Raw genomic sequence first — 57671 nt, 5'->3', positions numbered from 1 at the left:
AATAAACCACCACAATGAGGTGTTCTCAAAATTTAGTGTCTCAACAATTGTTTTGTTTGAATTAATTTTGGTTTCTGTGAAACTGTTAAACCATTCTAATGATGAACTAACTACTTCTTTCCAATTTTCTTTTGATTGCACAAATCTATGAAAGTTTAAAACTATGTATTTTTCGTTACGTAGAATCTCTTCTCGTAGTAAATCGTAAGTAACAACAAGTGAATTTGGGTTTTTTTCAAACTTTAACTCGTCTGGATTTTTGTTAAGGAAAATAATTTTTCTATTTTTATTCATGTTTTTCTAAAAATTCAAAGACTCCATTTGTTTTTAATCTTTAATAATCTCACAAAATTCTGGCTAGAAATTTTCATATCTAATGTTAAATTTTTTGATGTTCATCTAATCCATTTGAGGTATTTCTCAAATATGTTAATTAATGTCCATCTAATATCTTTGACGTGAAAAGGAAAATTCTTTTTTGGATTGATGATGGACTCATACAGTTTGGTATTTCTAGTTTTTTACAAAAAAAGTATGAGCATGAACTTTATGCAATAATTGATACAAATTATGTTACACGAAATTTCTTCAAAACTCAAAAAATAGTTAAATTCAGAAAATTTTGGCTGTACAGAGATTATCTTTCATCAAAACCTCATCAAATTGATTTTGACTATCTAAAATATTTTGAAGAAAAATATATGATTAATTTATGGCAATTGGCGTATTCTGAAAGAAGATTTTATCGCTTTAACGAGTATCATAAATTTACCTATGACGAAATTCTGTCAGTTACAGAAGATGAATGTAAAATATTTGAATCCGTAATAAATGAAGTAGACCCTGATTTTTTGTGTATTTCTGTCACTGATCTGCACAGAAATTTTCTTTTTTGTGAATTGTGTAGAAGTAGAGGTATTAAAATTCTGATGTTTAACCCAACAAGATTGTCTAATAGAGCAATAATTTCTGAAGATTACGACAAAATAGATGGTTTTGATAAAACGAATGTGAATTTTTCATCATCGTTACATCTTTCTCCTGATGATTTGAAAAATTATATCAAAAAAAAATCTGCTTATGAGTATATTGAAAAAGGAATCAAAAAAAAATTCTCTAACCAAAAATACAAACTATCAAAATTTGATATTGTTAGAAGACATTTACATTTTCTCTTTAAGGTCTGCAATGATGATTATAGAAAATTTTATGAAAATTGGGGACATACAAAAATTAAATTTTTAACAAAATCTGATTTTATTTTACCTTTCATTATTAAGCGTTGGAAAATGCAACGTTTCTTGGATAATAATGCAGTTCAAGAAGTTGATTTATCAAAACCCTTTGTATATTATCCACTTCATCATGAACCAGAGCGAACCATTCTTTTCAGCTCACCTTATTTTACAAATCAACTCGAGGTAATTAGAGACATTGCAAAATCAATACCTGTTGGATTTCAATTGTATGTTAAAGAACACTTTTCTATGAAACTAAACGCATGGAGAAATTCTTCATTTTATAAGGAAATTTTAGATTTGCCTAATGTTGTTTTAATCCATCCAAACGTAAAACCAGAATTATTGATGGAAAACTGCCAATTAGTTACAACAATTACAGGCTCTTCTGCTTTTGAAGCTGGATTTTATGAAAAACCATCCATTATTTTTGGGGAAACCAGTTATGATTATCTCCCTTTTGTTAACCGATTGAAAAATAGAGAAGAACTGCTTCCTTTAGTTAAAAAATGTCTTAATACAAAATATAATTATTCTACTCTTAATCACTACATAGAATTATACGAAAAAAATTCTTTTGAATTTGACAGACTTAGATTAATGCAAGAAATAGCCACACAATTACATGGTTTCAACGGAATGACAAAAGAAGTTAAAATCACAGACTTCCAAATGCAAAACTTCTTAGATAATCATAAGGAAGAATTTGAAACCCTGACATCAGAATATATGAAAAAAATTGAAAAAAATTCTAATTAATTCTAGAAAACCTTTTTTATTAATTAAAATAAAACATTTTAAATTTTCTGTTTTGGGTTCAGAAAAATTTCTCTCTAATCAGTATTTCTTTTAATTCTTTCTTAGATAATAATTCTGCATTCTCTGAAGAATAATCCATTTTCCATTTGTCCTTGTCCACTGGAGTTCCGTTAATTTTTATTTCTCCCCCCGTTTGCTTCTCATGTATTATAAAATCCTGTTCGTTTTCATAGGTATTTCTGAATTCTTCTCTGTTGATTAAAATTTCATGAAACTTTTCACCTGGACGAACAGACATCTCTTCCACTTGGTTCTTACAATTTGTTAATTCTATAATTGCATCTTTCATATCGTTTAATCTGTAAGCCTTAAGTTTTGGTACAAATATCTCTCCGCCCTTACCATTTTTCAATGCTCTCATAATTAATTCCAAAGCTTCATTCATTGTAATAGTAAATCTAGTCATTGAAGGATCCGTTATAGTAATTTTTTTCTTTTCAACTATCTGCTTTCTTATTATTGGTACAATCGAATTACTACTTCCCAAAACATTACCATATCTAACACACAAAAATTTTATGTCGCGATTCCCTTTGTAATAATTTGCTGAAACAAATAATCTTTCCATCAAAAATTTTGTTGCACCATATGTGTTAAAAGGTGAAACAGCTTTATCTGTTCCAATAGCTAAAGCCATTTTTACATTGTTATCTAGGCAAGCTTCTATCAAATTTTGTGTACCATCAACATTTGTTTTAACCGCTTCAAATGGATTGTATTCTGCTACTGGTACATGTTTTAAGGCAGCTGCATGAATTACTATATCAATTCCTTCGAGCGCACGTGAAAGTCTATGAAAATCACGAATATCTCCAATCAAAAATCTTAGTCTTTTGTCTTGTATTCCTGATTGCATCTGAACTTGCTTTGACTCATCCCTACTGAAAATTCTGATTGTGTTTACATTCGTTTCTAACAATTTCGCTGTGAGGGCTTGTCCTAGGGAACCTGTTCCACCTGTAATAAGGATTTTTTTCCCATCAAACATGAAAGTCGTTTTTGAGTAAAGAGTAAAAGTCTTACTTATCAACACACTTACAATCATTTAATTTGTTTGTAACTGAATAAATTCAATTTTATAGTTACGCAAAGAAATACTAGTATGGCCGTAGAAATTGGATGTATTATTCAGGCTAGAATGGGTTCCACACGATTGCCTGGAAAAGTAATGCAGAATGTAACTGAAAAAAAACCCCTAATTCATTTTCTATTAGATCAGTTAAAAGGTTCTAGCCAGATAGAAAAAATAGTTGTTGCTACAACAACCTTGCCTGAAGACAATATAATTTTTGATTACATTGAAAATCTTGGGGTTGATTGTTTTAGAGGAAATCCATTTGATGTATTGAATCGATATTATGAATGTGCAAAAAAATTTTCATTTTCTAATATTGTACGTATTACCTCTGATAATCCTCTGATAGATCCAAAGATCGTTGACAGTGTAATTACAAAATTTAAAACAGGATCTTTTGATTATGTAGCTAATTGTATTGAACGGACTTTTCCATATGGAACTGAAACTGAAGTTTTTTCATTTCGTGCATTAGAATCAGCTTCAAAAAATGCTCATTCTGATAATGACAAAGAACATGTCACCCCATATTTCAGGAATAATCAAAAATTCCGAACATTTGATCTAAAATATTTTAAAGATATTTCCAAGTTAAGATGGACTGTTGATACAAAGTCAGATCTTGAGTTTGTAAAAAAAATCATCTCAAAAATACATACAAGACCAATTCTTTTAGATGATATTCTGAATTTGCTCCAAAATGATTCTGAATTATTAAAAATTAATTCGTCAAAACTATAAAGCATAAATTAATTTAACTAGTCACTACACGTATAATTCAGTTGAAAAAAATCAAACTATTTGATCCGGTCATAAATGCTGATGAACAAACAGCTGTTTCAAGAGTATTAAAAAGCCGGTTTTGGGCATCAGGCAGTGGACAAGGAAATGTAAATCTTTTTGAGAAAAAATTTTCTGAATATGTTGGCAGTAAAAGATGTGTTGCTGTAAACAGTGGTACTTCAGCATTACATTTGGCACTTTCACTCTATGATGTTAAAGGAAAAGAAATTATTGTACCATCTATGTCTTTTGTATCTACTGCTCATGCAGCTCTGTATAATCAGGCAAAGCCTGTGTTTGTAGATATAGATCCCACTACTTTATGCTTAGATCCAAAAAAAGTTAGAGCAAAAATCACAAAGAAAACAGGCGCAATTTTAACCGTTCATTTCGGAGGGATGCCTTCAAATATTTTAGAACTATCAAAAATTTGTAAAGAAAATAAAATTCCGTTGATTGAAGATGCTGCACATGCAACTGGCAGTTCATTTAATGGAAAGATGATCGGTTCGCATGGAGATGCAGTATGCTTTAGTTTTCATCCTGTGAAAAACTTGGCCATGCCAAACGGGGGATCTATTTGCCTTAATAACAAATCATCTACAATTCACAATAAACAAAAACTTGAGTCATTACGATGGTGTGGAATATCAAATAGAAAGGGAACAAATTATGATGTTTCTCATCTTGGTTGGAATTTTTATATGAATGAATTTTCTGCCGCAATAGGAATAGAACAATTAAAAAAACTTGCAACTTCAATTTCCAAAAAGAAAAAACTTGCAAAGAAATATTCTAAACAAATTAACACTGAACAAAAAATGCCTTTTGATAATTCATGTTCTTATCATTTATTTTGGATTCAGGTTAATAATAGAAACAAATTCATAGAAAAAATGAATAGATCTGGAATTGAAGTAGGAACTCACTACAACCCGATTCATAAAATGTCTCTTTACGCTAAAAAATCATCAAACTTGCCAATAACCGAAAATATTGGCAAAAAAATTGTTTCTATTCCCATACATCCAAACCTGTCTGATTCTGATGTAGATTACATTATCTCAAAAATAAATAAATTCATTTGAAATTTTCACAAAAATATTCAATTACTGCATTTGATGTTGGAATAATTTTTTCTATGTTCTTATTATGGAATGTATTGATCTCTTTCAAGTCAATTAAAAATGGTTTTGTATATTCTGTAGAATTTTGAAATTTTTGCAAAAACTCATTTTCATTTATTCTAATTTTTAATCTACAACATATGTCATAAATTTTGTTTTTGTTATCTTTTACAATTCCTAGTGGTTTAACTTCGAGAATTTGTTTATTTGAAATCCCTATTTCTTCCTCAAACTCTTTCTTAATCTTTGAAATATAATCGATTTTGTTATCTTTTATGTCTGAAATATCTATATTTCCTGAAGGTACCAATTCTATCATTCCTGGATATTCTGTACTGAATTTACCTCTTTTAGCAAAAACAAGTTTGTTATCATTTAATAATATGACTCCACTTACTCCTAACTGATTAACTTTAATTCCTAGTTTTGGCTTCTTTCTATCAGCTAAGATTGTTTTATAATCTGTAAAAAAAACATTAATCGTTGTTTTTGTCTTATTTTTTTTTATATCTATAACAACTGGCGACTTGGAATCAAACAAAGAGTTGTTTTTATTTTTTAATTCTTTCCAAATTCTTGCAATCTCTCCTTTAATCTCCTTTGAAAAAACTAAATTATGTTTTTTGAGATTTACCACGATGTCTCCCTTTGCAATAAAACTATGCTGTTTGCTTTTTTCAATTAAAGACAATATGTCTGAAGATGTTTTGTTTTTCACATTAATACAATTCAATCCTACTTTACGCGCACTTTTAATCCCATTTTCAGAATCTTCTAACACGATTACTGTCTTAGGTTTATTGATATTTGAGAGAAATTTTTCATAAATTTCTGGATTAGGTTTTGATTTTTTTATTTTATCACCACATAAAATTGAATCAAAGATTGAATGAATATTGTTATTTTTGATATATTGAAAAACAATATTTTCTTTGGCAGATGTAACAAGACCTATGTGGTAATCTTTATCTTTTAAATTCCTCAAAAGTTTTTTTCTACCAGGAAATAATTTTACATCTTTAAAATTTTCTTGAATAATTTTATCATATTGTAAATATAATTCTGTTTCCTTTTCTTTTAACCTATATTTCTTTTTAAGATATGAAATTATTTCATTCAGTGTAGGCCCATCTAATCTTTTGAAATCTTCATCATTAAATTTCAGATTTTTTGATTTCATGAACATACTGAATGATTTTTTCATCACACTCATACTGTTTACCAATGTTCCATCAAAATCAAAAATTATCCATTCGTTTTTTTTATTCATAATCTTCGGCTGTAATGCCCTGTCCGTATTCAATTTTCCTTCTTGCCTTTTTACCCTCTACATTAGAAATGTATTTTGGGTGGATACCTTTTTTTTGGTTCCCAGATCTTAAAATTCCAATATTTCTATTTTCTCTAAAGATTTCACCTTTTTTTATTGGTTTTATTGCTTGAATTGCTCTTTGGGCATATTTACGAAGTTCTTTTTCTTCTTTCTGAATTATTTTTTTACCTGAACCCAGGCTTAATTCACAATTTCGAATTGCTTTTACCATTTGTTCCAATTCATTAGGAGTTACTGCAAAGAAATGATCTGGACCCGGCAATTTATTGTGTAAAGTAAAATGTTTTTCAATTACCGATACCCCTAATGAGACAGCAGATATAGGAGCAATTATGGGATCTCTGCTATGATCTGAAAAACCTACTTTTACATTGAATTTTTCTTTTAACGTTCGGATTACTTTCAAATTTAGAGATGAAAATGGAGCAGGATATTTCGCAGTAGTCTGTAACAGTGTGATATCAGAGCCTCCATTTTCTTTAAAATGATTTAATGCCCACTCAATTTCATCCATTGTTGCAGCACCTGTAGAGAGTAATAGTGGTTTTTTTGTTTTAGCTACAAATTCAATTAGTCTACTATGCGATATTTCATACGATGCAATTTTATGTCTTTTAACATATGGATCTAATGCTTTTGCATCATTAACTGAAAATGGTGTTGACATAAATTCTATGTTAAAAGATTTACAAATATCTGCCAATTCTGGAATTATTTTATGTGGCATAGATAAATCATCAAAAATATCTCCAATGGATTCCTTTATGCCAGCTTTTGATAGATAACTTGGACTACCTGCATTTTTCACATAAACTGATTCTGATTTGTATGTTTGAAATTTTATTGCATTTGCGCCGGCATTACTGGCAGATTCAATTAACACTTTGGCCATTTTTAGATCCCTATTTGAATCACCTAATTTCCAATTGGAACCTGCTTCAGCAATAATGAATGTTCTCTTCTTCAAGATACCTTTCCCTTCTCTGAATTATAAATTTTCATTCTTCAATCTATTCCTTAATTTTTTTAAGAAGTTTATATGCAATTATCTTTTTTTTATCTTTTTTCAGATTTATCATATGAAATCCATTTTTTAAAGCAAACCAAAGAGCTATTGGTTGATCAGTTTTAACAATTACATAAATTTTCGAAAATTTTAATTTTGCAGCTTCGTTAAATAATTTCTTTATAACTTTTGTACCAATTCCTTTGTTTCTAAATTTTTTTGATATGATGTATCCGAGTTCTTGATTTATTATCTTAGCATGTCCAATTATCTTTCCATCTAGACAGATTGACCAATGCCTGTTTTTCCTTGATTCCTGTAATTGATCCTTTATGTATTGTTTATATCCCAAAATAGAAAAAACCTTTGAATTAATACTTGCATCTCTATTGTCCTGTTCATTTCTTATTGATGTTAATATTTCCCAGTCGTTCTCATTTACTTTCTTTAGAGAAATTCTTTTCATTTTACTAAGAACAGTTCATTTTAATGATTTTTAAACGAAGGGTTCAAAAAAAGGTTATTTGAACATAAATTAATGAAATATGTTTTGTGTGCTCACAGAGATTGGGCCAAAAAATTATTTGTGAAGCTGTCAAAGAAATACAAATCCTTTATTCTATTGGAAAATCCTAAAACTCTTACCTTTTCATATCTTGAACAAATTCAACCAAAATACATATTTTTTCCTGATTGGTCTTGGATAATACCTTCTAAAATTGTAAACACATTTTCATGTGTTTGCATTCATGAATCAAATCTACCTAAATTCAGAGGAGGAAGTCCATTACAAAACCAAATAATTCGTGGAATCACAAAAACAAAATCAACGGCTTTTATCATGAATGAAAAATTAGATTCTGGTGATATCTTACTTCAAAAAGATCTCTCATTAGAAGGCTCAATTGATGAAATTTTTGATCGTATGATAGAAAATGATTTTAAAATCATCTCTGAAATTATCAATGGAAAATTCAGTAGAAGAAAACAAAATGGACACCCAACAGTTTTCAAAAGAAGACTCCCAGAACAAAGCGAACTGAAAAATCTTAATTTTTCAAAGCTTTACTTGTATAATTTTATCAGGATGTTATCTGATCCATACCCAAATGCCTTTATTAAAATTGGCAAAAGAAAGATTGTCTTTAAGAATGCAAATTTTGATGGTAAAAATCTACACTGTGAGGTTAGCATAGAATGAAAATTTTAGTAATTGCTGCACATCCTGATGATGAAGTCCTTGGAATGGGTGGAACAATTGCAAAATTTACAAAATCTGGACATGATGTAAAAATTCTCATTATGGCAACGGGTATATCTGCCAGGCGTTCTGATAATTACAAAAATGAATCAAAATATGAGAGCACTCCAGTCTTAAATCAAGAAATGCTTAAACAAATCAAACTATTAAAAAATGATGCAATAAAAGCTGCAAAAATTTTAGGATCTGATAATGTTGATTTTTTTGATTTTCCCGATAATGAAATGGATACTGTTTCAAATTTGAAAATTACAAAATCAATAGAAAATTCAATTAAAGAATTTAAGCCAAATTCAATCTATACTCATTCAAATATTGATATCAATATTGATCATCGTATATTGTATAATTCTGTTTTAACTGCAACCCGACCAAATTTCTCAAATTCTGTTTGTGAAGTTATCACATTTGAAGTACCTTCATCATCAGAATGGAATTTTCCTAATGTTTTCTCTCCAAATATTTTCGTAGATATCACAAAAGAACTCAAAATTAAACTAAAAGCCATGAAAGCATACAAAAACGAAATTCGAAGTTTTCCACATCCACGTTCTTTAGAGTCTTTAGAATCATACGCAAAACGTTGGGGTACAGTATCTGGTTATAAAGCAGCAGAAGCATTTTCTTTGGTAAGAAAATTAATTTAAATTTTAATCTATTTTAGTAATTCTTCAACTAATTTCTTGGTTTGTCCAATCGGAAAAAATTTTTTCCTTGAATTAATATGCCATTCATCATTTTCAAAAAGTTTTTCTAAGTAAACTTGAAACTCTTCTGGATTGTGAGCAAATGGCAAGTCATTTATTCCCATAAAATCTGAATTATTTCCAAAATTTACTAAAATAATCGGTTTACATTTTGTAATTGCATCAAGTACAGCAGTCGTAAATTTTGCGACGATTATTTTTGAATTTTCTATTAGATCATAAATATCATGTTCGTTGGTAATTAATACACCTTTTTCATTTTTCAAAAATTTTTCATAAACATTTAACGGATGTGTAGGATGAAGTTTTACGATAATCTTTATTGAGGATGGTGTTTTCTCTCGAATTTTTTTAATCGTAAAAATTTCATCATCAAATCTGTGAATGTAATCATATTTGCCAAAATTTGCCGCTGCTAAAAATAAAATATATTCTCCTAACTGTAGCTTTTTTCCTTTTCTTGCCATAAAAAATCCTACATTTGTAATTTTTAATTTTGGATATTCCCATTCCGAAAATAATTCTTCGTAAAATTCACCCCATACGAATAACTCTGGAAGTAATCTTTGATCATAATCTTCATGAATTAAATTTCCATCTATAATGGGATTTTTAGCTTTGTGTCCAACTTGTAATGCTATCACTCGTGTTTTTGAATTTCTAAATGTATACGCTAATGCTTTTGCTCTTAAATTTAACATATCTGTTGTTACTATCTTTTTTGGTTTGTATTTTTTTGCAAAGTTTTCTGCAGATAGTAATTCTAGTTTTGCTAAAAATATGTACATTGGAAGTTTTTCCCTAAACAAGTTTTGGATCATCGGATATACATCAACTCCTTCAAAATTCCATGTTTCTCTAAACTCATTTTCATTTTCCAACTCAATAATTTTTTTCTGAATTTTTCTCTCTATCGATTTTCTTTTTAACAAAAATATTGTGGGAAAAAATTTTGTGAAATTTTTATTTGAAATAAATTCAATCTTTGACGAGTTATTTTTAAAAAATTCCTCTAATCCTCTGAAATACCATTGATTTGAATTTTCAGAAAAAATCACAATTGGTTTTTTATTACCTATTGAAATTATTTTCATTTTTAAAATATCAATTAAATACAATATTCTAGACGTTTTGACGTTTCTGGTGTCTATAACTGATTTTCTAATTAATAATTCAAAACTATATTTTGATTGAAAACATTTCAAAATTTTTGAAATGGGATAATCAAACTTTCCTATAATTTCAATTTGAGTTGGATTGTATGTTTTTAGTAAATCATTTAATGTTTCAAAATAATAAATAGATTCAAAAATTCCTTCTTTTTCAGTCCATAGAAAGTTTGATATTATCCACCAAAGCGAAAGCTCTTGAAATTTGAATAACTCTAAAATAGTTTTTCCATTTTCGAGCTTCTTTTTATGCCATTCCTTTAACCATTTCTGAGCTCTTGAATTAATTCGTGCCCAATTATTTTTCTCTTGAGCAAATCTGTGAAAATAAATTACAGGAATATTTTTTTCAATTTTTTCGTATTCTACAGATAAATCAAAAGTCACAACGCCATTTACATTTTCTAAATGTGAAATAGTGTCTAATTTCTGACTATTGCCTAAAATTATGATTTTTTTCATTTTTTAATTCCTTTAGTTCTGTAATTAGTCTATCTGATGAATTTCCATCAATAATTCCTAGTTCTTTTTCAGCAAATTCTTGAGCTTTTTCTAATTTTGTTTCTATATTGTTCTTTTCCAAAATCTTTTCTATCGTATTGGGCAATTCATTTTTATCTCTGATCACAAATGCTAATTCATTTTTTATTGTTGGTACTTCTGTATGTGCCGAAAATAAATCCATTGCAATTACAGGTTTTTTCAATCTCATTGCTTCTAATCCTACCGTCGAATATGACACAATCACTAAATCTGAAATTTTTAATATTTCATATAGATTCCCATTTTCAACAATCTTACAATTTTTTATTTTATTTTCATTAATAACTTCTTGATAAAACCTAGCGTTTTTCTCTAATGGATGTAGTTTTATAATCAATTCTAATTCGTGATTTTTCTTTATGTAACAAATTACCGCATTTACTATTTCTTTTGTTTCTGTGAAATCTGGAAGATTTTCTGAAATCAATGTGATTATTTTTTTATTTTTTTTGATGTCTAGATTTTCGCTGATTTTTTCTTGCTCTGAGTCAGATAATTCATTTTTCAAAAAGTCTAACCTATGATTTCCTGTGACTATGAGTGCTTCAGTTGGAAAATTTCCACTTTCTGAAAGAATTTTCTTGCTATTTTGGCTCCACACACACATTTTATCTGGCAATGGAAAAAGTATGTCCTTGTTTTTACCAGTGATGTGCTCTTCTTTGTGAACATAGGGTAAGATCCCTTCAAAAATTGTTCCGTGTTGAATTGATACAGTTGGAATGTGTGCTTTTTTTGCAGCATTAATGATTGATAATTGTAAAGAACCATATTCATCGTGCATCAATATAACTGAAGGTCTCTTAACTTCAATAATTTTTTTTGATGCCAATATCATTCCAGTAGCAACAAAAGCCTTCAACTCTCTTAACAACTGTTCAATATCTTCATTGATAATTTTATAAAGAGAAATTCCATCATATGTTAATGAATTGTGAAATTTCTCTGTATTTTTGCAGTTTTCCCACACAACTAGAATTTTTTTATGCTGTTCTCTAGCTCTTAAAATCATAGAAATTGTAAGAAATCTTTCCCATGGAATAACCTCCACCCCCATTGATTTTTGTCTAGATCTGTTAATAAAAAATGATTGAATCAGATTTTTGGGATTATTTTCATAATCTACAAGAACAACATCCTTGGAGTTGAATTTTTTAATAATCCCTCCAAAAATTGTATCATTCCATGCATACTCCTTCCTTAAATTATCATACTCTTTTTTCCAATTCCCAAGCTCAGTAAGAATCATTATAGATGACTCATTAAATTTTTTATTTATTGAAAAAGGAAATAACCCACGAAATATTTTTAGTATAATTAATTTTAATATGTTCAATTCTATTTTTTTCCCATTATTTTCTAAATTAGTTATTTCTGTCTTCTGAATCTTTTTACCACATAATTCTGAAATTATATGATTGATATCCCTATTTCCTTTAATCCAAATTTTTTTTGGCTCTTCAATTTTTAATAAATTCTTAATTCTTTCAATATCTGATATTAAATTTTTTATTCTATATAAAAAAAAACGATTTTCTAAAAACCAAAAAATTGTTAAACCCTCAAAGGTAAGTAATTCTTTAAAATTTTTATTATTAAAAATAGGTATATCTGCCCAATCTTTAAGCCATGCAATTGCTTTTTCATTTTCATTGTCACCATATTTTGAATAAGATGATAATGTTGTGCTTTGGTATCCTTTTATCTCAAAAAAATTCTTCAATTTTTCATTTTTGCATACAATCAAAATTTTTTCCTTTGAATCTATATCTTTAACAAATTCTAGTGCATTTTTTTCTTCAAAAATAAATACTAAATTATTATTCATAGATTTCAGTAACCTGTATGTATTATAATGATTAAATTGTGTATATATAAAAAAACATTACAAAATCACTTTTCCCAAGTTTAATTTCAAAGATAATCAAGCTAATAATTATAGATATGATAGGTATTATCAAATGTTATCTTTTTCATAATATGTCTAATATCACAGGTCATTTTTTTAGAAGACGTTGGTTAGATTTTAGAAATGGTCATGGACTTTACTTAGCTTTTGTAATGTCCTTTACAAATTTTATTCTAATCGGTTATAATTTTGCAGTTAAAAAAGCACCATTTTTAAGTGACTTTTTTGATAATACGATAGTTTTTGCTTTGGTCTTTATCGGTTTTTATATTCCGGTTGCAATGATCATTGGATATTATCACAGAAGAAAACAATATGTGGTTGAGGCAGAAGTTGGTTTACAAGAAAACTGGCCAATTGTATGGATTTTAAGATACCAGATTAGATTAATTCAAGGAGAAACAACTCCTGAAGAAAATAAAAGGATGTTAACTTATTTAGATAATATTTTAAAAAGACATAAAAAAGAAGATTTGATGTTTGATGATGAAACTAATAAAAAATAACTTATTCTAATTTTTGTTTAATAAAATCAATCTCATTAACAGGAGTTGAATTTACTCCTAATTCTACTGAACAAAAAATTGTTTGATATACATCTTTTACTTTAACACACGTGTCTGAAAAATGAAAATTCCTATTTTTAAAATTTTAGGGATATTTATTTTTGATTTCTAAAATCTTTTCAACTATTCCAAGTACATCTGAATCTAGTTCTGCACTAATCAGAATCAATCCTGCCCCGCCAATTGGAATTGTTAGTCGATAAATTTTTTCATATTTAGCTAATGCAAAAATTGGTTTCCCTATCTTATCTGCTGTTTTCTTTCTTGTAGACCAGCGATACACTGCTTGTGATAATGATAATTCTGTTTCTTCTCTTGATAAATGACTTTTTATTCCATTTCTCATTTTATCATAAAGTTCTCCATAATCATAAATGCCGACATATCTAATTTTTTTATCTGCTTCTAGTATTTCATCACAAATTTTTTCGTATTCCATATCGATCACTATTGAGGTTCAATGGTTGCCGGAGGTTTACTTGAAATTGTGTAAGTTACCCAAGTTACATCTTCAATCTCATTTGTTATTCTGTTACTCATTTTTTCTAGTAAACCATGAGGAAGTCTAGTCCAATCTGCTGTCATTGCATCAATTGAATCAACAACTCTGATCATTACAATATTGCCATACTTTCGCTCATCACCAACAACACCTACTGCCCTATCATCTCCAACTGCTGCATATGCCTGCCAAACCTTTTCATATAATCCAGCCTCCATTAACTCATCTTCAACAATTTTACTGGCTATCTTTGCAATATTTAATTTCGTTGGAGTTATCTCGCCAATTATTCTAACTGCAAGACCTGGTCCTGGAAATGGATGTCTCATGAAAAGTTTTTCAGGGACATTTAGGATTTTAGCTATCTTCCTTACTTCATCTTTGTAAAGTTCTCTTAGTGGTTCTAGAATTTCTAAATTTAGCCAATCTGGCAAACCACCAACATTGTGATGCGATTTAATTACTGCTGCAGGGCCTTTAGAAACTCCACTCTCAATTACATCTGGATACAAAGTTCCTTGAGCTAACCATTTGAATGGACCATTTTTTTCAGCAAATTCAGTAAAAACATGAATAAATTCTTCACCTACAATCATTCTTTTTTCTTCAGGATCTTTTACACCCTTTAATTTTCCAAGAAACTGCTCTTTGGCATTAACCGCAGTAAAATTAACTTTAAAATTATCTTTGAACATTACCTCAATTTCTTTTTCTTCATTTAATCTAAGTAACCCATTATCTACAAAAACACACTTTAGTCTATCTCCTATTGCTTTATGAATTAACAATGCAGCTACCGTGGAATCAATACCTCCACTAACACCACATAGGACATTTCCATCAATTTGGGAAATTTTTGCTACAGCGGTATCGATAAAGCCTTCCATTGTCCAGTCTTGTTTTGCTTTACAAACCTTTAACACAAAATTCTTGAGAATCTCTGTTCCTTGTTCTGTATGTACAACTTCAGGATGAAATTGAATTCCAAATACAGATTTTTCTTTTGATGAAATTGCTGCTGCTTTTGCACTTTCGGTATGACCTATTACTTGAAATCCTGGTGGTATTTCTTCTGCTTCATCACCATGGCTCATCCATGCTCTAACTGATTCACCTACCCCATTAAGCAGATCTGAATCATTATCAATTGTTAGAAGTGATGAACCGTATTCTTTATTTGCTCTCTTTACTTTGCCGCCATATTTATTTACAATTAACTGATGTCCATAACAAATCCCTAGCAATGGCAAGTTCATCTCAAAAATTTTATTTTCTGGAATAGGCGCATCTGGATTATACACACTTGATGGGCCTCCTGAAAAAATAATTCCTTTAGGATTATGTTTTTGAATTTCTTCATAGCTAATATCAAAAGGAACAAGTTCAGCATAGACTGAAAATTCTCTAATTCTTCTACAAATTAGATGACTATACTGCGAACCAAAATCTAAAACTAGTATTTTGTCCATTCTATCCCTTGTTAATATTTTCAAGCATTCGAGTTAATGACCAGCCTGCGGTGTTAATTAACTCAGTAACTCTTTCTTTTTGTCTGTAGTTTTTGATAATTATTTCTCTAATGTCTGAACCCTTCTTGTTAATTATATAATCAATTATTGATTCTTTTTGGATTTTTCCATTTTCTGCTTCAATGGAGTCTTTCTTTTTCATTTCTCCAATTATTCTATCTAAAAAGAATGATTTGAAAGGTGGCGTATCGGCATTTATTTCAATTTCATTTGATAAAATTATGGATACCTGTTCTGGTGTAACAAATGCATTTGCAAGAACTTTTCCATCGTTTCCTCTTTTAATAGGAATTAAATTCACTATTGGTTTCTCAACAATCTCCGTTTTACTCTGATCTTCTGGCCTTTTTGATGATGCTAACTGTGAGGCTTTAGTAAAACTGGAGTCTTTTAAGAATAGATCTAAAGTAGAAATGTTTTTCTCAAGCATTTCAATCGATTCTTGATGTCTATCTATTTGTTCGATCAAACTTTCTTTTAGAGCAACAATCTCCTTCACCTGTTCCTCTGAGAATTTCATAATTTTGTAAATGGGATATGGGTATTAAATGCATTCTAGGTAATTATAGTATCAACTTCTTTGTATGATATTTTCTTGAATCCCATTATTGGTTTTGAAGTAGTAAATAATTCTGAATTTGTTATTGTTGACAGCCATTCCAAAAGGGATTTTCCTCTTTTTAATTTCCTTAATTTTGTTTTTCTTTCTGCCTTCTTTGTTTGTGAATATTTTCCTATCCTATCTCCAAAATCCATTCCAAATAAGATAATTTTCTTTGCTCCATAATGATTTGCAAGAAATACAGCTCTATCTCCATCTGTAAACCCTCCAAAATTTTTAATTTTACCAAATGGTTTTGTTTGAGTTGTACCAATACAATTTTTAATTTTTTTTACAAATTCTAATTTTTTAATATTGTCACCATGTGCATGAACAACAAAAACACATTTTGTTTTTACAATTTTTTTAAAAGATCCAATATCACCATCTAAATCCGTAACTACAATTTCTGGAATTATTCTATTCTCTAAAAGTAGATTTACAGAACTATCTGCTGCAATCTTTACAATTTTTAAATTTTTTAATTTTGTAATTGCATCTGATAAAGATGGTCCAGAACCAATTACACAAACTGTTTTGCCCTTAACTAATTTGCAAATTTTTTCATCAATTTTATTATTTTTTAGAATAGAGTTTAGAATTTTAGCTGATTCATTATCCTTTTTTTCACTGTAATTAAATTCTTTTAAAATCTCAGAATACCTCTTTTTCCAACCTAAAATCATCATATCACTCAAATTGAGTTGGTTTTTCATAAATCATGTGGCAAAACTAGCAAATGTAAAGGTTGGAGGTGCGAATCCTATTAGAATAATGGGTATTCTTAATACAAGTCCTGAATCCTTTTACAAAAAATCAATCTCTTCAAGCAAATCTCAAATCAAAAATGTTGTAAAACAAATGGAATCAGATGGAGCAGATTTTATTGATATTGGAGGTATGTCTACTGCTCCATATCTTTCAACTATTGTAAGCGAAAAAATAGAATCTAAACGAATTCTTGATGCAATCAATGTAATTCAAAATTCATCAAATCTTCCTATCTCAATTGATACATGTAGATCTAATGTTGCTAGAAATGCATTAGAATGCGGAGTTGAGATAATCAATGATATTTCAGGTTTAAAATATGATAAAGATATGCAAAATGTGATTTCTCAGTATTCGCCATCCTTAATTTTATGTGCTTTTAGCAAAAATATACTATCTGGAAACTTCATAACTGAAACAAAAAAACTTCTAAATGAAAGTATTAAAATTGCAAAAAAATCTCATGTCCCTACAGAAAAAATTGTATTAGATCCAGCTATAGGATTTTTTAGAAAAAATGGAAAAGGTCCATTTTTTACAAAAATAAAATCTGATTGGGTAAAACGAGATCTTACTACAATCAAAAATTTACAGTCAATAAAACAAAATTTTCCTATGTTGATCTCAGTATCAAACAAATCTTTTATTGGAAATATTTTATCACAAAAAGATCCATCTGATCGATTGTTTGGATCTATTGCCGCTGAAGCAATATCTGTTATTAATGGGGCTGATATCATTCGTACACACAACATCCAAGCATCAAAGGATGCGATAAGAATTGCCTCTAAACTCAAATCTTAACACAAAGGCTTATAATCAATATTTTACTTTCTTAACAAGGTTTCATTGGAATTCAAAGAAGGATTAACTTTTGACGATGTTCTTCTTGTACCCAAATATTCTGATATTACAAGTAGAAGTCAAACCGATCTTACTACCAAATTATCAAGAAATATCTCAATTAACATTCCTTTTGTTAGTGCAAATATGGATACTGTTACCGAATCTTCAATGGCAGTAGCAATGGCTCGATTTGGAGGAATAGGGATTATTCACCGATTCTTGACTATCCAAGAGCAGGCAAACGAGGTTCTTAAAGTAAAACGTTCAGGTAGCGTGATGATAGAGAACCCATATTCAATTTCTTCTGATAAATCTGTACAATATGCATTAGATTATGCTGAGGATAAAGAAATCTCTGGATTACTAGTAATTGACTCTGATTCTAAGCTAGTTGGAATTGTGACTGAGCGAGACCTACTTTTTGCAAACTCTAAATCACTGATTAATGAAGTAATGACTAAAGATGTTGTAACTGCAAAACCTGGGGTTACCTTAGATGAAGCAAAAGAGATTTTGCACAAACACAGAATTGAAAAATTACCAATTGTAGATGATTCTGGAGTAATCAAAGGACTGATTACAAGTAAAGATATTACAAATAATGCAGATTTTCCCAATGCCTCAAAAGATAAAAAAGGAAGACCACTAGTTGGAGCTGCTGTAGGAGTAAAGGGTGACTTTTTAGAAAGAAGTGAATCTCTTTTAGAAGCAGGAGCTGATGTACTAGTTGTAGATATTGCTCATGGACATAGCGAAAATGCACTAAGCACAATTAGAAATATCAAAAAAGCATTCCCTGATTGTGAATTAATTGCAGGAAATATTGCAACGGCACAGGGAGCTGAAGATTTAATCAAAGCTGGAGTTGATGCTGTTAAAGTTGGAGTTGGCTCAGGTTCAATTTGTATTACTAGAGTTATCACTGGTTCAGGAGTTCCACAATTAACTGCCGTTATGGATTGTGCAAAAGTTGGAAAAGACCATGGAGTACCAATTATCTCTGATGGTGGCACTAGAACTTCAGGTGATGCTACTAAGGCACTTGCTGCAGGTGCATCATCAGTAATGGTTGGAAGTATGCTTGGAGGAACAGATGAATCACCTGGTACTGTTTTAACAAAGAATGGAAAGCGTTTCAAAGTTTATCGCGGAATGGCATCACTTGCTGCATCTATTGGAAGAAAATCAAAAGAGACAGGAACGATATCCCTTGATGATGACCTTAATGATTATGTTGCAGAAGGAGTTGAGGCCATGGTTCCCTACAAAGGAACAGTTACCGATATTCTCAAACAGCTAACTGGTGGAGTACGTTCTGGTCTTAGTTATTGTGGAGCTCATTCCATTCCTCAAATGCAAGAAAATGCTGAATTTATCAAAATGTCAAGAGCAGGATTTGCAGAAAGTCAGCCCCATGATGTCTCTTTGATGTAGATAATTTTTTAAGCAGTATCTAGAGTCACTAGTTTGTGTTAACTAAACGAACCATAATAGGACTGATTGTAGGGAGTGCCATTATTGCAATTGGTGGATACTCTCTAATTACGTCAATTGGTTTGCAAACTGTAAATGTAAATGAAACATTTGGTGTTGGGGAGTCAACCTCTTATCAAATTTCAGCATCTGATGGGGCTGTACAACAAATGAAAATTACTGGCGAAAAATTTAATCTAAAATTATCTAGTCCTGGAACAGGATTACAAATTCCAAAAGAAGGTGATTCTTTTGTTACTCATGAAAAAGAAGTGACACTAAATTGGGTTCATCTAAAAGATGGTGTTACCAAAATTCAACTACAAAATCTAGGTTCTACCGATATGACTGTTGAGGCAACACTCAATGTAACAACTGATCCGATTCTATTTTCATATCACTTTATAGTGATTATCTCTGGAATGATAATTATTGGATTTAGTATGGGTTTTACTATACGAAAACCTAAAGGATTCTAGCTTAATTTATCTGAACGATACGATCCTAGCACTTTCATGAATAATGTCTCTTTTTTGATATTCTCAAGCATCTCTGAAATCTTAGAGTTTTTCTGATGTCCTTCAAAATCAACATAGAAATTATACTCCCATGTGTTTGACTTGGTTGGTCTTGATTCAATCTTTGTTAGATTGACATTATTTTTGTGAAAGTGATCAATAATTCTGTATAATGATCCTGGTTCGTGCTTTATTGAAAAGATTATTGACGTCTTGTCATTTCCTGTCTCATCTGTTTCTTTTTTAGATAAAATCAGAAATCTAGTGTAGTTATTGAGGTTATTTGCAATATTCTCAGCAATTATGGGTACGTCATTGATTTTTGATGCTGCTTTACTGGCAATACAGGCACAATTTTTCTTGTTTAACTCTTTAACAATTTTTACACTTCCAGCAGTATCATACGATGGAATTGTTTTGAGATTGTGCGCTTCTATGAATTTTCTGCATTGACCTAATGCTTGTGGATGTGAATACACAGTATCTACATCTTCTATCTTGCCAATCCCAATTAGACAATGCTCTATTCTATGATAAACTTCTCCTGTTGCATAAAGTGATGTTGAATAAAGCAAGTCATAGCTTTCACCAACACTTCCTTCAATAGAATTCTCTACAGGCAATATCGAGTATTCTGTATTGTCTTTAGTAGTGCTATCTAATACATCTGCAAAGGAAACAAAGGGAATAGTTTGGATTTCTTCTTTAAAAAATGATCTTGCCGCTGCTTCACTATATGCCCCTCGTTCACCTTGGAACGAAACATTGATCATTTTTACTCTCTCAGATTCACAAAATCACCATTGCCAAAGTTTGATGAAAGTTTTCTCTCATCAATCCATGCACATTCTGTACATTTAATGGCGTCTCTCATTGGAACAACTTTGCCCCCACATTTTCTACATTTTGTAAATAAAACTCCTAAATTTGGTTCGTTAATTGCTGCATGAATTGTTCCATTAAGATGACTAATAATTTTTAGTGTAACTATATCATTTGTTAGTGCAACATTTCTTATTCTTAAATTTCTTGTTGAGCATACACATTCAACTTTTGAAGTAGTTGGCTTTCCATTGATGTAATCAATTGATACTGCTATCATTGATGACATTACTGCAGCTACTGTACCAATAATTATATCACCCACCTTTGGTATAGAAAGCATTTTTGGATGCTTTATGCTGGCAGTTCTATTTTCTTTATCGATATCTTTTTCACCCACGGTTGCTGCTCTGACCATATCTCCATCATCAAAGGTGTTGAATCCAGCCTCATATTCTTCAATTGATGCTATTTTTTCACCAGGAAATACGTAATTTTCAGACATAAGTGGATTTTCGTAGTTATGATTATAATTGTTTGTGGTAATGAGTAACTAGACAAATCATATATCTGGAAAATATTGAAAAAAATCATGAAGGCACTAGTTTATGAAGAATATACATCATATGATGATTTTGCAAAAATATTAAAAATTAAAGACATCCCAATTCCTAAACCAAAATCTAATGAAGTAGTTTTCAAAGTAAAAACTGCAGCACTAAACTATGATGATATTTGGGGAATGAGAGGTAAACCCTTAGCTGTTCCATTACCTCACATATCTGGAACAGATGCTGCAGGTGAAGTAACCGCAGTTGGCAGTGATGTTAAAAATATCAAAGTTGGAGATAGAGTGGTATCGCATGGTAACATGTCTTGTAGGGTTTGTAAGGCATGTACTAGTGGACGAGAATATGATTGCAAAAAAAGAACAATCTGGGGATTTGAAACAGGACCTCTATGGGGTGGTTATTGTGAATACACACATCTTCCTGAAGTTAATGTTGTAAAAATTCCTGAGAATGTTTCATTTGATGATGCAGCTGCTGCTTCTATGACACTATTGACATCATGGCATATGTTAGTTGGTAGAGCAAAAATTCAACCTGGACAAGTGGTACTAATAATGGGAGGAAGTTCTGGTGTTGGTAACTATGGAATCCAAATAGCAAAACTTTTTGGATGTACAGTGATTGCAACTGCCAGTCCTGATAAACTAGATCAATTATTAGAATTAGGTGCAGATTATGCAGTGGATCATAGAAAAGAAAATTGGCACAAAGAAGTACGATCAATTGCAAAGCAAATTCCTAAACAATATGGTGATGTTCGTGGAGTTGATGTAATTTTTGAGCATATTGGTGGCTCCCACTGGAACAAAGAATTAACATTGCTAAATTACGGTGGAACAATTGTTACAACTGGGGCTACAACTGGATATGATGCAAAGACTGATCTACGCCATATTTTCTTTAAAGGAATCAATATTTTAGGCTCAACTCAAGGGACCCGAGCAGAACTAGAACAAGGTCTCTATTGGATGTCTCAAGGAAAAATAAAATCTATCATCAATTCTGTTTTTCCACTTGAAAGGGCTGTTGAGGCACATAAAAAAATGCTAACAGGTAAAGGACTTTTTGGTAAAATTTTGATGAAACCAGAATTATGATTACTAATGACTGATCCAAAAATAAATTCGATTCTAGATGAAGCAAATAGATTATTTCTTCAAGGACAATACAAAGACGCAATTACATATTATGATAAAATTCTAAATGAGAATCCAAAAAATATTAGCTCACTTAACAACAAGGGATATGCTCTAAGTAAACTCAAGGATTATTCATCTGCAATAGCATGTTATGATGAAGCCCTTAAAATTTCACCTGACGATCTCTCTGTTTTAATTAATAAAATTTCATCACTGAGAAAACAAGGTAATTTCAAAGAAGCACTAGATATATGTGAACAACTTTTAGCATCTAACCCAAAATACAATATTTTACTCTATCATAAAGAGCGAATATTGTTTTCAATGAAAAATTATGAAGAGTCAATTGCTTGTTGTAATTTTATTTTAGATGATTATCCAGACAATGGTGATGTATTGTATGACAAGTCTTGCAGTTTAATCATGTTATCCAAAATAGATGAATCCCTTGATAATCTAGAGCATGCCATTACTCAAGGAGCTCAATACAAAATTAAGGCAAAAAAATCTAAAACATTTGAAAAATTAGCTACAAATCATAGATTTCAAGAACTAGTATCTTGATTATAACCAATGAGGAATTTCTAAATAGCCTTCAATACTCTCATTTCGTAAAATTTTCAATAGTGCATTTGCCTGAGGAGTAGATAATACTGGTTTATCAAATTGGTTATCTGTTGAAATTCTTGGGCATGCAACTTGAATAAAAGCATCAATTCCTTTGAGATTTCTTAATCTTTCATTTGTAATATCAGTTAATGCAAATAATTGAACTTGTTTTCCCTCTTTTTCTAACTCTCTTTTAATTTTTAGAGCAAAGACTTTGGATAATTGACCTTCTTTGAGTCCAACAATTACTCCAAATGTTTTTGCATCTGCTGCCTTGTAAATTGCAAGAGTTGCCTTCTTTTTTAATTTCTGAGCAAATTCTGTTACTTCTCTTACTTCATTAAAGTAAGGATCTAAAACATATGTTGGTAAATTTGTTGATAATGCAATTCCAGCTGCATGAAAATTACTCTGTCCTAAAAAGACGTACGCATCTACTTCTTTTTTTAACTCAGTTGCTGGATAAAATTCACATCCGAAAACCTGTCCATCATTTAACTGTCCTTTACCCTTTCCGATCTTTACAGTAATCCCATTTTCAGATAAAATTTTTTCAACTTTGTCAACTTGATGCAAGTGCTGGCTATCTGTTACAAGTGAAATTGTTTTGCCTCTTAGAATATCTGTGCATTTTTTTGCAACACTATCAAACTCTACATCATCAAATGCATCAATTAAAACAAGATTTTTTTCAAGTGACTCTGTGTTAATCGTATGTCCAATATTGAATTGAATTTCAGCTCCAAGAACTTTAGAACCATTTGAATTCAAATCACATGTTCCCCATGTGGTATCTGCTAAAACATAGGCAGGAATTCCAAATCTTTTTGAAATATTTATCGCAGTTTCTTGAACTTGTGGTAAAATTCCATCAGGACCATTTAGTGAAACCGATGCAGGTTTTTTATCCTCAATTTCTTTGAAAATTCTGTCCTCATCTATAATTATCAATTTGAGCTTGGAATCAGACTTTATTAATTTAAATCAACTGAACCTTACAACAACTAAAAATGATGGATTTATCCAAGTAAATTATGGATAATCAAACCATTCTCAATATTGGATTTGATGATACAGATTCACCTAAGGGTATGTGTACAACGTTTCTTGCATACAAAGTAGTTGACATGCTCCAAAAACAAAAAACTGAATTCCTTGATTTTCCAAGATTGATTAGATTTAATCCAAATATTCCTTGGAAAACAAGGGGAAATGGAGCAGTTTCCCTTAAAGTTAAGACAAATGACCCAACAAAGATAAAAAATCTAATTAAAAATCTAATTTCAAAATACTCTGATATTAAAAATGGTGCAAATCCAGGTTTGGTTTTTTTTGAAAGTGATTCAATTCCAGATGAAATAAAAAAATTTAGCAATTTAGCTTTGTGGCAATTAATTAACAGAAAAAATGCAAAAACTTTTGCAAAAAAAAATAATATGGAATTTTTTTATCAAGGAAATGGTCAAGGATTAGTTGGAGCTATTGGAGCAATAGGATATGATTTTAAAGATCACACATTAGAGCTTTTGAGCTATCGAAAAAAACTAAAGTTTGGTAAGGAGAGAAAGATTTCCACAGAAAGTGTAAAAAATATGCAAGAAAAAACGTATCCTTATACATACAATAGTTTTGATACAAAGAAGGGGAGAGTTTTGATTACCCCTCATGGTCCTGATCCTGTTTTTTATGGGATTAGGGGTGAAAATATTTCTTCATTAATTTCTGCAACTAAAATTATCAAAACAAAAGAAAAATTAGATGGATATATGATCTTCAAATCAAATCAAGGAACTGGTGATCATTTAAAAAATGAATTAACTGCTGATAAAATGAAACCTTATGCATCAGGAAAAATTATTGGAATTGTTTCAAACAAACCAAGAATTGCAAAAGGGGGTCATGTATTTTTTAAAATACTTTCAAAAAATAATGAATTCTGGTGTGCAGTTTACAAACCTACAGGGATGACAAACGTTGCAATACAATTGATTCCAGGTGATAAAATCTCTGCAGGGGGTGGAGTAAGAAAAGCATCAAAAAATTATCCTCGAATCATTAATCTTGAATTCATAAAAGTTATTCATTTAGAAAAAAATCTAACTTTGAAAAATCCTCTATGTAAAAAATGTAATAAAAATATGAAATCTGAAGGTGTAAATCAAGGATTTCAATGTGTTCGCTGTGGTAAAAAATCAACAAAAAAACAAACCATTGAAATTCCCAGAAAAATTCAAAAGAAACTTTACATTCCAATGATCTCCGCTCATAGACACCTTACAAGACCCATGCAGAGAATGGGAATAAATAATAAAAAATCAAAATTCAAAAAATCTCATTCTTGGTTTTATGTATATGGAAACTAGTAGCGGGGAGTAGATTTGAACTACTGAACTGCGGGTTATGAGCCCGCCGGGATGACCTAGCCCTAAATAGTCTGGCTTCCCCACCCCGCTGATACACAAATGATACCCTTCCGTATATACGCTTTATCAAATTCTTGAAAGTAATTAATAGGATTTGAAAAACTTGACACCTTGTGGATAAAAAAATCCAAATTATTGTAATTGTAGTAGCTATAACATTTTCAGTATTTGTTCTAACATCTCCATCAGATCCTATTCCATTACCTAAACCAAATTCAAACACTGAAAGTGATTCAGTTAATATTCTGGCAACTAATCTTGACAAGCCTCGATCAATTGCAGTATCTGATGATAGAATCTTTGTTACAGAAAAAGATGGTTCAATTAGAGTAATTCAAGATAACACTCTTTTAGAATCGCCTCTTGCTGTATTTCGTTCTGCAAATGTTTTTGATGGTGGCTTGCTAGGGATTGCACTTCATCCAGATTTTTCAAATAATCATTATATCTATGTATTTTTGACATATGAAGAAGATGGCAATCTGTGGAATAAGATTTTACAAATAACTGAAAAAGAAAATAAATTACAAGATGCCAAAACAATTCTTGATAAGATTCCGGGTTCTTCTTTTACAAATGGTGGATTTATAAAATTTGGACCTGATGGAAAATTATACATTGGAACTGGAACTGTATCAGATGCATCTCATCTTCCCCAAGATCTTAATTCTTTATCTGGAAAAATTTTAAGAATTAATGATGATGGTTCTATTCCAATTGACAATCCTTTTTCAAATTCACCAGTATTTTCATTGGGATTTAGAAATCCACAAGGGATAACTTGGGATAGTGATGGTAAAATGTATGTTGCAGAATTTGGTCCAGAAAAAAATGACGAAATAAATATTGTTCAAGCTGGAAAAAATTATGGCTGGCCTGAACAAGAATGCTCAGGAGGAGAAGATTACATTGATGCAATTCTTTGTTATGATCCAAGTATAGAGCCAGGTGGGATTTTATTTTATTCAGGAGATAAACTTGATTTTGAATCTCCATTTATCATGGCCTCTATGAGGGCAGCTAATCTATACCAAGTTGATTTTGAAGAAGGACTCAGTTCCCAAAAATCAATTCTAAGTGGAATAGGTAGAGTACGAGATGTAGTGCAAGGTCCTGATGGAAGTCTTTATCTTATTACTTCAAATACTGATGGAAAAGGTTTTCCAGATAGTATGGATGATAAACTATTGAGGATAATAAAATAAAATGCCCGACTCTTCAATCTCAAAACTATTTGAAAAATCCAGAAAAGAAAGATTAGATATTGTGGCCAATTTTGCAAATCTAACACCTGATGAAATAGAAACTCTTCAAAATCCAAACGGTGGTATAACATTTGAAAATGCTGATAAAATGGTAGAAAATGCTATTGGGACTTTCTCACTTCCTTTGGGAATTGCAACAAATTTTAAGATTAATGGAAAGGACTACATCATTCCAATGGTAATTGAAGAACCATCTGTTATTGCTGCAGCTTCAAAGGGAGCAAAAGTTGCAAGAATTAAAGGAGGATTTGAAGCTTCTGCAGATGAATCTTACAGTATTGGTCAAATCCAAGTATTAGATGTAGATGTCCCATTAGCAATTAAAAAAATCAATGATTCAATAATAGATATTCTAACACTTGCAAATTCAAAAAGTAATACTTTATCAAAAATGAATAAAGGGGCTAAAGAAGTCTTTTGTAAAGAAATTGATACTCCTAGAGGTAGAATGCTGATTGTTGAATTATTAATTGATGTGGGAGATGCAATGGGTGCTAATGTTACTAATACAATGTGTGAAGCAGTATCTCCATTAATTGAAAAAATCACTGGTGGAAAAACTCTGCTTAGAATATTATCAAATTATTCTACACAAAGAATTGCAAAAGCAAAGGCAGTTTTTGATAAAGAAGCAGTTGGAGGAGAAAAAGTAGTTGACAATATTATCTTGGCCTTTGAGTTTGCAGATAATGACGTGTACAGAGCAGTTACTCATAACAAAGGAATAATGAATGGAGTCATAGCTGCTGCAAATGCAGTAGGTCAGGATAGTAGGGCTATCGAAGCTGCTGCAAATGCATATGCTGCAAAATCCGGCAAATATCACTCACTTAGCAAATGGAGTAAAGACGATCAAGGAAATTTGGTTGGTGTTTTGGAAATTCCTCTTTCAGTAGGCATAGTTGGAGGAATTGCTAATGTTCATCCTGTAGCCAAAGTCTGCTCCAAAATTTTAGGAGTATCGACTGCTCAAGAACTAGCATGTGTGCTTACTGCAACTGGATTAGCACAAAATTACAGTGCAATAAGAGCTCTATCTACTGAAGGTATTCAAAAAGGTCACATGCGTCTGCATGCAAGAAATATTGCAGCAGCTGCAGGAGCTACACCTGAACAGATAGATGAAATTGTTCAAAAAATGATTGAAGAAAAGAAAATTTCACTTGATAGAGCTAAAGAATTACTTGAGCAAATTTAAACATGCTATTATATACCTAAAAAGTGAAAAAATTGCAAATGTCTGATGTAAAATTTGCTATTCCTAAAGGAAGTTTAGAAGCGGCTACTTTCAAACTATTGGAAAAATCTTGGACTAAGGTTAACCGAAAAGATAGAACTTATCGTGTGTATCTTGATGATCCAAAAATTATTGTAAAGATGCTCCGTCCACAAGAGATTCCAACAATGGTGGCAGAAGGATTGTATGATGTTGGAATTACAGGAAAAGATTGGGTTGGAGAGACTAATTCTGATGTTGAGCCAATTTTAGATTTAGAATATGGTAAAATAAGATTGGTTGTAGCTTTTCCAGACAAATATAACTACAAAAATTTGGATGCAATGATTGCAGATTATGGAAAAAAGAAAAAGACACTTCGAATATCATCTGAATATCTTACAACTGCTTCCAAATTCATTAAGGAATCAAAGTCTTACAAAAAATACTATGGATCAAAAGATCCATTAATTGTTACTCCTTGGGTTAGATTAGGAACTAACAAAGATGTTCAAATTCATTTATCTTTTGGTGCAACTGAGGCAAAACCCCCTGAAGATGTTGATGCCATAATGGATGTAACAGAAACTGGAACCACTCTTAAACAAAATAAATTGAAAATTGTAGATGAGGTTCTAACATCTACAGCACATCTTATTGCAAATAAAAAATCATTAAAGGATCCCAAAAAGCGTGAGAAAATCTTTGATATTGTAACTCTGATGAGAGGTGCAGTACATGGTAGAAAATATTTGCACATCTATCTTAACGTTGAAGAAAAGAACCTAAAGAAACTTCTAGTGCAGATGCCTTCTCTGAAAAAACCTACAATCAGTCCACTAAGTGAGCAAGGATGGTTTGGAGTAAATACAGTCATAAAAAAAGATGAATTCCACAAACTTATTCCTAAACTAAGAAAGATTGCTCAGGGACTAGTAGTTCATGAACCACGTCAAATACTTGAACTTGAGGAGATTAAGCGTGACGAAGAGAATTGATGAGAATTACCAAAGTAAATAATCCTGAAACATTTGCAGCCAAAGCCATCCCAAAACAGCCTCAAAAAAACAAAAAATTAGTCGAATCCATTATCAAGGATGTTCAAAAAAATGGAGATGCTGCAATTCGAAAATATGAAAAAAAATTCAGTGGTGCAAATATTTCATCATTACAACTATCAAAAGCAGAAATAAAAAATGCATACTCAAAGATATCAAAATCTGAAATTACAGCATTACGTATAGCAAAAGCTAAACTCGAAAAGACTGAATCTACTCTTAAATCAATTCTAACAAATAAAACAATAGTCAATTATGGAATAAAAATCTCAAAAAAATTTATTCCCATTCAGAGTGTAGGCTGTTATATTCCGGGCGGATTGGCAAAATATCCAAGCTCTGTCATCATGTCTGTTGTACCGGCAAAAGTTGCAGGTGTAAAGAGAATTGTAGTTGTATCCCCTCCTAATTCTGATGGAAAAATAGATCCACTGACAATTGTAGCTGCTGATATTTGCGGTGCTAATGAAATTTACAAAACAGGTGGTGTTCAATCAATTGCAGCATTATCTAATGGAACAAAATCTATTAAAAAAGTTGATAAAATTGTAGGACCTGGTGGAGCATTTGTAACTGCTGCCAAATTTTTATCAAGTGATCAAACATCAATTGATATGCTTGCAGGCCCTACTGAATTAGGAATAATTGGAGATGATTCTGCGAATCCCAAATTTGTTGCATTGGATCTTATTTCTCAAGCAGAGCACAGCAAAGACACTTTTTGTTATTTAATTACAACATCAGAAAAACTTGCAAAATCTGTAAATGATAATCTCTCAAAACTTATTTTAAAAATAAAGAGAAATGATATTGTTAAATCCAGTTTAAAAAATAATGGATTTATTGCTATTTGTAAAACAAAATCTGATATGATCAAACTTGCAAATATTTTAGCACCTGAACATTTACAAATAATGACAAAGAAATCCACCACAATTTCATCAAAGATTAATTCATCAGGATTAATTTTACTTGGAGAAAATACTCCATCATCAGCTAGTGACTATATTCTAGGCTCAAATCACATCCTTCCAACAGGCGGATTTGGCAAAACACGTGGCTCGTTATCCGTATTTGATTTTATTAAAATAAAATCTGAGATTTCCGCATCAAAGTCATCAATGTCAAAGATTTCAAAATATCTCAAAGTGTTGGCAAATGCAGAAGGACTCCCAAATCACTTTGAGGCAGTAAGAGGTAGATTAAAATGAAAAAAAATTGGTTTGATGAAAAAATAGATAAATTTTCTTCAATTGGTGGATATCAAAAACCAGAACTAATTCAGGATGCTGTAAAACTTGATTCAAATGAGAATTATGTAATACCAAAGCAATTCCAAAATGATGTTATTGCATCAGCTAGAAAAAATTCTGATGTGAGAGAATACCCACTTGGTGGAGTTGAGAGATTAATACAGGTGATATCAAAATTCACAAAAATTCCCACATCCATGATTGGAGTTGGAAATGGCTCTGATCAGATTTTAGATTTAATTTTATCCAATTTTGCATCAAAGGATACCAAAATATTAACATCTAATCCTACATTTGGCTTCTTTGAAGAACGCTGTAAATTATACTCTATTCCACTAATAGCAATTCCATTTTCAAGTGATATGAAATTAAACATCAAAGATTTTGAAAAAGAATCAAGTAATGCTGATATTTTATATCTTGATTCACCAAATAACCCAACAGGATTTCAATTTCCCAAAAATGAGTTACAAAAACTTGTAAAATCATTTAACGGTCTTGTAATAATTGATGAGGCATATGGAGAATTTAGTGATTTTTCGCTTGCAAACATGGTTAAAACTCAAGAAAACTTGATTGTAGTACAGACACTATCAAAATCATTTGGCTTGGCAGGTCTTAGACTAGGATATTTTATCGCAAATAAAAAATTCACAAATGTTTTCATGAATGTACTACAATACCCATATCCGCTAAGTACCATTACCATTGAATCAGGAATTTTAGCTTTACAAAAATCAAAATCTATGATGGATTCAGTAAAACAAATTAAAATAGAGCGTAAAAGAATAATTGAAAATCTCAAAAAATATGATGGCTTTGATGTCTTTGATTCCAAGGCTAATTTTGTATTATTTGATGCCCATGGTTCCTACAAACGAATCTATGCTGCTCTTGCAGAGCAAGGGATTTCAATTAGAAATTTGGGGAAAATTGGAAAAAACAATGGATGTCTTAGAGTTACAATTGGAACTAAAGAAATGAACTCAAAATTTTTACTTGCTATTCGTGATTTATTGGGATGACTTTAGAAAAAAAATCTGAAGGAATCTACGTAGATGATTCTAAAATTAGTATGATTGATGATGTTGATTCAATAATTTTTGATTGTGATGGAGTTTTAATAGATATTACAAAATCATATGATCTTGCAATAATTCAGACTACTCAGTACGTCTTAGAAAATATTGCAAAAATTAATGATGCAATAGATGTAGATTTTAAAATTATTGAAGGATTCAAATCAACAGGTGGATTTAATGATGAAGTTGATCTTACGTATGCAGCAATTATCTCCTTAGTTGCATCAAAAAAATTGAATCAGGATCAAACCGCTTTCATATGGGATGTAATAAAAAATTCTGATTCGACTGGAATTGTATCTGTTGAAAAATTCATTCAAAGCAAAGTAGACATTTCTGAAATAAAAAATAAACTATCTTATCCTGGTGCCCATCATGATAATCCTCTATACAAAATATTTGATCAACTTTTCTATGGTCCTAAATTATATGAAAAATTATTCAAATCACAATCAAATTTTACACAATCAGGATTAATCGATAATGATAAAGTAATTTTAAATGAATTATTACTGCAACAACTAGATAAAAAATTTAATTCTAATATTTCTATGGTTACTGGAAGAGGAAAAGAATCTGTCAGATATTCTTTAGGGGCATTATTGAAAAATTTTGATTTGAATAATTCTGTATTTTTAGAGGATGAATCAAGAGAACTTGCAAAACCTAATCCAAAACCACTCGTTGATTCTATTAAAGGCATGACTAGCAAATCTTGTCTTTATGTTGGTGATTCTATGGAGGATTTTATCATGGCAAAAAAAGCAACCGAGCAAGGATGCAAAACCATATTTTGTGGAATTATAGGCACAAGCAAAAATCCTCATGAAAAACTTGAATTATTTGAGCGCAATGGGGCAATTTTGATACTTGATTCTATCAATCTTCTTCCAAAGGTATTAAATTTAGAATAGGACACATTACATAATCTGTGAGTAAAATGAAACCAAGAAAGGCATCAATTAATCGAGTAACAAAGGAAACTAGTGTTCAGGTGTCTGTAAATATTGATGGAACAGGAAAAACATCCATCAAAACTGGAATTAATTTTCTTGATCACCTAATTGTCTCGTTTGGAAAGCATAGTATGATGGATCTTAAGGTAAATGCCAAATCAAATGATGGTATAGAACACCATCTAATTGAGGATACTGCGATAACAATTGGTCAGGCAGTTGATAAAGCACTAAGTAATAGAAGTGGAATTACTAGATTTAGCTATGCTGCAGTTCCAATGGATGAGTCATTAGCTGAAGCATCAATTGATTTGGTAAAACGTCCATTTTGGAAACTAACTTTATCAGTTAAACGAAGCAAGATAGAAGGAATATCTAAAGAAGATCTAGAACACTTTTTTCAATCGTTACTTCAAAATTTGAATTGCTGTGTACACCTTACTGTAAAGTATGGGGATAATGATCACCACAAAGTAGAATCTGCGATAAAGTCACTTGCAGTAGCTTTTAGAAATGCCTCCTCATTAGATAAAAAACAAAAAGGAATTCCTAGTACTAAAGGTTCTATGTAATGGTCAAACTAGCAATTTTTGATTATGGTGCTGGAAATATTTTCAGCTTGAAGAATTCTCTAGAAAAAGCAGGGGCAACCATAGATGTAATTTCGGATTTTAACAGACCTAATGAGTATTCAGGGTTATTATTGCCTGGGGTTGGTAATTTTGATCCTGCCATTAAAAGTATAACAAAAACATCCAAAACAGATTTCAAAGAATTTGTTAAAGATACCACTCCAGTCTTGGGAATTTGCCTTGGAATGGAGATGTTCTTTGAGAAAAGTGAGGAAGGAAAAGAAAAGGGATTAAATGTAATTGATGGGGAAGTGATTGTTTTACCGCCTACTCTTAAAGTTCCTCACATGGGATGGAATGATCTTGAGATAAAAAAAACAGGAAAAATTTTAGAGGGCGTGAAGAATGGTTCCTGGGTTTATTTTGTTCATTCCTATAGAGTAAAACCATCTTCAAATGATGTAATTACTGCTGAATCTGATTATGGAATTAAAGTTCCAGCAGTTGTTGAACAAAATAATTTTATTGGAACTCAATTTCATCCAGAAAAATCAGGCAGTGTTGGAAAAATAATGATCAATAATTTTCTTGATGTGTGTAAACGATGAAAATAATTCCTGCAATTGATCTAATGAGTGGACAAGTAGTTAGACTCTACAAGGGTGATCCAAAACAAAAAACCATTTACAGTGATAATCCCATAGAGATAGCAAAAAAATGGGAAGAAAAAGGTGCTGATATGCTTCATGTTGTTGATTTGGATGCAACACTGGGAATTGGTTCTAATCTTGAGATAATAAAAGAGATTCTCAAAGAGATTTCAATTCCGGTAGAGATTGCTGGTGGTCTTAGGAATGAATCTTTAATTCTAGATGTTGCAAAAATTTCAAGTAGAATAGTTATTGGAACATTGGCCTTTAAAGACAAAGAACTATTGAAGAAGCTACTTTTATCATTAGGTTCTGAAAAAATTGTTATTTCAGTTGATCACAAAGACGGTGAAATTCTAATTCATGGATGGCAAGACACAACTGGAATTAAGTTAATTGAATCTGTAAAAGAATTCCTTGAAATGGGATTTACTGAATTTTTACTCACAAATGTAAATCGTGATGGGACAATGCAAGGACCTGATTTAGTATATCTAGAACAAGCTTGCAATTTACAAAATGCTAATATCATTGCTAGTGGTGGAATTTCAAATATTGATGATGTAAAAGATGTTAAAGACAAAAAAGCATTTGGAGTGATTTTGGGCAAAGCACTATATGAAAATAAAATTACTATTGAGGGAGCAAAATCAATATCATGACCTTAACAAAACGAATTATTCCCTGTCTTGATGTTAAAAATGGACGAGTTGTAAAAGGATTACATTTTGAATCAATCAAAGATGCAGGAGATCCTGTTGAATTGGCTGCAAAATATAGTAAAGAAGGTGCAGATGAATTAGTGTTTTTAGATATTACTGCATCAGATGAGCAAAGAAAAACCATAAAAGAATTAGTACGAAAAGTTGCATCTGTAATTGATATTCCATTTACCGTTGGTGGTGGAGTTAAATCATTAGATGATGCAAGAAATATTCTACTGAACGGAGCTGATAAAGTTGGAATCAATACTGGCGCAATAAAAAATCCTAAAATAATTACAGAATTTATGGAATTATTTGGAAGGCAATGTGTTGTAGTTGCCATTGATGCTAAAAGAAACTATGAACTCAAAGCAGATGTCAATGTATTCTATGATGGTGAAAAACAGTTCTGGTTTGAGGTTTTCATTTATGGTGGCAAAGAGGGAACTGGTATGGATGCCATAGCATGGGCTAAAAAAGCTGAAAAACTGGGAGCAGGAGAAATTTTGCTTACCAGCATTGACAAAGATGGCACAAAAGATGGCTATGATGTTTTACTTACAAAAGCAATTGTGGAATCTGTTTCTATTCCTGTAATTGCATCAGGTGGATGCGGAAAGCCTGAGCATATCGTGGATATCTTTAGGAAATCTAATGTTGATGCCGCATTGGCTGCATCCATTTTTCACTATGCAACACATGGTGTTCAAAGCGTAAAATCCTATCTTAAAGAACAAAAAATTCCTGTAAGATTATAATATATGATTGGTAAATAAATAAAATGAACAAAACCATTGATGATATAGATTTTGAGAAAAGTGGTGGTCTAGTACCAGTGATAGTTCAAGATGCAAACACAAAAGATGTTCTGACTCTTGCATATTCAAACAAGGAATCTTTAGATCTTGCAAAAAAGACTGGAAACTCTTGGTTTTGGAGTCGTTCACGAAACAAACTTTGGATGAAAGGAGAAGAGTCTGGCAACACTCAAAAAATCAAAGAGATCTTAGTTGATTGTGATTCTGATGCAGTAATTTATCTTGTAGAACCATCCGGTCCTGCTTGCCATTTGGGTGAGAAAGTCTGCTTTCACAATACTTTGGAAAAATAACTAACAAACAGGCACTTGATAATCTTCTTCTTCCCCTGGAAGAATCTCATCTGTAATTTTGAATTTCAAATTTTCATAATCTGTTCCTCTAAACACAACTGTCCATTCACCTACAATGTCATCTATTGAGCATATTTTACTTGTTTTTGAAAGTTTAGGTTCAATGTAATAATTGAATGCATTTTTCTTTGCACCATCAAACGGAATTGTCTGGTAAACAGAATAGTACGTATCATTGAGTGGTCTTAGAAATGCTACCTGCCCTTTCTCCTGAGAACTTAACCCTCCAATAACTAAAAATATTTTTTCACCAAGAACATATTCACTACGATCAATTTGGAATGGTCCTGATGTGATCCAGTCTCTTGGTTTTGGCGAGTATTCTTCTTCCAAGTTAGTTTTTTCAATCTCATCAAGTTTTTCTTGAATTTCTGGCGTAATCTCTTCGTCTGGAGATACTTCTCTATCTAATGTGTCTTCAACTTCATACACATCTGATTCCTCCATAATTGATATTGCTATAGCTAAAATCACTGCAAAAATTCCTATACCTGCTGTAATACCTACAATTACGCCTTTTTTCATGCAATTTGTTTTTCAAAAATCACTAAAAACCTTGCTCATAAATGAAAAATTAACAAAAATCTGTATTTTTCTCTATTTTTCCAAAAAAACATACACTGCTATGTGATTTTTGTAATATATGCAATAACATTCATTATATTTTTTAATGCTTAAAGTTAAGTGACACTTAACTTGATATTAGGATTTTTTATGTATAATTTAACAGGAATGATTGATCTTGGCTAGAACCTCACTGCAATGCAGAGAATGCAAAAAAGACTATGATGATACCTTCAAGTATATCTGCGATGAGTGCTTTGGTCCACTGGATGTCAAATATGATTTTCCTGCAATAAACAAGGATGCTTTTTCTAACCGTGAGCATTCGTACTGGAGATATTTTGAACTACTTCCAATAGAGAGTAAATCAAACATTGTAAGTATTGATGCAGGAATGACACCATTGACCAAAGCTGAAAATCTTGGCAAAAAACTAGGACTAAATAATCTCTACATAAAAAACGATTCTGTAAACCCTACATTCTCATTTAAAGACAGACCTGCAGGTGTTGCAGTATCAAAGGCAAAAGAGTTTGGATTATCAGCTGTTGGTTGTGCATCAACTGGCAATTTGGCATCAGCAACTGCTGCACATGCTGCAAAAGGCGGATTTCCATGTCATGTGTTTGCACCAAGCAACATTGAGATGGCAAAGATTGCACAGGCACTATCATATGGTGCAAACTATATCGCAGTTGATGGAACATATGATGATGCAAATAGAATTGCAGCACAGATTGGTGATTCAAAAGGAATTGGTATAGTCAACATTAACATGCGCTCACACTATGTAGAAGGATCTAAAACATTTTCATTTGAAGTTGCAGAGCAGCTTGGATGGCAGGTACCTGATCAACTAATAGTTCCTGTTGGTAGTGGTGCAATGCTTAATGCTATTTGCAAGGGATTTGAGGAGCTAGAAACTGTTTCATTGTTAGGTGATATAAGTAACATGCACATGATTGCAGCACAACCACATGGATGCGCACCAATAGTTGATGCATTTAAGAAAAACTCCAAAGAAGTAATTCCTGTTGAGAATCCTGATACTGTAGCCAAAAGTCTTGCAATAGGTGATCCTGGAGATGGCAGATATGTCTTGAAGAGATTGGCACAGTACAATGGATTTGCCGAAGAATGCAACAACAAAGAGATCCTTGATGCGATATTGTTATTGGCTCAGACAGAAGGAATCTTTACCGAGCCTGCAGGAGGCGTGTCTGTATCTGTACTGCAAAAGATGGTGGAACAGGGAAAAATTGACAAAAATGACAAGGTAGTATGTTATGTTACAGGAAACGGCCTAAAGGCAACTGAATCAATAATGGAAGTACTCAAAAAGCCTGATGTTATGAAGGCAGATGTTTCGGAAATATCGGCGGAAGTAAGTTAGAATGGCAAATATTACATTTACAATTCCATCAGTTCTAAATTCTGGTGGAGGTGAGAAAAAGACGCCAATTACTGCAAACTCTTTACAAGACGCATTTGCAAAGATATCTGATGTAATGGGTGATGACTTTAAACGACGAGTTTTGGAAGGTGATGGCACTCCTCGATCTTTGATTAATATTTACATTAATGGCAAGAATGCAAAATTCTCTGGTGGCATGGAGACTGCACTAAATGATGGTGATGAGGTGTATATCTTGCCTGCAGTTGCAGGAGGTTCTGATGAATTATCAAAAAAAGAACTTGACAGGTATTCACGACAAGTGATGCTTGAAGAGATTGGATATGGCGGTCAGCTAAAACTAAAGAATGCTAAAATTTGTGTGGTTGGAACTGGTGGTCTAGGTAATCCAATAACTACAAGACTAGCTGCAATGGGTGTTGGAACATTACGTATAGTTGACAGAGATGTCATAGAACTATCAAACTTGCACAGGCAGACGATGTTTGATGAGGATGATGTTGGACAAGTTAAGGTTGAAGTTGCTGCCAAGAAGCTGCAAAAACTAAATCCTGATTGTAAAATAGAAGCACTAGCTGTTTCTGTTAATGAATATACCGCACTTGAAGTCGTTGAAGGATGTGATGTTGTAGTTGATGCACTAGATAGTGTCAATGCAAGATATGCACTGAATAAAGCCTGTGTAAATTTTGGAATTCCATTTGTAACTGGCGCTGCAGTTGGAGTATCAGGTCAGGTATTTACCATTCTGCCAAAAGAGAGTGCATGCTACTTTTGCATGTTTCCTGATCTAAACGAGGATACCATGCCTACATGCAGCCTTGAAGGCGTTCATCCATCCATACTGTCTATAGTTGGAGGCATAGAGGTTGCAGAAGCAGTCAAAGTTGTAATGGGAAAAAAACCCAGTCTGTCTGATAAAATACTGCACATTGATATTGAGAATCTTGACTTTACGACAACTAGAACATTTAGAGCAGAAGAGTGTCCTGTATGCGGAGCAGGTAAAGCACAACAAGTTGTAAAAGAGGAACTAATCCTAGAGGAGTTATGTGGACGTAACCGTGGAAAGAGAACATTCTCAATAACTCCAACTAGTACATTTGATGTTGATGTGGATACCGTTACCAACATTGCAAAGCAGAAAGGGTTTCTAGTTGATAATCAGGGCTCACTAGGATTGTCACTTCGAACAAACGATGTGTCAGTCAGTTTTATGAAGAGAGGATCTGCAGTTATTGTCGGGCCAAAAGATGAAAAAGAGGCAGTATCATTGTACAATGAACTGCTTGGAATCTCAAAACCAGCAAATTAATTATCTAGATATTTCTAAATTATTTTATGAATAAGATAATTCTGTTTTCATTTGTGTTATTGCTATTTCCGTTGAGTAATTCCTTTGGTGTCACTCAGACTGAACTTGGTGATGATATCTTTATTTTTGTTCAAACTACCATTAGAAACTCCGATGGAATACTTGTTGTATACCTAGAGTCCACGAAATTCTCTGATCTGAACCTGCCTGCACTAGAATCATTTTTGGACTTTGAGGCATCTCGTGGAAACGATCCAGTAATTACCATTAATGGAGAGCAATTTCAAGTAATTCGTAGAATACAATCCTACTCTTTTGATTCTGAACAATTAGTTGCAAGTACCATTTTATCTGATGTGATTGATGACAAGCCAACCGTTCTTGCTAGATTTGCACATGACGGCTATACTACTGTACCTGGTGATACTTTGGAATCAATGTGGACCTTTGTCAGGCCTGTCGCTTAGATAGCAATACTCCAACACCTATTGCAAAGAATACCACTAAAGGCACAAATCTGTATGGCTGGTTTGTCTGTGTTGTAAAGCCTGTAACTATTGGTGCAATTAGTAGCATACCTGAGATTAATACCATTAATGATTCCCCATGCCTTACTCCATTTCTTGATACAATGAATAGTCCTACCACTAGTGGAATGATAAACAGCATTACCAGACCGTCTGATCTTAACTGGTATGCAAATGATGTCCATCCCATCTGGAACTCTTTTGCATCAAATGATTCCTCTGTTCCTTGGGTTGGGGATAGACTTCCAGTAGCTGCAATTGCACCAACTAGAATCATTCCAGCAGTTATCCCTGATAGAATAATTTTTTGTCTTTTTGATATTTGACTTCTCAAAATAAAGTAGATTGACATTGGCAGAAATGCTACCGTTAGCGCCTTTGACGGAATGGATAGAAGATATGATACTGGTGATAGCGGCCAGAACTTGTATACTGTGTACAATGATATTAGATAAAATAAAATCCAAAAGTTTGTGTAAGAGACTGATGTATCATATGTCAGAAAGACTGAGCTCTGCAGTAAAATTATTGTAGATACAATTCCTGCAAATCTTTTGTTTGTAATTTTTGTTGTAATTATGTATGTTGTAATTAGTAGTGCAATGCTTGCTAGAAATGCTGCTACCTTATAGTTTCCAAAAATCTCCATTGATGCAGATAGGAGAGCATATCTGACATGTGGCTCAAATGATGATATGGTATCAATTGACCAAGTATCTAGTCTCTCTTTGACTCCGATATAGTCCTCAAATTGCTCTTGTGATGATAATTCACCTGCTGTTGCTGCAATGTAGATTATCAATAAGATTGCTAAAGCAATTACAGATACTTTTTTTGATATCTCAAAAGAGAATATTCTCTCAAATAGTTTGGATAGTGGTGTAATCTTTTTTTTGTGGTGGAGAAATGCCAGTCCAAAAATAATGATGCTTGTGATGATTACACCGCCAGACCAGATACCCGTCTCAAAAGGATCTGGTGTTACTGGTTGAATTCCTGGAATTTGAACAGTATCTGATGCTAAAATTAAAGCAGGAAATATCACTGATACAAAGCTGATTAGAACTACACTTGTTGAGAAAACAAACACAATCCATGGAATAACGGTTCTTTTTGTGCCTGAATCCATCTTTTTGGCACTCTGTTTCTTTGCCATGCCTAGATTTTGGTTCTCATACATGAATAAAATCTGAACGGTGATGAATTTGCAGCTTACTTTGGGTCATTTTTTTTGGATTCACAATAAATAATTTCAATGAATACATTACTTACATGCGTTGCCAGTGGAACTATCAAAGAAAAAGATCGCAGATATTAGAAAAAAGATAGAACAGAAAAACTCTGTATTTGCAAAAAAGAGATATCTTGACTCTATGATATTGCCCTCTAAAATTATAGGACGAGAGGCAGAAACTGAGAAACTGCTAAACAACATACTAAGTCTCAGGGATGGTTTTGTAGTTCCACTTGTATCTGTTTATGGACGAAGTGGTTCTGGCAAGTCTACTGTTGTAAAATTTGTATGTGAGAATTTATTGGATTTAATCTCATTTAGATTTGTAAATCTACGAAAAGCAAAGACTGTCTTTGGCTGTGCCAATATGATTCTAGGAAATCTTGGCGAAGAGTTATTGTCAAGTGCACAGGGCTTGAACAAGGCAGTTGATTGCATGCAATCACAAATTGAAAAAATCATGAAACATGAAAGAAAAAAATATTTTGTATTAGTATTAGATGAGTATGATGTAGTGTTTTCTGACACTCGCAGTAATCCATCTGATTTTGTATACAAGCTGTTACAGATGGAGGAGAATCTACGCGAGAATGGATTTTGGATATGTATTGTTACAATATCAAACAATATGCTGCAAGGATATGATCTTGATGACAGAGTAAAATCCAGAATGGGATCTGCTGATGTCTCGTTTTTGCCCTATTCTAAATCAGACATTCTAGCTATTTTGCAAGACCGCGCAAAAAAGGCCTTTAGGGTATCTGTTCCAAAAGATGTGCTGGAATACTGTTCTTCTCTATCTTCCTCTGACCATGGAGATGCAAGACGTGCACTTGACTTGCTTAGAACTGCAGGTGAAATTTGTAATGGAAAAATTACAAAAGACGATGTTGACTCTGCTCAAAGGAATCTACAAAAAGACAGAGTTGATGAGATTGTAAGTTCCGCACCACACCACTTGAGGTGCGTGGCAGCTGCTATCTGCTCTCTTGCAATAATTAACCAAGAGTCATGGAGTGCAACATCTTCTATTTACAAGAAATATACTCATATTATATCAAAAACTGACAATCCTTTATCGTATCGACGTGTATCTGATTTGCTAGTTGAGCTTGAAAACTCTGGACTTTTGGCATCTCGTGCATACTCTCGTGGTAGGAATGGATATGGCAAAGAATACAAGCTGAAGGTGTCCCCTGAACTTGTAGGGCCTTCAATTGATTCAGAATGGTTTGCATCTGTGATGAACAAAAAAATCAGCCTTGATAGGGCAAAAAATCTTGAGAAACTATTGCCAAGAACAAGCCCTCTTAGGAAATATTCTAGGATGTTTTCTGATCTGTAGTTTTTAACACATTATCATACATTTTAATTAAATTTTGATAGAATAACGCCTCATTGTATTTTGATTTTAGTACTTGGTAACCTGCATTTCCCATTTCATCTGAGATGTTTTGATTTTTGATTAATTCTATAATTTTTTCAGCCCATTGTTTTTCATTATTTGGATCAATTAGAAATCCTGTCTTGGAATCTTGTATGATATCTGACATTGGTGGCATGTCTGATGCTATGACTGGTCTTTTTTGCTGCCATGCTTCCAATATTACAAGACCAAAGCCTTCTATGGTGCTAGGAAATAGCAATGCATTTGATTCTGCTAAGAGAATCTTTTTTTCATCTGCAGTTACATATCCTGTAAATTTGATATTGTTTTGCAGGTCTAACTTTGCAACAAGATTTTGCAGTGATGATCTGTGAGGGCCATCTCCTGCAATTATTAAAATAACATCAGGAAATTCTTTTGAAACTATTTTGAATGCTTTAATGATTACTTCAATGTTCTTGTAAAAGACAAGTCTTCCAAGATATGCCAATTGATTATTCTTTGGTTTGGCAATTATTACTTCTTCATCTCTTATGCAGTTTGGAATTACATGGATTGGTTTTCTTGTACCTAACTTTTCAATATCTGTTTTTGTTGCATCACTAACTGTATGAATGAGTCTAATCTTGAATCCCATCATTAGTTTTTCAAAGAATGGAATCAGTCTAGCGTTTGTATAAGATACATTTGATTGGCTTGCCCATTTTTTCCAAAACTCTTTATCGTAAATGGAAAAGATATCATGAATCGTAGTTATGTGAGGCACTTTGGTAAAATATGATAGTATGGAGCCTGCAAGGGCTGGTGAGAAGTTGTTTGAATGAATTATGTCTATATTATGATTTTTTATGATCTTTCTTCCTTGCTTGTAGGAATTTAGGACGTACTTGATATTGTCTGTAAATGATGGTGGAAGTCCTCCTTTGTAAGCTAGTTCTGGTTGTATGGTGATTATCTTAACATTCTCGGATTCTTGATATGTTTCGTCTTTGATTTTACTTGTAATTACCCATACTTTGTGGTTATTTTTTGCTAGGCTCTCTGCAATTGTTTTGAATACATACTCTCCACCTCCCTTTGTTGTAGAATAAAACTGTGAGAGGAGTAAAACATTCAATATTTTGCATTTAGACTGGAATCATAAGAGCATGTCGGTATGGCAAATTGTTATATTGTAAACTTTGAACCTTTCATCTAAATGATTACTCCTTCTGATCTGGAAAAATATGATCCAAGTGGTATGCATAAGGTGTATGATAGATGGCCACAGATTGCTAAAGAGGCATTCTATTCTGATATTGATGAGGTTTCATTGGAGAGAATTAATCATGTTGTTTTTGCAGGAATGGGAGGATCTGGTGCGATAGGGGATTTGTTTGCGTCAATTTTTTCTAAAACCAATTTTCATGTTACACTAGTCAAGGGATATTTACTTCCAAACACCATTGATAAAAATACACTTGTTGTAGTTACAAGTATTTCGGGAAATTCTAAAGAAACGCTAAACGTTTTAGAATCATCCATTAAAATGGACTGTCATACAATTGCATTCTCATCAGGGGGAAAAATAGAAGAAATTTGTTCTAAAAATAACATAAATTTTAGAAAAATTGAAAAAATTCATTCCCCTAGAGCCTCATTTGTAAAATATGTATACTCTATTCTCAAAGTGTTAAATAAAATATTGCCTATTTCAAAATTAGAAGTTGAGCAATCATTTATTCAACTCGAAAAAATTTGTAATGAAATTTCTTTTAGAAATTTATCTACCTCTAACGAATCGCTGAGAATTGCAACTTGGATAACTGGCATTCCTTTGATCTATTACCCATATGGATTACAATCTGTAGCAATTCGATTCAAATCTTCCTTACAAGAAAATGTAAAGATTCATGCAATAACTGAGGATATTATTGAGGCTTGTCATAACGGAATAGTTGCTTGGGAAACAAAATCTAATGTACAACCTATTTTGATTCAGGGTAAAGATGATTATGTGAAAACCAAGGAGAGATGGTCTATCGTAAAAAAATACTTTGATGAAAATAGTATTGAATACCTAGAAGTTCGCTCTGTAGATGGCCATATTTTTACAAAACTAATTTGCATGATCTATTTGCTAGACTGTTCATCAATTTTTAAGGCAGTTATGGACAAAACGGATCCTTCCCCAGTTAGATCTATTGATTATATTAAAAATAATCTCTAATCAGACTTTAACCAAGGAGTTGGATTTCTAGCTTTTTTTGAAATTGAGCCCCATTGTTTTTTATTTGCTAGATACCATTCTATTGCATCTTTAATTCCTTGGTTCAAAGGAATCTTTGGTTTCCATCTTAATTTTTTCTTTGTTAAATTTGTGTCTAATGAATACCGTTTATCTTTACCCGGTCTCTCTGGTACAAATTCAATCAAGTCTTCAGATTTTCCCATTAATTTTAAAATATTTTTCACAATTTTAAGATCGGTTATCTCATTTGGATCTGCTATGTGGTATATCTGATTACTTTTTCCTTGCTGTGCTACTTTTAGTAATGCATTGCAATGATCAAAAACATGAGTCCAATGTCTTGTAGTTTGACCATCTCCGTGTATTGGAATTTTCTCATTTCTTGATGCTGCAATTATTGTTTTTGGAATTAATTTCTCAGGAAATTGTCTTGGCCCATAATTATTTGTGCACCTTGTAATTATGGTGTCAAGCTCGTATGTTCTAGCGTATGCCTTTACAAGCATTTCAGCTGAAGCTTTTGTAGCTGAATAAGGATTTGAAGGACATAATGGGCTATTCTCTTTATTCATACCTGATAATGTCTCCCCAAAAACTTCATCAGTAGAAATCTGAATTAGTCTTACTTTTTTATTTTTTCTCAACGTTTCCAAAATGGTATGTACTCCCTGCACATTTGATTTTAGAAATGGCATAGAATTTTTAATACTTCTATCTACATGACTATGTGCAGCAAAATTAATAACACAATCTACTTTGGGTATTAATTTCTCAATGATTTTTTTATCACAAATATTCCCCTTCACGAATCTATAGTTTTTAGTTTTAATTCCTTGCAAATTCAAAGGATTTGACCCAATTAGCATTGCATCAAGATTAATGACGGATGCATTTTTTTTTGAATTTAAAAATTCAATTATAAAATTACTTCCTATAAAACCACAACCACCAGTAACTAAAATTTTCATAATTTTAAACTATTATTAATTGACATATTTACCTTTATTTTAAAATCGAATAAATATCGAATTATTTTTCATTAATTATTCTTCTTCATATTCATCTTGAGATATTGGTTTTATTTTTTCATTATAAATATCGATTATTGTTTCTTTGAATAATTCAAACAGAAAATAATATGAAATTGCAGCGAGCTCTTCATAGGATGTAGGTGGTTCATGTAATGGAATTTTTTTTACTCTTATAATTGGTCCTGTATCATACTCTTCATCCATGTAGTGAACTGTGACTCCCCAATTCATTTCCTTATTTTCAATTGCAACATTCCATTGGGAAATCCCTGGGCTTGCTTTATATTTTGGTAGTGGACCTGGATGAAAATTTACAAAACCTTTTTTTGGTTTTGACAAAAGTGGCTCTGTAATTTTTCTAGTATAAACATAACATATTCCTAGTTCAAAATCTGTATCTGGAGGATTGTCATATATTGTGTAAATTTCATGTTTTAAATTATTCTTGGTTAAAAATTTTTGAATTTTTTCTATATGTCTTGTTTTTGTATATACTCTAATCAATAATATCCACCTTATTTTAAAAATGATATGTTTTTTGAAATTTTATCATTTTTATATATAAAAATACAAAATTCAAATGGTAAGTAATCATGTTTTAAAACCACCCTTTTTGAGAATTTTTTTGCAATTTTGAAAACTTTTTCTGGTGAAGCATGAAAATTTGAAGGTTTTTTAAAATCAACATAAGTACTAAGAAAGTCTATTGCTATTCCTTTTTTTGAAATTTTAAGCATTTCTTTCATTAGTTTTTCTATGTATGAGTAACTCCCATTTTGATTTGTAGTTCCTATTGCAAATGCCCAATCAAATTTTTTTTTAAGTGGCTTTTTCTCTATATCTCTTACATCAAAATATGAATTCGGATGTTTACTTTTTGCAATATCAATAAATCTTTCATTAATATCAATTCCAGTATATTTTACATTAAACCTTTTTTTATTTAGGAAAGCAAGAAAATCACCATAGCCACATCCAATGTCAATTACACTTGAATTTTTTAAAACTCCAATTTTTGATACAGCATTAAATCTAATGTCTTGTTTACCTTTCATCCATCCAATTCCAGCAGGAGTTGTTCCATATTCCTCATGAAGCTTTGTATAATGCCTAATTATGGATTTGAAGGTTTTTGAATCCAATAAATTGGAAAACAAATATGGGCATAAGAGTTTTTCATATGATTTTGACCCTTTTATTTATTGAATTGGAAATATTCTCTGGATTTTTCTTTTTCATTAAATAGTAGATCTAAAATTGATAATTTTTCTATAAATAAATTACCTTTTTGATTGTAAATAGGATGTTTATAATCATGATATGTGATTTTTATATTTTCATTTTCAAATAATTGTTTATCAGCATCAAGATACGTTTTAGCTTTAGGTCCTGAAAGATATTCAGTGGCATTAAGCTTTTTACATATATTTAACAACAATTGACTTCTTTTACCATCTACATTCAAACTTGATGCCTTAACAAATTTAGTATCAATTTGTAAATATTGAGAACATTTTGTAATGAATTCAATATTAAAATCAGAAATATAATCCCAATTTTTTTCATACATCTCTATCAAAAATTTAATCTCGTTGACATTTTTGCCGTAGTTACTACGAAACATAGTCATATGTTTGGATTTCCAATTTTTTGTATTGTCTATTAATGCATCTTTAATTAATGTTTTTTGAGAAATTTCTTTTGTAGGTAGACTGATCCAAGTTTCTTTTTCATTTTGTTCTGAAATAATTTTCAACTTATTTCTCATTTGCCAATTTCTTTTTTCAAATTTTACATTATCAAAAAATATAAAAAAATCTGATTTGTTAATAATATCAAAATATCCTAACCATGGAAATAAGGCAGGTTGAATTATACTTACCACAATTTTTTCATTTTTAGTATAAGACAATTTCATTTTTGAAGTTTTAATAAATTTGAAATTATGTAATCTTGTTCTATTCTTTTAATAGTTGGATATAATGGTAATGTTAAGCATTCTCTATATGCATCCATAGTAGAAGAATAGTCTTTATCTTTAAAACCTAATTTTTTAAAATAACTGAATTTGTGAATTGGCTTATAATGTACCGTTGTAAATATTCCTTGGTTTATCAATTTTTCATGAACTTTATTTCTACTAATTCCAAAAGATTTGTTTATTTTTATTATGTATAGATGGTAGATATGATTTTTTCCAACATATGTTGATGGTGTTTCTATTCCTTTTACATTTTCTAATTTTTTATTATAGTATTTAGCAGCATTAATCCTTTTTGCTTCTAAATCTTTAATTCTTAATAATTGGGACAAACCTAAAGACGATCTAACCTCATCTAGTCTAAAATTATATCCAAAATCCTTCATATCATAAATCCATGGTTTATTTTTCATATGTCTCTCAATTAATGACTTAGATAAACCGTGATTCCTTGCTTGAGTGATTTTTTTTGAAATTATGTTTGAATCTGTAATTACCATTCCCCCTTCTATTGTCGTGATGTTTTTTGTTGGATAGAAACTAAAACATCCAGCAATACCAAATGTTCCTACATGTTTATTTTTGAAAAATGCCCCTAATGAATGAGCACAATCTTCAATAATTTTTATATTATTTTTTTTTCCAATTTTTATTATATCCATAATATTGCATACACTACCTGCAAAATGAACTGGGATTATGGCCTTTGTTTTATTAGTAATTTTTTCCTCAATAGATTTTATGGATATGTTTAATGTAGAATCAATATCTGCTGGAATGGGTGTTGCCCCACAATGTAGAACTGCATTTGCAGTTGCAATAAATGTTAAATCCGGAACAATAACCTCATCGCCTTTTTTGATATCTAATGCTTTAAGTGTTAAATGGATTGCCGAAGTTCCATTTGATACTCCCATTGAAAATTTACTTTTTGTAAAATAACCAAACTTAGATTCGAATTTTCTTAATCTTGGGCCATCTGTTAATTGAGGATCATCAAGTGCATTCAACATCATATGCTTATCTTTCCTTGAAATTGATGGAATGTATAATGGAATTTTCAATAATCATGAACATACGGTAAGGTGCTTATAACAATTTATTTTCTAATTATTTTTATAACCACATATCATTATCCTTTTATGATCGATACTGTTGTGATACCAGCAGCTGGATTAGGTGGCCGTCTAATACCTGTAACTAAAGAAATCCCTAAAATCATGTTACCTATATTTCAAAAAAATCCTGATAATACTTATTTAATAAAACCATTATTGGAAATACTTTTTGAAAATTTATATGATGTTGGAATACGAAATTACTGTATTATTGTGGGACGAGGAAAAGAGACCATAGAAAATCATCTTACTCCACATTATGAGTTTTTAGATTTTCTTAAAAAAAATGGTAACAATCAATATATAAAAATTTTAAACAATCTTTATAGAAAAATTGAAAAATCTTCAATTATTTGGAAAAGACAACATAAACAATTAGGCATTGGTCATACTGTATTATTAGCTAAGGACGTTGTTGGTGATAAACCTTTTTTATTTCATTTAGGTGATTTGTATCTTCCATCAAAATCATTCTATAAAAAATTGTTTGATGCTTATGAAAAATATTCTCCTCAAGGAATAATAGGATTAAAAAAAATTGATAATCCCAAACAATATGGAATTGCATATGGAAATAAAATATCAAAAAACGTCTATGCTGTTTCCAAAGTAATTGAAAAACCAAAAATTTCTACTTCTAATTTGGGATTATCTGGAATAAATATTTTTGATCATGATATATACAATGCAGCAAAAAAAACTAAACAAAGTAAAAAGGGTGAAATTGAATTAACGGATTGTGTTCAGACTATGATGAAAATGAACTATAAAATTCTTGGATTTAAACATAATTCTAAAGAAATTTGTATAGATATGGGAACTCCTACAAATTATTTTAAAGCTTTAAAATATTCATATAATACATTATCAAAAAAATACTAATTATTTTTTTTATTGTCAAATATTTTATCGATAACAAATGTAGGACGTGTTCTAATTTCATCTAATGTTCTCCACAAATATTCGCCTAAAATTCCAAGCATGATCATTTGTATTCCTCCAATAAAAGTGACTAAAATTATTGTAGATGTCCACCCTTCTATTGGTGTTTTACCTATAAACCAATTATAAAATACGATTCCTCCATAAACAAAAGAACCTATTGCAAAAATTCCTCCTAGAATAGGTAGTAATTTGATTGGGAGATAAGAAAATGCAATAAATGAATCAATAACTAATTTTATTTTTTTGCTTAAACTCCAACCTGAATTACCTTCTTCCCTTTTTTCTCTTACATATGGAATTGTTACATAATCGAATCCTAACCAAACAAGTAAATTCATTGTAGTTGTATTTTTTTCTGGTAAACGATTCAATTCATTTACAACTTGCCTATCTATTAAATAGAAATCAAAACCCCCTTTAGGGAAATTAGGAATTGCATATTTTTTTAATAAATTATAATAAATATTTGCAGTTATTTTAGATGTGATGGAATCATGGCGTTCTTTACGAACAGCTAAAACTATTTTGGAACCCTTTTCCCAGTACTTGATCATATCTAAAAATAATTCTGGAGGATCTTGCAAATCTGCACTAATCACACCAACACAATTACCTTCTGATATTTTTAATCCGGCTCTGATTGCTGAATGACCTCCAAAATTTCTAGAAAGTTTTACAACTTTAATTATTTCAGGAAATTTTTCCCTAAACTCTAGTAAATATTTTAATGAATTATCTTTTGAACCATCATCTACAAAAATTAATTCAAATTCATATTGAGAAATTTTATTTTTAAGATTTAGTAAACGTTGAATTGTCTTTGGCAAACTTGGTTCATTAAATACTGGAATAATTATTGATATTTTATTCACAATTTATCTAAAAATCTACTGTCATATTTAAATTAAAAAACAAAATTAATGATAATTTGTGAAATAACTTACGAATACCATTAAATGTAACTTAAAATATTTTACTTTATAACGTTGAATTCATGACATTATATTAGGTAAACACAATTGTTTCAAAAATCCTTCATAATAGTTTTAGTTTTTGTTTTGTTTTATACTGCTTTTATCGTATATTCTGACTTTGATGATTTTGTTAAAAGTATTTCATTATTTAAAATTGAATATCTATTTCCTGTATTTGGATTATTTTTATTAGGAAAATTCATCAAAAGCATTAGACAATTTTTTTTATTAAAAACTGCTAACATCTCAATTTCGTTTAAAAAAAATATTTTACTTTATATGTCTGGTCTTAGTATGACTGTAACTCCCGGTAGTTCTGGCGAAGTGATCAAATCTTATTTTTTAAAAAAAAAATTTAGATACGATTTATCTAAAAGCATTCCCGTCTTTATTCTTGAAAAATTTTATGATTTGACAAGCGTAATAATTATTATTTCTTTTACTCTTTTTTTTATCCAATCTATAGAAATTTTTATACTAATTTCATTTATGATAATTATATTAACATTAGTTTATTCATTTACTAAATCAAAATCTGTTTTCCTTTTTATTTCTAGAAAATTAAATAAAATAAATTTTTTTAAAAAATATATATTAATTTTTGATGAATCTAACCACTTATTTCAATTATTAACATCAAAAAAAAATTTAGCACAAAATTTATTTTTTACAATTCTTTCAATGATTGCAGATGCTATCGCCATCTTATTTATTTTTCAAGGTTTTAATGTAGATTTAAGTATAATTTTTACAACATTTGTTGCCTTTTCATCATATCTTCTTGGAATTATTACTTTTTTACCTGGAGGTATAGGAATCACTGAAATAAGTTTTGTTAGTTTATTAACTGACAAAGGAATTGAGTTATCTCTTGCAACATCCATTATGGTAATGTCTAGATTAATTGGTACTTGGTTTTTAACAATAGTTGGTTTTATATCTACAAAATTATTTTTCAAATAATATTTTAAAATTTTTTTAAACAAGATTAACATATTTTAAATACAGTATTATATTATTGATGTACTGTTACTCATAATATGACTTTTGATATTGTCCACATATTTTTATATTTTATTTTTGAATTTTTACTTTTTTTTACTAGCATACGTTTAATCTTCTTAATTACAAAAAACAGTCAAAAAGAAATTCATAAATCTGAATTAGTTACATTGTGGTTAATCAGTACAATCATACTTTCTATTAGTATTGCGTCCCTTTTTTCGTTTCTTCATTTCAATGGAGAATTACAATACATGTTATCTGCTTTAACAATATTGATAATTTCTCATATAGATAAAAAAATAAATTTAAAAAATTATTATAAAGAAATTTCTTCACTGGTTGTTTCTTTTATAGATAAATTTTTAAATTGGAAAGCTATTGTGGTATTTTCTCTTGTTTTGCCAGTTATATTATTTGTAATTAGACCTATTGATGAAGCTGATTCTTCTCAAGTATTAAATTACATGTTTGATTGGTTGTTAAATGAAACTAATCCGTATATTATAACTGCTAGAGGTCCAGGATATTGGGAACTTGCTTACCTTCCTTCATTAGTAATCACAAATAATGATTCATTTTTCTGGATAACTTCTTTCAAACCCTTTTTTATTATAGTAACTGTCTCTTATCTGGTTGGACGTGCTATAGGATTACCTAACCGTCTTAATTGGTTTACTGTATTTAGCTGTTCCATGTTTTTTATTTTATGGTTTAGAACTTCTGGAGTATCGACTTTAAAAGCTGATCTACTTCTAGGTGCAGGTGTAATACTTTTTGCTTTTGCAATTTTAAGAGTTATGCGCGGTGACTTTAACAGAACTAGTCTGGTTTTCTTTTTGTCTGGAATAATTTTTGTACTTGCAAAATGGAATGGTCTTGCAATTTTATTTTGCTCAATAATTTTATTAATTTTATTTAATAAAAACAAAATTTTATTTGAACATAAAAAGTTTCTACTAATAATTCCTATAGGTATAGCTGTCGTATTTCTGACCAGTGGTCATTATTATGTAGAAAATCTGATAGAATTTGGTCATCCTTTAGCCAGCACTATGTTTGAAACTCGTTCTGACTATGTTTTTAAAGATTTGGCAAATACATCCATCTTTTCTAATTTAAATAATGAAAAAATGTATGAATATCTATTATATTATGAACCAAACATTAAACGAGCAGGCTTTCTATTTTCTGCAATAGTTTTATTCGGATTTATTGGCACATTGGGAACTCTCTTTTACTTTACTAGATTTTATTTTAAAACAAAACATTTTGAATCAAACATCCTCTTTTTGTCAATTTTTATTTTACTAGGATGGTTGATATTTTTAATTACTCCACTTAGTGCTGGTCCCAAACCTGATGACTTCTGGCACATAGAAACTTTTAACACATTAAGATATGCAGTAGGAACAATTATTCTTACAGAGGTTTTCTTTGTTTATTTTTTGTGGAAAATACGAATTCCACAATTAATTATTTTTGGCATAATTTCAATTAATCTTGTATCTAGACTAGTTAGTTTTTACTGGCAAATCTACCCATACCTTGACTTATCTTTCATAATTTATCCAATAATTGTTTCAATCATTATTTTGTTATTAAAAAATTCTTTATCTTCTAAAGCAAAAGTTTCAATTATTATTTCGCTTATGTTTTTAATTTTTGTATTTGCACCTACTCTAGTTGATCAACAAAGAGACACATGGCATTGGTATTGGAATGATGTGATTATGGAAGTATATTATCTCCCGTCCTCAACAATTGCATTACTTGAAGAACCTCCTAGGCCTTGGTCTTTACCTCCTAAACATCCATTTTATGGAAATAATTTTCAACATACTGTAATTCATCATACAGAAGAAAGTTTATTGGAAATATTGCAAGAATCTGACAATTTAGAAACAAAAGAACTTCTTCCTGACTATATTGTAATATTGTGTAACAAACATCTTTCATGTAATGATCATAGTTTTGAGATGAGTTTAGAATTTTCCATTTATAGTTATAAAGAAATCTTTTTAGGTAAACGTGGAATAATATTAGCATCAATTGAAAATTTTGAAAAATAATTACATAGTCCATTTTTCATATATAAAAAAATTATTTCTATAGTTTTTGGCGAATCATTTTGTATATCTGTATTTTACTATTAATCCCCATACAATGTCTCCTACACCTTAACTCTGATTTCCATTTCTTGGCATAAGACAAAATAGCATTTTTTCGTTATTGAGCCAAAGTTGAATACGATTCTATTAATTTACATATTTCTATTTTTCTAATTAAGACTTAATTCCTTTTATTAAATCATCTATTTTTAGATGTAATTTCCTTTTACAAGAAATGCTAAAATGTAATAAAAAAACATCTCAATTGACTAAATTGATTTTCGTTCCATTGGTAAATTTGTGGGAAAAAAGATCTCTTATTTTCTATTTCTCAGTATTGAATATTAAAATGAGATACAAAGGAACCTATTTGGGTTTACTTTGGTCTGTATTAGAACCTCTTTTTATTTTCTTGATTCTATATGTTGTATTTACTAGCATTAAAGATGTCAGTAAACAAGATGATTTTGCAATATATCTTATATTTGGAGTTTTCCTCTACCATTTATTCATACGAGGAAGTATGAATGGATTAGTAAGTCTGAAAGTTAATAGTAATATTTTGACTTTTATGAATATACAAAAAGAATTTTTTCCTGTAGTCAACACGGGTTCTGTATTACTATTAATGTTTGTACAACTAACTGTATTCTTTATCTTAGTGCCAATTTTTAATTTTTCACTAAGCTGGACAATTGTTTTCTTGCCATTTCTTATGGCGCTATTTCTTACACTAGTCTTGGGAATATCATATATCCTTTCAATCACATATGTGTTTTTCAAAGATATTCACCCTATTTGGGGGGTTCTTACTTATTCGTTGATCTTTATATCACCTGTATTTTGGTATATTCAAGATGCAAATGGAATATTACTTGAAATTCATAAAATAAATCCTCTTGGGCAATTAATTGAATTAGGTCACAAAATTATCTTTGGAATTGTTCCTACCTTTGAAGAATGGATTTACACTACTTCAATAGTATTTGGTATTTTATTCTTAGGCTATACAATTTTCCAAAAGTATGAAAATAAGGTATCTGAAAAACTATAGTGACATTATGGATTCTATAATTTTAAAAAATGTTACAAAAACATTTTCTGTAAGAAATAGTGAAAACACAGGAAACAAAAAATTAACCGCACTTGAAAATATTTCTTTTAATGTTCCTAAAGGACAAATGGTAGGAATAATTGGAAAAAATGGAAGTGGTAAAACTACCCTGCTTCGTACAATCTCTGGAATTTATCCTTCTGATTCAGGCTCAATTTCTGTTAGGGGAAAACTATCACCGTTATTACAAATAGGTACAGGGTTTCATGGAGATTTAATTGCTAGTGAAAATATTATGATATATGGTCTATTGTTAGGATTAAGAAAATCTGAAATTAAATTAAAAATTAATGAAATTATTCACTTTGCTGAGCTAGACAAATTCACTAACATGAAATTGAAAAATTATTCATTAGGAATGCGCTCTAGACTTGCTTTTTCTACTGCAATGCATATAGATCCTGATATTTTAGTTGTGGATGAAGTTTTATCCGTTGGAGATATCTCGTTTAGAAAAAAAAGTTTTGATGCATTTATTTCATTTAAAAAACGTGGTAAAACTATCTTGTTTTCTTCCCATAATTTAGATATGGTTTCAAAATTATGTGATAGAGTAATTTTTCTTGATAAAGGGAGACTCATTCATGATGGTAAACCTAAGGAAATTATTAAAAAATATGAAGATTATTTTTGATTGAGAATTATATTTTTTAAAAGAATTAATAATACTAATTTTCAATTTTGTTTGATGCTTTCTAAACAACCTGTATGTTTGCATTTTCACATCTTTAAGAATGCTGGAACTACTATAGATTGGATATTAAAAAAGAATTTTTCAAAAAATCATTTGACTATGGATGATCAAGCAACAAACCCTGCTGAAATTTTTAATTGGGAAAATATTTTAAATTTTTTACAAAAACATTCTGATGTACAAGCGTTTTCTAGTCATATTATTAGATTTCCAATACCTGAAAAATCATCTTTTCATTTTTTGCCAATGGTTTTCATCAGACATCCTATAGATAGAGCATTTTCTGTGTACAGCTTTAAAAAAAGAGATTCAGATAATTCTATTGCAACTATTATTGCGAAAACTGGTACTTTAAAAGAATTTGTTAATTGGAGTTTAAGTCTAAAAAAATACGCTGTAATGAAAAACTTTCAGGTATTGTATCTTTCCAAATCATCATATGATAATAATCCTATCACATTAGAGGATTATCATTTAGCACTTAAAAGACTCCAAAATTGTACTGTTTTGGGTATTGTTGATAGATTAGATGAAAGTTTAGTTGTTGCAGAAGAAGAATTAAAAAAATTCTTCCCAAAAATTGACCTTTCTTATAAAAGCCAAAATGTTAGTCATGATCGAAAGAATACTTTAGAAGAAAGAATAAATGACGGACGAAAAAAAATTGGTGAAAATCTTTTCGATAAATTATTATCTTTTAATAAATATGATTTAGAATTATATAATTTTGGAAATGATGAACTTAATCAAAAAATTCAAAAAATACATGATTTTAATAATAAATTAATTGATTTTAGAAATAGATGTCAAAAATTAAATTAGTTTTTTAATATGTATTTTCTTATAAAATCATGTCCTCTAGAATCCATGTCTTGGTATCAGCTATGCCAAAAAGTGGATCTACTTGGTTAACAAAACTCATTGAAAATTTACCTACAATGAATCTGGTACAGTTGGTTCCTTCTCATGACAGACGTGAACAAGAACTCTCTATTGATTTTCTTGAACGTTTTAATGATATTAATTATGTCTCTCATCAACATACCAGATTTTCAAAAGCAACAAAAACATATTTGGAAAAATTTTCAATAAAACCTGTAATAATTGTAAGAAATATTTTTGATGTAGTAGAAAGCTTTTATGATCATTTTAAACTATTTGGAACCCCAATTCCTATGGCATTTGTTCCTGAAGATATTTTGAAATGGGATAAGATTAAGGCATTTGAATTTATTGTAGATATGATCATACCATGGTATTTCAATTTTTATTGTTCTTGGGAAATTTACGATCAAAAATTTCTCATCACATATGAAGAACTCAAAAATAATCCTAAACACGTTTTATCTGCAATAACAGAATTTGCAAAAATTCCATGTACTATTAATGACATCGAATTGTCTGTTGAGAAAACATCTCAACAACCTACAAGAAGAAATGTATGTATCTCTGGAAGAGGTACTAATTTACCAGAACACCTTAAAAAAAGAATTTATGAATTTTCAGAATATTATCCAAATTCAGATTTTTCTTTATTAGGCTTAATCAAAAAATGATTATATTTGTATACTTTTCTGTTTTCATTCAAAACTATTTGTATGGTTCATATAATTAAAATACAAATCAAAAATAAATTAAATAATGGAAGAAAAATACAAAAAATTCCTTGAAAATTTAACCAAAAAGACTGAACACCAGAATTTAAGTCTAAAATTTACCGGTGAACGATTTGTACCCTTTTGTCCTGAACTGGCAAATTTATTTCAAGAACATATTATTCGTTATATGTTCTCATGCCAATTTATTAAAAATAAAATTGTTTTAGATGCAGGATGTGGGACTGGATATGGATCTTATTTACTTGCACAAAAAGGAGCAAAATCTGTACTGGGTATAGATACATCTAAAGAAGCAATTACTTTCTGTAAAAATAATTTCAAAATAAACAATGTCCAATTTAAAGAAGATGACTGTACTAACCCAAAAGTATCTGATTCTAGCATTGATGTTGTAATAGCATTTGAAATTTTAGAACATTTAAAAAATCCAGAACAATTTTTGTCACATGCTAAAAGAATTTTAAAAAATAATGGTTTACTTATTTTATCAACTCCTAACAAAAAAACTTACAATTCTGTAAACCCCTTCCATGAAAAAGAATATTCTAGAGAAGAACTAGAAGAATTTCTAAAAACTAAATTCGAATACGTTTCAATTTTTCATCAATCTTATCCCTCAACACTTGCAATTTTTGATTCAAAAAGTAATTCCACTATTCAAGAATTAGATGTTGAAGGAACAAAATCTGATCAAAATGATTCTGCATTATATTTTTTGGCAATTTGTTCTGATTCTAAATTACCTCATTACTCTAGTAAATTATTTTTATTTGATGAAGATACAATTCTCTTAAAAAATTTTCCTATTCTACAAAAACAAGTACGTTTACTTGATAATGAATTAACTGAAAGAGATGCAACTTATTCTCAATTAAAAAAAGAATTTGAAGAACGTTCTAAATGGGCTTTAGATCTAAACAATGAAATCGAAGAAAGAAAAAAACAAATTATACATTATCAAAATGAATCACAACAAAAAGATACATTATTAGAACAATTACAAGCTGATCTCAAAGAAAAAGATACATTATTAGAACAATTACAAGCTGATCTCAAAGAAAAAGATACATTATTAGAACAATTACAAGCTGATCTCAAAGAAAAAGATACATTATTAGAACAATTACAAGCTGATCTCAAAGA

General features: G+C 30.6%; 59 protein-coding genes and 1 tRNA gene (1 of these 60 running past the window's edge). 36 read left to right on the top strand and 24 right to left on the bottom strand.

Annotated features, from left to right (window positions below):
- Positions 1 to 294, bottom strand: the start of a protein-coding gene (locus K5790_RS09855) for a hypothetical protein (protein WP_297594635.1). Its footprint begins 1557 nt before the window's first position; the window shows 294 of its 1851 coding nt (coding positions 1–294); the start codon lies at positions 292 to 294; the stop codon falls past the left edge of the window.
- A gap of 164 nt (positions 295 to 458) precedes the next feature.
- Between K5790_RS09855 and K5790_RS09850 the strand changes: the two genes are divergently transcribed.
- Positions 459 to 1997 (top strand): hypothetical protein, encoded by a 1539-nt coding sequence (locus K5790_RS09850; RefSeq protein WP_297594633.1) that lies wholly within the window; start codon positions 459 to 461, stop codon positions 1995 to 1997.
- 58 nt (positions 1998 to 2055) lie between these two features.
- Here the strand turns inward: K5790_RS09850 and K5790_RS09845 are convergent, their stop codons facing one another.
- A complete protein-coding gene (locus K5790_RS09845; protein WP_297594632.1) occupies positions 2056 to 3045 on the bottom strand; it encodes an SDR family NAD(P)-dependent oxidoreductase in 990 nt (329 codons plus the stop codon).
- A gap of 114 nt (positions 3046 to 3159) precedes the next feature.
- On the opposite strand from K5790_RS09845, the gene K5790_RS09840 reads away from it, so the two are divergent.
- Positions 3160 to 3873, top strand: a complete 714-nt coding sequence (locus K5790_RS09840) for a glycosyltransferase family protein (RefSeq protein WP_297594631.1) — start codon at positions 3160 to 3162, stop codon at positions 3871 to 3873.
- Positions 3874 to 3914: 41 nt separating this feature from the next.
- Entirely contained in the window at positions 3915 to 5003 is a 1089-nt protein-coding gene (locus K5790_RS09835) for a DegT/DnrJ/EryC1/StrS aminotransferase family protein (RefSeq protein WP_297594629.1), read from the top strand.
- Here the strand turns inward: K5790_RS09835 and K5790_RS09830 are convergent.
- Genes K5790_RS09830 through K5790_RS09820 form a run of 3 tightly spaced genes read right to left on the bottom strand, consistent with a single transcriptional unit; the run spans position 4996 to position 7847 of the window.
- On the bottom strand, positions 4996 to 6312 hold the full coding sequence (locus tag K5790_RS09830) for an HAD-IA family hydrolase (RefSeq protein ID WP_297594627.1): 1317 nt from the start codon (positions 6310 to 6312) through the stop codon (positions 4996 to 4998). The two genes, K5790_RS09835 and K5790_RS09830, sit on opposite strands and share 8 nt — an antisense overlap.
- Positions 6305 to 7342, bottom strand: coding sequence for an N-acetylneuraminate synthase family protein (locus tag K5790_RS09825; RefSeq protein WP_297594625.1), 1038 nt, complete (start codon positions 7340 to 7342; stop codon positions 6305 to 6307). Before K5790_RS09825 ends, K5790_RS09830 begins: the two co-directional genes overlap by 8 nt.
- Before the next feature lie 43 nt (positions 7343 to 7385).
- The gene (locus tag K5790_RS09820) at positions 7386 to 7847 is read right to left on the bottom strand and encodes a GNAT family N-acetyltransferase (RefSeq protein ID WP_297594623.1); all 462 of its coding nucleotides are present in this window, start codon (positions 7845 to 7847) and stop codon (positions 7386 to 7388) included.
- Positions 7848 to 7919: 72 nt separating this feature from the next.
- Between K5790_RS09820 and K5790_RS09815 the strand changes: the two genes are divergently transcribed.
- Together K5790_RS09815 and K5790_RS09810 are read left to right on the top strand one after the other, a co-directional pair.
- Positions 7920 to 8582 carry a formyltransferase family protein gene (locus K5790_RS09815; RefSeq protein WP_297594622.1) on the top strand — a complete coding sequence of 221 codons (663 nt, stop codon included), beginning with the start codon at positions 7920 to 7922 and terminating at the stop codon, positions 8580 to 8582.
- A complete protein-coding gene (locus K5790_RS09810; protein ID WP_297594621.1) occupies positions 8579 to 9289 on the top strand; it encodes a PIG-L family deacetylase in 711 nt (236 codons plus the stop codon). The genes K5790_RS09815 and K5790_RS09810 overlap by 4 nt, the downstream gene beginning before the upstream one ends.
- Before the next feature lie 8 nt (positions 9290 to 9297).
- Here the strand turns inward: K5790_RS09810 and K5790_RS09805 are convergent, their stop codons facing one another.
- The gene (locus tag K5790_RS09805) at positions 9298 to 10980 is read right to left on the bottom strand and encodes a hypothetical protein (protein WP_297594619.1); all 1683 of its coding nucleotides are present in this window, start codon (positions 10978 to 10980) and stop codon (positions 9298 to 9300) included.
- Positions 10952 to 12889, bottom strand: a complete 1938-nt coding sequence (locus K5790_RS09800) for a CDP-glycerol glycerophosphotransferase family protein (protein ID WP_297594617.1) — start codon at positions 12887 to 12889, stop codon at positions 10952 to 10954. The genes K5790_RS09805 and K5790_RS09800 overlap by 29 nt, the downstream gene beginning before the upstream one ends.
- Before the next feature lie 152 nt (positions 12890 to 13041).
- Here K5790_RS09800 and K5790_RS09795 point away from each other — a divergent pair, with 152 nt between their 5' ends.
- On the top strand, positions 13042 to 13476 hold the full coding sequence (locus K5790_RS09795; protein WP_297594616.1) for a hypothetical protein: 435 nt from the start codon (positions 13042 to 13044) through the stop codon (positions 13474 to 13476).
- Positions 13477 to 13621: 145 nt separating this feature from the next.
- On the opposite strand, the gene K5790_RS09790 is transcribed toward K5790_RS09795, so the two are convergent.
- The 4 genes from K5790_RS09790 to K5790_RS09775 are packed head-to-tail and all read right to left on the bottom strand — an operon-like array spanning position 13622 to position 16857.
- Positions 13622 to 13975, bottom strand: coding sequence for a hypothetical protein (locus K5790_RS09790; RefSeq protein ID WP_297594614.1), 354 nt, complete (start codon positions 13973 to 13975; stop codon positions 13622 to 13624).
- An 8-nt stretch (positions 13976 to 13983) separates the two neighbouring features.
- Positions 13984 to 15507 (bottom strand): glutamine-hydrolyzing GMP synthase, encoded by a 1524-nt coding sequence (gene guaA / locus K5790_RS09785; protein ID WP_297594613.1) that lies wholly within the window; start codon positions 15505 to 15507, stop codon positions 13984 to 13986.
- Between the two features lies 1 nt (position 15508).
- Positions 15509 to 16087, bottom strand: coding sequence for a hypothetical protein (locus K5790_RS09780; protein ID WP_297594612.1), 579 nt, complete (start codon positions 16085 to 16087; stop codon positions 15509 to 15511).
- A gap of 35 nt (positions 16088 to 16122) precedes the next feature.
- Positions 16123 to 16857: a 6-hydroxymethylpterin diphosphokinase MptE-like protein gene (locus tag K5790_RS09775; RefSeq protein WP_297594767.1), complete on the bottom strand. Its 735-nt coding sequence runs from the start codon at positions 16855 to 16857 to the stop codon at positions 16123 to 16125.
- A gap of 34 nt (positions 16858 to 16891) precedes the next feature.
- On the opposite strand from K5790_RS09775, the gene folP reads away from it, so the two are divergent.
- From folP to K5790_RS09760, 3 genes are read left to right on the top strand one after another with little or no spacing between them, the layout of a single operon-like run.
- On the top strand, positions 16892 to 17743 hold the full coding sequence (folP, locus tag K5790_RS09770) for a dihydropteroate synthase (protein ID WP_297594611.1): 852 nt from the start codon (positions 16892 to 16894) through the stop codon (positions 17741 to 17743).
- Positions 17744 to 17788: 45 nt separating this feature from the next.
- A complete protein-coding gene (guaB, locus tag K5790_RS09765) occupies positions 17789 to 19219 on the top strand; it encodes an IMP dehydrogenase (RefSeq protein WP_297594610.1) in 1431 nt (476 codons plus the stop codon).
- Positions 19220 to 19254: 35 nt separating this feature from the next.
- Positions 19255 to 19737: a hypothetical protein gene (locus K5790_RS09760; protein WP_297594608.1), complete on the top strand. Its 483-nt coding sequence runs from the start codon at positions 19255 to 19257 to the stop codon at positions 19735 to 19737.
- On the opposite strand, the gene pheA is transcribed toward K5790_RS09760, so the two are convergent.
- On the bottom strand, positions 19734 to 20549 hold the full coding sequence (gene pheA / locus K5790_RS09755; RefSeq protein WP_297594606.1) for a prephenate dehydratase: 816 nt from the start codon (positions 20547 to 20549) through the stop codon (positions 19734 to 19736). The genes K5790_RS09760 and pheA overlap by 4 nt on opposite strands.
- Positions 20550 to 20551: 2 nt before the next feature.
- On the bottom strand, positions 20552 to 21103 hold the full coding sequence (locus K5790_RS09750) for an exosome complex RNA-binding protein Csl4 (protein WP_297594604.1): 552 nt from the start codon (positions 21101 to 21103) through the stop codon (positions 20552 to 20554).
- A gap of 87 nt (positions 21104 to 21190) precedes the next feature.
- Between K5790_RS09750 and K5790_RS09745 the strand changes: the two genes are divergently transcribed.
- Both K5790_RS09745 and K5790_RS09740 read left to right on the top strand, forming a co-directional pair.
- Positions 21191 to 22267: a zinc-binding dehydrogenase gene (locus K5790_RS09745; RefSeq protein ID WP_297594602.1), complete on the top strand. Its 1077-nt coding sequence runs from the start codon at positions 21191 to 21193 to the stop codon at positions 22265 to 22267.
- Positions 22268 to 22273: 6 nt separating this feature from the next.
- A complete protein-coding gene (locus tag K5790_RS09740; RefSeq protein ID WP_297594600.1) occupies positions 22274 to 22873 on the top strand; it encodes a tetratricopeptide repeat protein in 600 nt (199 codons plus the stop codon).
- Here K5790_RS09740 and dph2 read toward each other — a convergent pair whose 3' ends face one another.
- Positions 22874 to 23869, bottom strand: a complete 996-nt coding sequence (gene dph2, locus K5790_RS09735; RefSeq protein WP_297594598.1) for a diphthamide biosynthesis enzyme Dph2 — start codon at positions 23867 to 23869, stop codon at positions 22874 to 22876.
- Positions 23870 to 23952: 83 nt separating this feature from the next.
- On the opposite strand from dph2, the gene K5790_RS09730 reads away from it, so the two are divergent.
- Positions 23953 to 25281, top strand: coding sequence for a tRNA(Ile)(2)-agmatinylcytidine synthase (locus K5790_RS09730; protein WP_297594596.1), 1329 nt, complete (start codon positions 23953 to 23955; stop codon positions 25279 to 25281).
- Here the strand turns inward: K5790_RS09730 and K5790_RS09725 are convergent.
- Positions 25282 to 25371 (bottom strand) — tRNA-Met (locus K5790_RS09725). It lies immediately after the preceding gene.
- A gap of 83 nt (positions 25372 to 25454) precedes the next feature.
- Here K5790_RS09725 and K5790_RS09720 point away from each other — a divergent pair.
- The 11 genes from K5790_RS09720 to hisI are packed head-to-tail and all read left to right on the top strand — an operon-like array spanning position 25455 to position 35208.
- Complete coding sequence (locus K5790_RS09720; RefSeq protein WP_297594594.1) at positions 25455 to 26546, top strand: PQQ-dependent sugar dehydrogenase; 1092 nt, start codon at positions 25455 to 25457, stop codon at positions 26544 to 26546.
- 1 nt (position 26547) lies between these two features.
- Positions 26548 to 27804, top strand: a complete 1257-nt coding sequence (locus K5790_RS09715; RefSeq protein ID WP_297594592.1) for a hydroxymethylglutaryl-CoA reductase, degradative — start codon at positions 26548 to 26550, stop codon at positions 27802 to 27804.
- 38 nt (positions 27805 to 27842) lie between these two features.
- Entirely contained in the window at positions 27843 to 28820 is a 978-nt protein-coding gene (hisG, locus tag K5790_RS09710) for an ATP phosphoribosyltransferase (protein WP_297594590.1), read from the top strand.
- The gene (gene hisD, locus K5790_RS09705; RefSeq protein WP_297594588.1) at positions 28820 to 30091 is read left to right on the top strand and encodes a histidinol dehydrogenase; all 1272 of its coding nucleotides are present in this window, start codon (positions 28820 to 28822) and stop codon (positions 30089 to 30091) included. Before hisG ends, hisD begins: the two co-directional genes overlap by 1 nt.
- A complete protein-coding gene (hisC, locus tag K5790_RS09700) occupies positions 30088 to 31158 on the top strand; it encodes a histidinol-phosphate transaminase (RefSeq protein ID WP_297594586.1) in 1071 nt (356 codons plus the stop codon). Before hisD ends, hisC begins: the two co-directional genes overlap by 4 nt.
- Positions 31155 to 32129 carry an HAD family hydrolase gene (locus K5790_RS09695; protein WP_297594584.1) on the top strand — a complete coding sequence of 325 codons (975 nt, stop codon included), beginning with the start codon at positions 31155 to 31157 and terminating at the stop codon, positions 32127 to 32129. The genes hisC and K5790_RS09695 overlap by 4 nt, the downstream gene beginning before the upstream one ends.
- A 26-nt stretch (positions 32130 to 32155) precedes the next feature.
- Positions 32156 to 32743, top strand: coding sequence for an imidazoleglycerol-phosphate dehydratase (locus K5790_RS09690; protein ID WP_297594765.1), 588 nt, complete (start codon positions 32156 to 32158; stop codon positions 32741 to 32743).
- Entirely contained in the window at positions 32743 to 33351 is a 609-nt protein-coding gene (gene hisH, locus K5790_RS09685) for an imidazole glycerol phosphate synthase subunit HisH (protein WP_297594582.1), read from the top strand. The genes K5790_RS09690 and hisH overlap by 1 nt, the downstream gene beginning before the upstream one ends.
- Positions 33348 to 34055 carry a 1-(5-phosphoribosyl)-5-[(5-phosphoribosylamino)methylideneamino]imidazole-4-carboxamide isomerase gene (hisA, locus tag K5790_RS09680; RefSeq protein ID WP_297594580.1) on the top strand — a complete coding sequence of 236 codons (708 nt, stop codon included), beginning with the start codon at positions 33348 to 33350 and terminating at the stop codon, positions 34053 to 34055. Before hisH ends, hisA begins: the two co-directional genes overlap by 4 nt.
- Positions 34052 to 34855: an imidazole glycerol phosphate synthase subunit HisF gene (gene hisF, locus K5790_RS09675; RefSeq protein WP_297594578.1), complete on the top strand. Its 804-nt coding sequence runs from the start codon at positions 34052 to 34054 to the stop codon at positions 34853 to 34855. Before hisA ends, hisF begins: the two co-directional genes overlap by 4 nt.
- A gap of 23 nt (positions 34856 to 34878) precedes the next feature.
- The gene (gene hisI / locus K5790_RS09670) at positions 34879 to 35208 is read left to right on the top strand and encodes a phosphoribosyl-AMP cyclohydrolase (protein ID WP_297594576.1); all 330 of its coding nucleotides are present in this window, start codon (positions 34879 to 34881) and stop codon (positions 35206 to 35208) included.
- Here the strand turns inward: hisI and K5790_RS09665 are convergent, their stop codons facing one another.
- On the bottom strand, positions 35209 to 35793 hold the full coding sequence (locus K5790_RS09665) for a hypothetical protein (protein WP_297594575.1): 585 nt from the start codon (positions 35791 to 35793) through the stop codon (positions 35209 to 35211). It lies immediately after the preceding gene.
- 217 nt (positions 35794 to 36010) lie between these two features.
- Here K5790_RS09665 and K5790_RS09660 point away from each other — a divergent pair, with 217 nt between their 5' ends.
- The 3 genes from K5790_RS09660 to K5790_RS09650 are packed head-to-tail and all read left to right on the top strand — an operon-like array spanning position 36011 to position 39028.
- A complete protein-coding gene (locus tag K5790_RS09660) occupies positions 36011 to 37225 on the top strand; it encodes a threonine synthase (protein ID WP_297594573.1) in 1215 nt (404 codons plus the stop codon).
- Between the two features lies 1 nt (position 37226).
- Complete coding sequence (locus K5790_RS09655; RefSeq protein ID WP_297594571.1) at positions 37227 to 38561, top strand: ThiF family adenylyltransferase; 1335 nt, start codon at positions 37227 to 37229, stop codon at positions 38559 to 38561.
- Positions 38562 to 38587: 26 nt separating this feature from the next.
- Entirely contained in the window at positions 38588 to 39028 is a 441-nt protein-coding gene (locus K5790_RS09650) for a hypothetical protein (protein ID WP_297594569.1), read from the top strand.
- Here K5790_RS09650 and K5790_RS09645 read toward each other — a convergent pair.
- Positions 39012 to 40244, bottom strand: a complete 1233-nt coding sequence (locus tag K5790_RS09645; protein ID WP_297594567.1) for a hypothetical protein — start codon at positions 40242 to 40244, stop codon at positions 39012 to 39014. The two genes, K5790_RS09650 and K5790_RS09645, sit on opposite strands and share 17 nt — an antisense overlap.
- Before the next feature lie 127 nt (positions 40245 to 40371).
- Between K5790_RS09645 and K5790_RS09640 the strand changes: the two genes are divergently transcribed.
- A complete protein-coding gene (locus K5790_RS09640) occupies positions 40372 to 41667 on the top strand; it encodes an AAA family ATPase (RefSeq protein ID WP_297594566.1) in 1296 nt (431 codons plus the stop codon).
- Here the strand turns inward: K5790_RS09640 and K5790_RS09635 are convergent.
- Positions 41645 to 42826 carry a glycosyltransferase family 4 protein gene (locus tag K5790_RS09635; RefSeq protein ID WP_297594565.1) on the bottom strand — a complete coding sequence of 394 codons (1182 nt, stop codon included), beginning with the start codon at positions 42824 to 42826 and terminating at the stop codon, positions 41645 to 41647. The genes K5790_RS09640 and K5790_RS09635 overlap by 23 nt on opposite strands.
- Before the next feature lie 81 nt (positions 42827 to 42907).
- Here K5790_RS09635 and K5790_RS09630 point away from each other — a divergent pair, with 81 nt between their 5' ends.
- On the top strand, positions 42908 to 43918 hold the full coding sequence (locus tag K5790_RS09630) for an SIS domain-containing protein (protein ID WP_297594564.1): 1011 nt from the start codon (positions 42908 to 42910) through the stop codon (positions 43916 to 43918).
- Here the strand turns inward: K5790_RS09630 and rfbB are convergent.
- From rfbB to K5790_RS09605, 5 genes are all read right to left on the bottom strand, one after another.
- A complete protein-coding gene (gene rfbB / locus K5790_RS09625; protein WP_297594563.1) occupies positions 43915 to 44907 on the bottom strand; it encodes a dTDP-glucose 4,6-dehydratase in 993 nt (330 codons plus the stop codon). The genes K5790_RS09630 and rfbB overlap by 4 nt on opposite strands.
- Positions 44908 to 44982: 75 nt before the next feature.
- Positions 44983 to 45474, bottom strand: a complete 492-nt coding sequence (locus tag K5790_RS09620; protein WP_297594562.1) for a formyltransferase family protein — start codon at positions 45472 to 45474, stop codon at positions 44983 to 44985.
- Positions 45475 to 45485: 11 nt separating this feature from the next.
- The gene (locus K5790_RS09615) at positions 45486 to 46025 is read right to left on the bottom strand and encodes a class I SAM-dependent methyltransferase (RefSeq protein ID WP_297594561.1); all 540 of its coding nucleotides are present in this window, start codon (positions 46023 to 46025) and stop codon (positions 45486 to 45488) included.
- Between the two features lie 140 nt (positions 46026 to 46165).
- Positions 46166 to 46882 (bottom strand): WbqC family protein, encoded by a 717-nt coding sequence (locus K5790_RS09610; protein WP_297594560.1) that lies wholly within the window; start codon positions 46880 to 46882, stop codon positions 46166 to 46168.
- A gap of 2 nt (positions 46883 to 46884) precedes the next feature.
- Positions 46885 to 48015 carry a DegT/DnrJ/EryC1/StrS aminotransferase family protein gene (locus K5790_RS09605; protein ID WP_297594559.1) on the bottom strand — a complete coding sequence of 377 codons (1131 nt, stop codon included), beginning with the start codon at positions 48013 to 48015 and terminating at the stop codon, positions 46885 to 46887.
- 78 nt (positions 48016 to 48093) lie between these two features.
- On the opposite strand from K5790_RS09605, the gene K5790_RS09600 reads away from it, so the two are divergent.
- On the top strand, positions 48094 to 48951 hold the full coding sequence (locus K5790_RS09600; protein ID WP_297594558.1) for a sugar phosphate nucleotidyltransferase: 858 nt from the start codon (positions 48094 to 48096) through the stop codon (positions 48949 to 48951).
- Here K5790_RS09600 and K5790_RS09595 read toward each other — a convergent pair.
- Complete coding sequence (locus K5790_RS09595; RefSeq protein ID WP_297594557.1) at positions 48948 to 49886, bottom strand: glycosyltransferase family 2 protein; 939 nt, start codon at positions 49884 to 49886, stop codon at positions 48948 to 48950. The two genes, K5790_RS09600 and K5790_RS09595, sit on opposite strands and share 4 nt — an antisense overlap.
- A gap of 147 nt (positions 49887 to 50033) precedes the next feature.
- Here K5790_RS09595 and K5790_RS09590 point away from each other — a divergent pair, with 147 nt between their 5' ends.
- The 7 genes from K5790_RS09590 to K5790_RS09560 all read left to right on the top strand — a co-directional run.
- Positions 50034 to 50951 (top strand): lysylphosphatidylglycerol synthase transmembrane domain-containing protein, encoded by a 918-nt coding sequence (locus K5790_RS09590; protein WP_297594556.1) that lies wholly within the window; start codon positions 50034 to 50036, stop codon positions 50949 to 50951.
- A 77-nt stretch (positions 50952 to 51028) separates the two neighbouring features.
- Positions 51029 to 53062 (top strand): hypothetical protein, encoded by a 2034-nt coding sequence (locus K5790_RS09585; RefSeq protein WP_297594555.1) that lies wholly within the window; start codon positions 51029 to 51031, stop codon positions 53060 to 53062.
- 274 nt (positions 53063 to 53336) lie between these two features.
- Positions 53337 to 54155: an ABC transporter permease gene (locus K5790_RS09580; protein WP_367182889.1), complete on the top strand. Its 819-nt coding sequence runs from the start codon at positions 53337 to 53339 to the stop codon at positions 54153 to 54155.
- A gap of 7 nt (positions 54156 to 54162) precedes the next feature.
- Positions 54163 to 54849 (top strand): ABC transporter ATP-binding protein, encoded by a 687-nt coding sequence (locus K5790_RS09575; RefSeq protein WP_297594554.1) that lies wholly within the window; start codon positions 54163 to 54165, stop codon positions 54847 to 54849.
- A gap of 54 nt (positions 54850 to 54903) precedes the next feature.
- The gene (locus K5790_RS09570) at positions 54904 to 55731 is read left to right on the top strand and encodes a sulfotransferase family 2 domain-containing protein (protein ID WP_297594553.1); all 828 of its coding nucleotides are present in this window, start codon (positions 54904 to 54906) and stop codon (positions 55729 to 55731) included.
- Between the two features lie 29 nt (positions 55732 to 55760).
- Positions 55761 to 56465 (top strand): sulfotransferase domain-containing protein, encoded by a 705-nt coding sequence (locus tag K5790_RS09565; protein WP_297594552.1) that lies wholly within the window; start codon positions 55761 to 55763, stop codon positions 56463 to 56465.
- A gap of 85 nt (positions 56466 to 56550) precedes the next feature.
- On the top strand, positions 56551 to 57671 hold a 1121-nt coding region (locus K5790_RS09560; protein ID WP_297594551.1), incomplete at its 3' end, for a methyltransferase domain-containing protein.

It is taken from the genome of Nitrosopumilus sp., from assembly GCF_025698945.1.
In the GTDB taxonomy this organism is placed as follows: Archaea; Thermoproteota; Nitrososphaeria; order Nitrososphaerales; family Nitrosopumilaceae; genus Nitrosopumilus.
The sequence above is the reverse complement of the archived record's forward strand: the minus strand, read 5'-3'. Positions and strand labels throughout refer to the sequence as shown.

What these genes read in the sequence shown, in the direction of transcription:
- K5790_RS09775 (WP_297594767.1), bottom strand. Translation starts at nt 16,857, where the DNA reads ATGATGATTTTAGGTTGGAAAAAGAGGTATTCTGAGATTTTAAAAGAA.
- K5790_RS09570 (WP_297594553.1), top strand. Translation starts at nt 54,904, where the DNA reads ATGCTTTCTAAACAACCTGTATGTTTGCATTTTCACATCTTTAAGAAT.
- K5790_RS09820 (WP_297594623.1), bottom strand. Translation starts at nt 7,847, where the DNA reads ATGAAAAGAATTTCTCTAAAGAAAGTAAATGAGAACGACTGGGAAATA.
- K5790_RS09615 (WP_297594561.1), bottom strand. Translation starts at nt 46,025, where the DNA reads ATGAAAGGTAAACAAGACATTAGATTTAATGCTGTATCAAAAATTGGA.
- K5790_RS09795 (WP_297594616.1), top strand. Translation starts at nt 13,042, where the DNA reads ATGTCTAATATCACAGGTCATTTTTTTAGAAGACGTTGGTTAGATTTT.
- hisH (WP_297594582.1), top strand. Translation starts at nt 32,743, where the DNA reads ATGGTCAAACTAGCAATTTTTGATTATGGTGCTGGAAATATTTTCAGC.
- pheA (WP_297594606.1), bottom strand. Translation starts at nt 20,549, where the DNA reads ATGATCAATGTTTCGTTCCAAGGTGAACGAGGGGCATATAGTGAAGCA.
- K5790_RS09750 (WP_297594604.1), bottom strand. Translation starts at nt 21,103, where the DNA reads ATGTCTGAAAATTACGTATTTCCTGGTGAAAAAATAGCATCAATTGAA.
- K5790_RS09845 (WP_297594632.1), bottom strand. Translation starts at nt 3,045, where the DNA reads ATGTTTGATGGGAAAAAAATCCTTATTACAGGTGGAACAGGTTCCCTA.
- K5790_RS09780 (WP_297594612.1), bottom strand. Translation starts at nt 16,087, where the DNA reads ATGAAATTCTCAGAGGAACAGGTGAAGGAGATTGTTGCTCTAAAAGAA.
- K5790_RS09840 (WP_297594631.1), top strand. Translation starts at nt 3,160, where the DNA reads ATGGCCGTAGAAATTGGATGTATTATTCAGGCTAGAATGGGTTCCACA.
- K5790_RS09645 (WP_297594567.1), bottom strand. Translation starts at nt 40,244, where the DNA reads ATGGCAAAGAAACAGAGTGCCAAAAAGATGGATTCAGGCACAAAAAGA.
- K5790_RS09655 (WP_297594571.1), top strand. Translation starts at nt 37,227, where the DNA reads ATGGCAAATATTACATTTACAATTCCATCAGTTCTAAATTCTGGTGGA.
- K5790_RS09815 (WP_297594622.1), top strand. Translation starts at nt 7,920, where the DNA reads ATGAAATATGTTTTGTGTGCTCACAGAGATTGGGCCAAAAAATTATTT.
- K5790_RS09565 (WP_297594552.1), top strand. Translation starts at nt 55,761, where the DNA reads ATGTCCTCTAGAATCCATGTCTTGGTATCAGCTATGCCAAAAAGTGGA.
- K5790_RS09665 (WP_297594575.1), bottom strand. Translation starts at nt 35,793, where the DNA reads ATGAAAAAAGGCGTAATTGTAGGTATTACAGCAGGTATAGGAATTTTT.
- K5790_RS09800 (WP_297594617.1), bottom strand. Translation starts at nt 12,889, where the DNA reads ATGAATAATAATTTAGTATTTATTTTTGAAGAAAAAAATGCACTAGAA.
- K5790_RS09600 (WP_297594558.1), top strand. Translation starts at nt 48,094, where the DNA reads ATGATCGATACTGTTGTGATACCAGCAGCTGGATTAGGTGGCCGTCTA.
- hisI (WP_297594576.1), top strand. Translation starts at nt 34,879, where the DNA reads ATGAACAAAACCATTGATGATATAGATTTTGAGAAAAGTGGTGGTCTA.
- K5790_RS09810 (WP_297594621.1), top strand. Translation starts at nt 8,579, where the DNA reads ATGAAAATTTTAGTAATTGCTGCACATCCTGATGATGAAGTCCTTGGA.
- K5790_RS09790 (WP_297594614.1), bottom strand. Translation starts at nt 13,975, where the DNA reads ATGGAATACGAAAAAATTTGTGATGAAATACTAGAAGCAGATAAAAAA.
- K5790_RS09580 (WP_367182889.1), top strand. Translation starts at nt 53,337, where the DNA reads ATGCTAAAATGTAATAAAAAAACATCTCAATTGACTAAATTGATTTTC.
- K5790_RS09575 (WP_297594554.1), top strand. Translation starts at nt 54,163, where the DNA reads ATGGATTCTATAATTTTAAAAAATGTTACAAAAACATTTTCTGTAAGA.
- hisD (WP_297594588.1), top strand. Translation starts at nt 28,820, where the DNA reads ATGAGAATTACCAAAGTAAATAATCCTGAAACATTTGCAGCCAAAGCC.
- K5790_RS09745 (WP_297594602.1), top strand. Translation starts at nt 21,191, where the DNA reads ATGAAGGCACTAGTTTATGAAGAATATACATCATATGATGATTTTGCA.
- hisF (WP_297594578.1), top strand. Translation starts at nt 34,052, where the DNA reads ATGACCTTAACAAAACGAATTATTCCCTGTCTTGATGTTAAAAATGGA.
- K5790_RS09585 (WP_297594555.1), top strand. Translation starts at nt 51,029, where the DNA reads ATGACTTTTGATATTGTCCACATATTTTTATATTTTATTTTTGAATTT.
- guaA (WP_297594613.1), bottom strand. Translation starts at nt 15,507, where the DNA reads ATGGACAAAATACTAGTTTTAGATTTTGGTTCGCAGTATAGTCATCTA.
- K5790_RS09630 (WP_297594564.1), top strand. Translation starts at nt 42,908, where the DNA reads ATGATTACTCCTTCTGATCTGGAAAAATATGATCCAAGTGGTATGCAT.
- K5790_RS09650 (WP_297594569.1), top strand. Translation starts at nt 38,588, where the DNA reads ATGAATAAGATAATTCTGTTTTCATTTGTGTTATTGCTATTTCCGTTG.
- rfbB (WP_297594563.1), bottom strand. Translation starts at nt 44,907, where the DNA reads ATGAAAATTTTAGTTACTGGTGGTTGTGGTTTTATAGGAAGTAATTTT.
- K5790_RS09830 (WP_297594627.1), bottom strand. Translation starts at nt 6,312, where the DNA reads ATGAATAAAAAAAACGAATGGATAATTTTTGATTTTGATGGAACATTG.
- K5790_RS09690 (WP_297594765.1), top strand. Translation starts at nt 32,156, where the DNA reads ATGAAACCAAGAAAGGCATCAATTAATCGAGTAACAAAGGAAACTAGT.
- K5790_RS09730 (WP_297594596.1), top strand. Translation starts at nt 23,953, where the DNA reads ATGGATAATCAAACCATTCTCAATATTGGATTTGATGATACAGATTCA.
- K5790_RS09805 (WP_297594619.1), bottom strand. Translation starts at nt 10,980, where the DNA reads ATGAAAAAAATCATAATTTTAGGCAATAGTCAGAAATTAGACACTATT.
- hisG (WP_297594590.1), top strand. Translation starts at nt 27,843, where the DNA reads ATGTCTGATGTAAAATTTGCTATTCCTAAAGGAAGTTTAGAAGCGGCT.
- K5790_RS09715 (WP_297594592.1), top strand. Translation starts at nt 26,548, where the DNA reads ATGCCCGACTCTTCAATCTCAAAACTATTTGAAAAATCCAGAAAAGAA.
- hisC (WP_297594586.1), top strand. Translation starts at nt 30,088, where the DNA reads ATGAAAAAAAATTGGTTTGATGAAAAAATAGATAAATTTTCTTCAATT.
- K5790_RS09695 (WP_297594584.1), top strand. Translation starts at nt 31,155, where the DNA reads ATGACTTTAGAAAAAAAATCTGAAGGAATCTACGTAGATGATTCTAAA.
- K5790_RS09740 (WP_297594600.1), top strand. Translation starts at nt 22,274, where the DNA reads ATGACTGATCCAAAAATAAATTCGATTCTAGATGAAGCAAATAGATTA.
- hisA (WP_297594580.1), top strand. Translation starts at nt 33,348, where the DNA reads ATGAAAATAATTCCTGCAATTGATCTAATGAGTGGACAAGTAGTTAGA.